The organism is Candidatus Halocynthiibacter alkanivorans, from assembly GCF_003333265.1.
GTDB lineage: Bacteria > Pseudomonadota > Alphaproteobacteria > Rhodobacterales > Rhodobacteraceae > Halocyntiibacter_A > Halocyntiibacter_A alkanivorans.
In genome coordinates this window covers 1-57,671 of record NZ_QOLB01000089.1, presented here as the reverse complement: position 1 = coordinate 57,671, position 57,671 = coordinate 1, and the positions used below count along the sequence as shown (strand labels likewise).

Genomic DNA, 57,671 nt, shown 5'->3' with positions numbered 1-57,671 from the left:
CCGCCATAGAAGCGAAAAACGCGTCTCCCAGCAGTGGGATCATACCCAGGATCGTGGTCACCGCCGCCAGCATCACCGGCCGCAGGCGCGAGGTACAGGCTTCGACCACCGCCTGGTCAAACGGCACGCCCGAGGCGCGCACCAGGTCGATTTCCTCGACCAGCACGATGCCGTTTTTGAGCAGCATACCCGACAAGCTGAGCAGGCCGAGCAGTGCGGTAAAGGTGAAGGGCAAGCCGGTGCCAAGCAGACCGATCACCACGCCGTTCACCGACATTGGCACCAGCAGCCAGATCACCAGCGGCTGACGCAGCGCGCCAAACAGCAGCACCGAAATCATCACCATCACCAGGAAAGACAGCGGCAGTTGCCGGCCGAGGCTTTGCTGCGCTTCCGAGGAGTTTTCCAGGTCGCCGCCCCATTCCAGTACATAACCCACCGGCAGCACCATCGCTTCAACCGCGGCGGTGATTTCCTTCTGCGCTGCATCATTGGTGACCCCGGCGACGATGTCTGATTCCACGGTCAGGGTCTGCACCCGGTTGCGGCGCCAGATCAGTGTGTCCTGGACCTCAAACCCCATGCCGTCGACCACTTGCTGCAGCGCGACTTTTTCGCCGGCGCTGTTGCCTAGAATCATATCCATTATTGCCAGATTGTCGTCCGGATTGGGCCGCACAATGATCGGAATCAGCCGGTCCTGTTCGCGATAGGTGCCGGCGCGGATGCCATCGGTGGCAAAGGTCAGTGCGGTGGCCACCAGGTCCCGGGGCACACCGGCAGACTGAGCACGGTCAGACGCATAGACCGGGCGCAGCACCAGCTCCGGCTCGCGCCAGTTGGTGCGCAGATGCAGCAGATTGTCTGAGGCCGCCAGCATACGCCGGGTGGCTTCTTCGCCCAGCGCGCGCAGCACTTTGGGATCGGGCCCGGAGAAGCGCGCCGCGATCGGTGCGCCGCCACCAGGGCCGAACACCAGCCGCTGGGTGCGGAATTCACCTGCGGGCAGCATTGCGGCGCCAAAAGCATCCAGATCCGCACGCAACGCCGGGATGGCTTCCAGGTTTTCGGTCCGCACGATCAGGTGGCCATAGCTGGCGTCCCGGTCACCCGGATCATAGGTCAGCATGAACCGCGTGGCGCCGGCCCCGATAAAGGTGGTGACGGCGGTGACATCTTCCCGCTCCAGCAACCATTTTTCGACGATCGCCATTTCGGCGCTGGTCTCACTGATACTGGTGCCCTGGGGCAGTTTGTAATTCACGAAGAACAGCGGCGTATTGGAATCGGGGAAGAACTGTTGTTTCACCGACCCAAACCCGGCGTAACCCGCAACCGTCACCGCGATCAGCAGCATCACCACCAGCCAACGAAGACGGATCGCCACCCGCAGCAGCCCGGCATAGGCGCGGAAGATACGACCGCCATAGGGGTCATGATCGCCGGTACCGGTGCCGCGTTTGAAGAAATAATGTCCGAGCAGAGGTGTGGCGGTCAGCGCCAGTATCCAGCTGAGCAGCAGCGAGATCGAAATCACCGCAAAGAGAGAAAACAGGAATTCTCCGGTGGCGTCCGGCGACAGGCCAATGCCGGCAAAGGCCATAATGCCGATCACTGTGGCGCCGAGCAGTGGCGTCTGGGTCTTGCCGCCCACGTCCTGGGCCGCTTCGCGCGAAGAGCGCCCCGAGGCCATCTGGATCTGCATGCCTTCGGCCACCACGATGGCGTTGTCCACCAGCATGCCCATGGCGATGATCAGCGCGCCGAGCGAAATACGTTCCATTTCGATGGAAAACAGCGCCATGAAAAACAGCGTGCCGATCACACTCAGCACCAGGGTGACGCCCACCACAACACCGGCGCGCCAGCCCATGAACAGGGCCAGAACCGCGACCACGATGGCCACTGACATCGCGAGATTGACCAGAAACGCTGAACTGGCCTCATCCACGATCACATGCTGCTGATAGATGGGCTGCAGGTTGACCCCGACGGGGATTTCGTTTTCCAGCTCGGCCAGGCGTGCATCCACCCGCTGACCCACTTCGACGATATTCTCAGAGGACAGGCCGGACACGCCGAGGGTGAAGGCTTCGACCCCGTTGTGGCGGATAATCTGAGCCGGGTTTTCTTTGCGGCCGCGATAGACCGTTGCGAGATCAAACAGGTTCACCAGCTGGCCGTTGACCCCGACGGTGAGACCGGCGATTTCATCCACAGAATCCGAGCCTTCAGGGTTGGTGATCCGGGTGCGCCGACCATCCTGATTGACGTTGCCCGCAGGGGTCACCGAGTTGGCGCTGGCAATGGCGTTGGTCAGCAAAGTGGCGGGAATATTCTGATTGTAAGCCTGCGCCATATTGGCGTCGACATAGATCACCTCTTCGGGCAGGCCGGAGACCTCCACATCGGCGACACCGTCCACCGCCAGAAGTTCGCGGCGCAGGAAACGGGCGACCTGATGGCGTTCGGCGTCAGAGAACCCTTCGGCGCTGACCGCGTAGAACAGGCCAAACACATCCCCGAAACTGTCGTTCACCATCGGTGTGCGCACCCCGTCGGGCAGGTTGCCGGCGGCATCGCCGACCCGGTTGCGCAGCTTGGTCCAGATCGCCGGCAACTCCTCGCCGTCAAAGGTCGATTTTATTTCAATGGTGATGGTGGACAGGCCAGGTTCATTGCGCGAGGCAATACTGTCCAGTTCCGACAGTTTCTGAATCGCCGATTCCAGCGGCTCGGACACTTCCCGCGCCACCTGGGCGGCGGTTGCGCCGGGGTACTGGGTGACGATCACCGCGCTTTTGATGGTAAAGGCCGGGTCTTCGAGACGGCCGACCGTGAAGAACCCCCAGACACCGCCCAGCAGCAGGCTGAGCATCAGGATCCAGGTGAACAGGCTTTTGTCAATTGAGCCGCGTGCTACAGACATTGCTCAAGCCCCCCTAGTTGCCAAAGCCGGAAAAGCGACGCACCGCTTCACCGTCACTGACCATTTGCGCCCCGGCCACCACGATCTCAGCGCCGGGAGCCAGACCGTTCACCAGGATGAAACGGCCGTCAGATTCTGCGCGCAGGGTCACCGGTGTTTTGGTCACCTTGCCCTGATCGGCGCCCTTGGGGGTGTAGACCATCACATAGGTCGCACGGGCAGAGTCGGTGACAATGGCGGTCACCGGGATATAGATCACCGAGGCGCCGCTCAGACGACGGGCCAGCACGGTCACGGATGCCCCGGGCAGCAGGCTCTGCCCGGTGGGCGGTTCCATCACCAGGGTGATGTTATAGGTCTGGCCGACCGTCGAGGTTTCAGCTTTGAATTCGCGAACCTCCAGCGGGTACATCTCATCAGAGCCGGGCAGGATCGCATTCATCGAGACATGGCTGTCATCCTGGGCCTGGCGGAACAGGATTTCCGGCACTTCGATCTCGACGCGTAACTCAGACAGATCATGCAGCCGGACCACCGGGGTTCCCGCGGCAACCGTGGCAAAGTTTTCACTCAGCCTTGAGGCCACCAGCCCATCGAACGGCGCCACCAGAGTGGCGCGTTCCAGCGCGTATTCCGCATTGCGCAGAGCGATTTCTGCGGCTTTGGCGGCTGTTTCAGCATCATCAATTGAGGATTGCGCCACCCGGGTGGCACCGAGCGTTTTTTGCCGCTCAAAGGTGCGCTGCGCCTGTTCCAGCTGTAGCATTGCCTGGTCGCGTTGCAGTTCAAACTGCTCCAGATCCAGTGCGGCAATGGTGTCGCCTTTGGCGACGGCGCTGCCTTCGACAATTGGCAGGTCGAGGATCTGACCCCCCACCTGGAACGCCAGGTCTACGGTTTCACGCGCCACCACCTGGCCAAAGAAACGCCGCACCAGCACATCGGTCTCGTTGGCAATGGTCGCCAGTTTCACCGGGCGCAGGCTCTGGAGTGCTGAGGGGGTCTGGGTGTCCTGCTGGGCTGCGAGAGGCCCGGCAAGCAAAGTCAGCGCCGTGGTGGCCGCGAGGACACCAGGAAAAATACGGAAAAGTGTCATGTGGTCTGATCCTCGGATTTCAAAGGCTGGGATTCAAGATGTTTGCGCATGCGGTCCATCGGACCTGCAAGCCGGGCGATGTCAGAGGCACCAAGCCCGGTGGCGCGGTGAAACTCCTCACAGGCGGCCTGCATGGAGCTGGCGCGCAGGTCCTGCCCCTTGTCGGTCAGCACCAGGCGCGAGGCGCGGCGGTCCGCGGGATCGGCTTCCCGGCGCACCAGCCCCAATTCAGTCAGTTCGGAAGCCAGCGCAGTCACGGTGGACGGCAGACAGCGCAGTTTCTGCGCCAGCTGTCCCATGCGCTGGGGTTGGCTTAGTCCTGCCATCAGGTGGCGCTGGCTCATGGAAAGCTGGCCGTCCTGGTCACAGACATAGCGCAGCATATGCTGATGGAGCGCGAAGGCGCCGGCGATGATGCGGAGCTCATCGGGGAAGCCGTCGGGAAATTCGTCGGGAAATTGGGTACTGTCGTTCATCGGGGCCTGCCAGTCAGCTTTGCAGTTTGTTCAGGCGCTCAGGTAGCTTCAACACCTGAACATTTCAACAACTGAACTAATAACGGATATTACGACGTTGCGTAACCCTGTTGCGGCGCTGACGGCGCGCCCTGCCCTGCGCCAGGCAAAGACAGGACGTGTTCACACGGTACAAAAAAGGCCCGGAACGCGTTGCTCCGGGCCCTTTTGCTGTTGTTATCATCGCCTTAACGTTGGCTGTCTTGCCAGTCCGGGTTGATCCAGGGCGCGTCATTGGCGGCGGCCAGAGGCGCTTTGCCGAGAATATGGTCCGAGGCTTTTTCCCCAACCATGATCGAAGGCCCGTTCAGGTTGCCGTTGGGAATGCGCGGGAAGATTGAACTGTCGGCGAGCCGCAGCCCTTCGACCCCGATCACCCGGCATTCCGGATCGACCACCGCCATCGGATCGTCAGTGCGCCCCATGCGCGCCGTACCACAGGGGTGGAACGCGCTTTCGGCATGTTCGCGGATGAAGCTGTCGAGTTCTTCATCCGTTTGCAGCGCTTTGCCTGGCTGGATCTCGTGTTTCACGTAGGGCGCAAAGGCTTCCTGTTCAAAGATCTCGCGGGTCAGGCGCAGGCATTTGCGGAAATCAATCCAGTCCTGTTCCGTCGACATATAGTTGAACTTGATGCGCGGCGCGTCTTCGGGATTGGCGGATTTCAGTGTCACCTCGCCACGGGAAGGTGAGCGCATCGGACCGACATGCGCCTGGAAGCCGTGCCCTTCGGCAGAGACTTTGCCGTCATAGCGCACCGCGATCGGCAGGAAGTGATACTGGATATCCGGGTACTCAATGCCTTTGCGCGAGCGGATAAAGGCGGCGCTTTCAAACTGGTTGGACGTCCCGAGACCGGTTTTGGTGAACAGCCACTGCGCGCCGATCATCGCTTTGCCGAACAGGTTCCAGTATTTATACAGCGTGATCGGCTGTTTGGAGGCGAACTGCATATAGACTTCAAGATGGTCCTGCAGGTTCTGGCCCACACCGGGGCGGTCGGCGACCACCTCAATTCCGTGTTCTGCCAGGTGTGCTGCCGGGCCGATGCCTGAGAGCATCAGCAGTTTCGGTGAGTTCAGCGAGGAAGCAGCGAGGATCACTTCGCGTTTGGCGGAGATCACCTCGATCTTGCCCTTGCGTTTGATTTCCACGCCTGTGGCGCGACCGTCTTTAATCACCACTTTGCGCGCCAGACCCCGGATCAGGGTGCAATTGTCCCGCTTTAGTGCCGGTTTCAGATAGGCGGTGGCCGCAGACCAGCGTCGGCCCTGATAGACCGTCTGCTCCATTGGGCCGAAGCCTTCCTGTTGTTCGCCGTTGTAATCGTCGGTGACCGGATAACCCGCCTGTTGACCGGCTTCGACAAAAGCGGCGTGCAGCGGGTTGTTGCGCGGGCCACGGGTGATATGCAGCGGGCCGGATTTGCCGCGCCAGTCAGGGTCGCCGCCCTGGCCGCTTTCATGCCAGCTTTCCTGGCGTTTGAAATAGGGCAGCACATCGGCATAGGACCAGCCATCGGCCCCCTGCTCGGCCCAGTGGTCATAGTCGCGCGCATGGCCACGCACATAGACCATGCCGTTGATCGAGGAGGAGCCGCCGACCACTTTGCCGCGCGGCACCACCAGTTCGCGGTCGCCGAGATGTTCTTCGGGTTCTGATTTCAGCCCCCAGTCATAAAGCGACATATTCATCGGATAGCTGAGCGCGGCGGGCATCTGGATGAAGGGACCAGCATCGGTGCCGCCATATTCGATGACGATGACAGAATGGCCCGCCTCAGAAAGACGGTAGGCCATGGCGCAGCCGGCAGAGCCGGCGCCGACGATTACAAAATCTGCTTCCATATTGTCCTCAGAACGCGGCTTCGACGGGGGTCATGCCCACGTAGACGGTTTTCAGTTCTGACCAGTGGTTGATCGCCACCTGGCCGTTTTCGCGTCCGACGCCGGACATTTTGGAACCACCAAAGGGCGTTTCAACCGGGGTCAGGTTGTACTGGTTGATCCAGGTCGAGCCGGCTTCGAGCTTGCCGACAACGCGGTGGCCCCGGGTCAGGTCGCGGGTGAAGACCCCGGCGGCGAGGCCAAATTCGGTGTCATTGGCGCGGGCGATCACTTCGTCCTCATCGGTGAAATCGAGCACCGACATCAGCGGGCCAAAGACTTCTTCGCGGGCGATGGTCATGTCATCCGTCACATCGGCAAACACCGCAGGCGTGATGTAGTTGCCTGGGCGGTCGACCCGGTCGCCGCCACAGATCAGGCGGGCGCCTTCGGCTTTGCCGGCGGCGATGTATTTCTCGGTGATCTCAAGCTGACGTGCGTTGATCATCGGGCCAAAATTGGTGGCCTCATCCATCGGATCGCCGATCACCGCGCCCTGCATGCGTTCCGCGAGCCGTGTCAGAAACGCCTCTTTGATATCGGCATGCACGAACACCCGGGTGCCGTTGGAGCAGACCTGGCCGGAGGAGTAGAAGTTGGCGTTGATGGCGCCGGAAATGGCGTCTTCCAGGTTGGCGTCTTCAAAGATGATCAGCGGGGATTTGCCGCCCAACTCCATGGTGACATGTTTCATTGTATCGGCCGCCGCCGCGTAGACTTTGCGTCCGGTGGGCACCGATCCGGTGAGCGAGACTTTGGCGACGCGCGCATCAGTCACCAGGCTGGCACCGACATCACCGAGCCCCTGGATGACGTTGAACACACCCGCTGGCAGGCCAGCCTCAATAAAGATCTCGGCGATTTTCAGGGCGCAGAGCGGGGTGGTTTCGGACGGTTTGAACACCATGGAGTTGCCGCAGGCCAGCGCCGGGGAGGCTTTCCAGCAGGCGATCTGGGTTGGGTAGTTCCAGGCACCGATGCCCACACAGACGCCCAGCGCTTCGCGGCGGGTGTAGACAAAATCTTCGCCAACCTGGATGTGTTCGCCGCCCAGAGTGGCCGCGAGACCGCCGAAATATTCCAGCGACTCGGCGCCGGACGTGGCGTCGGCGACCAGGGTTTCCTGCAGCGGTTTGCCGGTGTCCAGCGTTTCCAGAACCGAAAGCTCGTGGTTGCGCTCGCGAATGAGATCGGCGGCGCGGCGCAGCACCCGGCCACGTTCCACACCGGACTTTGCGGCCCAGATCTTTTGCCCGGCTTTGGCGGCGTTCAGCGCCTGGTCCACAATGGCAGCGGTGGCGGAATGCACCCGGGCAATGAGTTCACCATCTGCCGCATAGATCACATCGATCGGCGTGCCGGCGGTGTCCTCAATATAAGCACCATTGATAAAGTGGCTGGCTGTGGGTTGAGCTTTCATCTTTCACCTCGGGAGAAAAGGCAGCCCCCTGCGGGGGTTACTATTGCGGAATATGGCGGGAGCGGAGCTGCGCCTGTGCGGCACAGTAGTTTATATTCTGATCCGGTCAGATCGGGGTAACGGCTGACACGCATCACTGTTTCAGGGGCACGCGGTCGCGGCCACACAGGCCGTTGCCGTCGCCGTCGCCGTCAGCAGTGGCGTCACGGCTCAGCACCAGGTCAAGGTAGTCCAGCACCGACGCGGTGGCCTCGAGGGGGTTGGGCGGTGCGTCATGCAGCGCGTGGCGGATATAGTGGCCGTCGATCATCGCCGCGATACCGGTCGCGGCCGCATCCGAGCGCTCTCCGATCAGCTGGCGCAGATCAAACAACAGAGTGGAATGCAGGCGGTTCTGATAGACCCGCAACAGGCGCCGCGCCGGGGTTCTGGTCTGGGCCAGCACATAGAAGGACAGCCAGGCGGAAATCACCTCGGGGCGGAAGTTGGGCGGTTCAAAGTTGCTGCGGATCACCGCCTCCACCCGCTGGCGCGGCGTATCGGCTGCAGCAAGGGCGGCACGCACCTGAGCGCCGTAAACAGACAGTACATGTCGCATCGCCGCCAGAAAGATCTGATCCTTGCCGCCAAAGTAGTGATGGGCCAGCGCTGAGGACATGCCGGCCCGTTTGGCGATCTGGGCCACAGTCACATCAAGGGAGCCCGCACGCCCGATTTCTTCGATCGTGGCGCGGACCAGAGCCTCCTTGCGGATTGGTTCCATCCCAACTTTTGGCAATGCGTTTCCTTTTTTTCTTGCAAATAGAGGCTAAACCCCTTTTGATTGACTCGTCAATCAATAAAACAGGGAGCTAATTAATGAAAAAGACTCTGATTTCCGCCGCGCTGGCTGCTGCCATCGCGAGCCCCGCCTTTGCCGCCGCCGATTGTTCCGAAGTGACTTTTGCCGATGTGGGCTGGACTGACATCACAGCCACCACCGCGGCCACGTCGATCGTGCTGGAAGCGCTTGGCTATGAGACCAACATCAAAGTTCTTTCGGTGCCGGTGACTTATATCTCGCTGGAACAGGGTGACGTGGACGTATTCCTCGGCAACTGGATGCCCACTATGGAAGGCGATATCGCCAAATACCGCGAAGCCGGCACCGTTGACACAGTGCGCGCCAACCTGAACGGCACCGCCTATACGCTGGCGACCAATGCGGCCGGTGCGGCGCTTGGCATCAAAACATTCGCGGATATTGCCGCCAATGCAGATGCGCTCGGTGGCAAGGTTTACGGCATTGAAGCCGGCAACGACGGCAACCGTATCGTGATGGATCTGATCTCGGCCGATACGTTTGGTCTCGGCGCTGTCGAGATGGTCGAAAGTTCTGAGCAGGGCATGCTGGCTCAGGTCGATCGTGCATCGCGCAAAGACAAACCCGTTGTTTTCCTTGGCTGGGCGCCCCATCCGATGAACTCCAACTTTGCCGTCACCTATCTGACCGGTGGCGAAGAGTGGTTTGGCGCCGAGGGGGATGTCTATACCAACACCCGCGCCGGTTATGTCGATGAATGCGCCAATGTCGGTGCGCTGCTGAAGAACCTTGAGTTCACCCTGGCGATGGAAAACGAAATCATGGGTGCGATCCTGAACGACGGCGACGATGCTGACTTTGCGGCCCGCCAATGGCTCAAGGGCAACATGAATGCCGTTATGCCCTGGTTGAACGGCGTCACCACCACTGACGGTGGCGATGCAAAGGCTGCGGTTATGGCCGAGCTTGCCAAATAATAAAACACTTGCTGGCCCCGGTTCAATGCCGGGGTCAATTCTATTTTGTGACGACTGAGGGGGGCGTGCCGTCGGGCACGTGAGGCAGATATGGACTGGTTAACAGGCAGCAAAATCCCGGTTGGCAAAGCCGCCAAATCCATTTTTGAATGGTTGCGGGACAATGCCGAGTGGTTTTTCGAAAGTTTTGAAGACGGGTTGAGCTGGTTGATTGAAACTGTGCTGACCATTCTGCAATATCCCAGCCCCCTGATCATTGTGGCGCTGTTTGTGGCACTGACCTGGAAGATTCAGAAGAACTGGAAACCCTGCCTGCTGGTCTTGCTCGGCTTCCTGTTCATCATCAATCAGGGCTATTGGGAAGAGACGATGGAGAGCCTGACGCTGGTGGCCTTTGCCGGCTTCACCTGTATGGCGATCGGGGTGCCGATTGGCATTGCGGCAGCACACCGCCCGCGACTTTACAGCGCGATGAGCCCGGTGCTTGACCTGATGCAGACGCTGCCGACCTTTGTTTATCTGATCCCGATGATCGTCTTTTTTGGCATTGGCATGGTGCCGGGCCTCGTCGCCACGGTGATCTTTGTGGTGCCGGCGCCGATCCGGCTGACCTATCTTGGTGTCAGCGCGACGCCCAAACCACTGCTGGAAGCGGCCGAAGCCTTTGGCTCCACCCCGTCCCAGACCCTGTGGAAAGTGGAATTGCCTTATGCGATGCCGCAAATTATGGCCGGGCTGAACCAGACCATCATGCTGTCGCTGTCGATGGTGGTGATCGCGGCTCTGGTCGGGGCTGACGGGCTGGGTGTGCCGGTGGTACGCGCCCTGAGCCAGGTCAACGCGGCGCTGGGTTTTGAAAGCGGGCTGGTCATCGTGGTGGTCGCCATCATGCTGGACCGGATCCTGAGAGTGGAGCGCTGAAAATGGTCAACGCAGTAGAATTTGACAATGTCTCCATCGTATTCGGCGACAAACCAAAGATCGCCCTGCCCCTGATGGACGCGAATAAGACCCGCACTGAGATACAGCAGGAAACCAGCCAGGTGCTGGGGGTGCACAATTGCTCGCTGAATGTGGGCGAAGGCGAGATCCTGGTGCTGATGGGCCTGTCCGGCTCGGGCAAATCCACCCTGCTGCGCGCGGTCAACGGGCTGAACCCGGTGGTACGTGGTGCCGTGAGGGTGAAGAACGGCAGTGAGGGGCTGGTCAATGTCACCGATGCGGCACCCGCCGTGTTGCGCAATATGCGCCAGCACCGCATCGCCATGGTGTTCCAGCAATTTGGTCTGCTGCCCTGGCGCACGGTGCGCGAAAACGCGGGCCTGGGGCTGGAGCTTGCTGGCATGGCGAAGGCCGAGCGCAACGCCAAGATTGACGCGCAGCTGGCGCTGGTCGGCCTCTCTGAATGGTCCGAGCGCAAAGTGGGCGAACTGTCGGGCGGTATGCAGCAGCGGGTGGGCCTGGCGCGCGCCTTTGCCACTGAGGCGCCGATCCTGTTGATGGACGAGCCGTTTTCGGCGCTGGATCCGCTGATCCGCACCAAGCTGCAGGACGAGCTTCTGGACCTGCAGCGCAAGCTGAAACGCACCATCATCTTTGTCAGCCACGATCTGGATGAGGCGTTTAAACTGGGCGACCGCATTGCGATTATGGAGGGCGGGCGCATCGTGCAGTGTGGCACGCCAGAGGAGATATTCTCCAATCCGGCAGATGAATATGTCGCCGATTTTGTCGCCCATATGAACCCTCTCGGGGTGTTGCGCGCCTGTGATGTGATGACGCCGGGCAGCGTAGAACACGGTATTACCGTGGCGCCGGATACACCGATTAAGGACATCATGACCACATTGCAGGACAGCGGCCACCCGGTGTCGGTGCTCGAAAGCGGTGCGATTGTCGGCGAGGTCACCGCCCAGTCCGTGGTCAACCGGCTGGCGGCGCCCAACGGGCGCTAGAGCCGCGTATTGGTGCGGGAATTGGGGTCGGTGGCTGCAAAGCTGCCGGCCCTTTTTGTTTTGGCGACCGCTTGCACAGGCTGTATCAACGCCCGGTATCAGCGACCGGCTTCAGGACGGATGTCCTCTTCACGAATTCATGACCCGGGGGTTCGTCTGCTCTGAGGTGCTCAGACTTGACCCGCGCGGCCCCCGTCCCCATCTGCAGGGTCAGAGCGCACAGACAGCAATAAAACGATAAGGAACAGAGGCATGGTGATTGAACTGGAAGAGCCCGGTGGCGGGCGTGGCCGCAGCCCGCGCAAGGCGGCCGCGATGCTGTGCCCGGTCTGTGATGTGGCGCTGGTGATGTCTGAGCGTCAGCAGGTGGAGATCGACTATTGTCCGCAATGTCGCGGTGTCTGGCTGGACCGCGGAGAGCTCGACAAAATTATTGACCGCAGCGCGCGCGAACTGCAGGCACCACCCGTGCCCCAAGACAGCGGCCCCTGGACGCCGGGAAAACCCTATAAGAAAAGCCACGAAAAATACAAAAAGAGACGCAAGTCGTGGCTGGAAGAGATTTTCGACTAGACCGGTCGCTTCGATGAACGGGCGGCAATATTGCCGCCCGTTTCTGTTTCAGAGCCCCGGGTTTCTTGACCGCATAAGCAGCACAAGCAGCTCCGCCAATCCGGAGAGTTCAGACAGGCGCCGCAAGCCCGGTCAGACACGGCAGGTCAAGCAGGCCAGTCAAACCCGAACAGGGTCAGTCCCGGCAGGTCACACAGCTCAGACAGACCTGGCACACGCGGTCAGCCAAAGCAGGCCCATTCGGTATTGGCACGCCCATATGGATCCCACCAGCCATTACAGGCCCGTACTGCGCCAACCAGAGCGGCAGACCTGGAAGCCCCGACCAGACCGGTCAGATCAGACAGGTTTTTTCCGACAGCTCGTCAATCAGCACCCGTTTGTTTTCGGAATAGTCCACCGGCACTTCCACCAGGTGCACGCCGCCGGCTTCAAAACAACGCTCCAGCAACGGAATAAAATCACCGGTCTCCGCGACCCGGTGGCCCGCCGCGCCATAGCTTTCAGCGTATTTCACGAAATCCGGATTGCCGAAGGTCAGCCCCCAGTCGGGCAGCTCTCCGACCTGTTGTTTCCAGCGGATCATGCCAAAGGAATCATCGCGCAGGATCAGCACTACAAGATCCAGCCCGAGGCGCACAGCGGTTTCCATTTCCTGCGAATTCATCATGAAACCGCCATCACCACAGACCGCCATCACCCGCTTGCCTGGATTAAGTACGCTGGCCATCATCGCCGCCGGCAACCCGGCCCCCATCGTCGCCAGCGCATTGTCCAGTAGCACCGTATTGGGCGCGGCGGCGCGGTAGTTGCGCGCGAACCAGATTTTATACATGCCATTGTCGAGCGAGATAATACCGTCGGCGGGCATCACTTTGCGCACGTCAGAAACGATGCGCTGGGGCACCAACGGGAAACGCGGGTCATCTGCGTTCTCTTTGATATGGTCCTGGACATGCTGGCGCACGGTCTGGAAATATGCGCTGTCATGGCCAGCCACCGGTTCCATGCCGATGCAGAGCCGCTTCATGGTGCTGCCAATATCGCCGATCAGCTCCAGTTGGGGAAAATAGACCTGGTCCACCTCAGCGGCGCTGAAATTCACATGAATAACTTTGGTGCCGCCGTGCTCCATGAAAAATGGCGGTTTTTCCACCACGTCATGGCCGACATTGATGATCAGATCGGCGTGGTCGATGGCACAGTGCACATAATCACCGGAGGAAAGCGCGGTGGTGCCGATGAAGTTGGGGTGATCGCCGCTGATGACGCCTTTGCCCATCTGGGTGCTGAACACGGCGATGCCGGTTTTATCGGCAAAGTCGCGCAGCGCCGGGATCGCGTTTTGACGGTTGGCCCCGGCCCCGACCAGAAGCAGCGGGTGGCGTGCGTGCCGGATCATTTCAAGCGCCTGTTGCAACTGCGTCTCGTTGCAATCGGGCATTTGCGCGGCTTTCACCTCAAACAGCTGACCGTCCTCTGTGGTGTCGGCGGCGATGTCTTCGGGCAGTTCCAGATGCACCGCGCCCGGGCGTTCTTGCAGCGCCATGCGAAAAGCTTCGCGCACCAGGGCGGGGATCGATCCGGCGCTGACAATCTGGCGGGTGAACCGGGTCAGCGGTCGCATCATATCCACCACATCGATGATCTGAAAGCGGCCCTGTTTGGAAGAGCGGATCGGTTTTTGCCCGGTGATCATCATCAGCGGCATGGCGCCGAGTTCTGCATAGGCGGCGGCGGTGACCAGATTGGTGGCGCCGGGGCCAAGGGTTGCCAGACAGACGCCGGGCTTGCCGGTCAGGCGACCATAGGTGGCGGCCATAAAACCAGCGCCCTGTTCGTGCCGGGTCAGAATGAAGCGGATAGAGGAGCGGCGCAGCGAGTCGAGGAAATCAAGGTTTTCCTCGCCGGGCACGCCAAAGACATATTCGACACCTTCATTTTCCAGCGCCTGTACAAAAAGATCCGATGCTTTGATGGTCATTGGGGGTCTGCCTTTGCTGCGGATCCGGGTGTTTATTTGCCGGGTTTCCGGGGTGTCTTTTGTGCTTAGAGCTGGTCAGCGGGCCAGCCTGCAAGCCCGTCTGCATTGATGAGCGTTGGTGTTTCCCTGTAACTTGTCAAGGCGATGCCGGGCAAGGTCGGGCCGATGCCAATGGGCTGAGATACGCCGTGGCTTTCGCCGGAAAACGCTGCCCCCATGGCAAGCCCGAACAGCGGCACCAGAAAACTGAGGGCGTTGGCACTGTTGAGTTCAGTGCGTTGCAGCACCAGGCTCCACAGCCAGCAGGCCAGCGCAGGGCCCGGCACTGGCAGCGCCAGCAGCATCAGGGTAAATTGCCCGGACGAGATCAATGTGGCGGGCTGTTCCGGCGCAGCAGCGTCGCTGAGCAGCGGCAGCGCGCCGCTCAGAAATGGCATCGCCATCGGCGCGTCGACTTCGCCACCCGGATGGCGGATCAGCACATTGCTGAGCGTGAGGCCGGGGGCAGAGAACAGGGTAAACCGCGGCCACAGATTGCGGCCGCAGCGCTCTTCACCGAGGGGAGCGCTGCCGCCCCCGTCTCCGCCCGCCGTTGGGTGGTGCAACACGTGCGGCATCGCCCCCATGCACGCAGCCATTGCCTGCTATTCTGCCCCTACGTGCGTCATCCCTCTAAGCCGCAAGCCCGTCACAAACGGGACAATGCCCTGCAGAACGTGCACCTTCCATGTGGTGTAATATTGCTCATGACAACAATCATTGTTACCGAATGGGGCGCGCATACCAGGAAACGGACACCGAATTATGGCTGCTCTCCCGCAATATGCGATCCTGTTGGCGCTCACCTTGGGCACCGTCGGTTTCGTTTTTACCCTTTATGGGCTGGCCCGTGTCATCGGCCGCAGCCGCGCAGAGCCCGGTAAAGATGTGCCCGCCACCGCAGGCACCCTGGCGCGCGATCCGGTCTGGGTGCGTTATCACGCCAAATATTACGGCTACGCGCTGCTGTTCCTCGCCTTTGATATGGAGATGGCCTTTATGTACCCCTGGTCGGTGGTCTACCGCGAAGAAGGCCTGGTGGCGCTGCTCGATATGGGTGTGTTTCTGGCAATCCTGTTCCTGGGGCTGGCCTATGGCTGGAGCCAGGGCGCGTTGAGGCGGCAATGATGAAGGTGGCCGTGATGCAGGGCGCACGCACGGGCGCGATGAATGGTTTGCGGCGGCTGGTCGCGGCCGCTATGGCACAGGATCTTACCGCGCTGGTGGTACCGGGGCCGGATGTGGCACGTGCATCGGGGCTGGATCTCGCCGGTGCCGGGCTGCGCCTGGCTGCAACGCCACGCCACGCCAGCGTGCTGCTGATCCTCGGGCCACTGCCCAAAGGGCTGCGCGATGCGGCTACGGTTGCCTATGCCCAGATGCCACGGCCCCGCGCGATCCTGGCGCTGGACGCCGGTGACCTGGCGTCGCTGCCCGTGGCGGATGTGACGGGCGATCTGTCTCAGGCAGGGCTGATCCGCGCGCTCACGCAGCTGCGCGAGCTTGTCAAAGCGGGCGCGTTTGGCGCAGATATCGTTGATTTTGACGCGCCGGCGCTGCAAGTCCGCATTGAATTCACCTGTCCGATGCATCCGGAAGTGATCCGGGATGAACCTGGCGCCTGCCCAAAATGCGGCATGACACTGGTGCCGCGTGAAACCGCGGTCGGCGGCCATGATGGCCATGCCTCAGCCGGACATGGGGCAACGGCCTCACACGGGTCTGAAGATGCGGCCGAAGGGCAAAGCAGCCTCGGTCACGGCATCTCTGCTCAGAACAATCGCGGAAATCATGCCGATGATCACGGAGGCCATGGCGGCCATGGCGGCCACGGGGACCAGGGCCGCCATGCTGCGCTCCCACTGGCCAGCCATAGTGATGCCCACAAGCACCGCACGGCCAAACCGCCCTACAGCTGTCCGATGCACCCCGAAGTGGTCAGCGACACGCCTGGAAATTGCCCGAAATGTGGCATGACCCTGGTCAAACCTGGCGCAGATGCCGCGGAGCATCGGCACGGCGGGCATGGGCACGGGGGCCACAGCCCCCATGACGGGCACGGAAAAGCCGACCACGCGGAGCACGACGCGCATAAACACGAGGCTCATAAACACGAGGCTCCATCCCATGACGGCCACGGGCATAGTGGCCACGGCCATAGCTCGCACGGCCAGGACGACAAAGCGGTGGTGCAGTATACCTGCCCGATGCACCCCGAAGTGGTCAGCGATACGCCTGGAAATTGCCCGAAATGCGGCATGACCCTGGTTGAGGCCGGTTCCTCAAGCGGTGACGACCACGGCGCGCACGCGGCGGCGACTTACACCTGCCCAATGCATCCGGAAGTGGTCAGCGATGCGCCCGGGTCCTGCCCCAAATGCGGCATGTTCCTGGTGGAGGTGGAGCCCGCAGCTGCTGACGACCCCGGCGGCCACGATGAGCACTCAGCGCATGGCGCCCACAGTGAGCACGGCGGCCACGGCGGCCATGGTACTGCGGCGGAACAGATCGACGGGATTGAACCGGGTTTTATGTCGATGGTGGATCTGACCAAAGACATGCCGGTAAGCCCGGACGGGCTGAAAATGGAATGGATCGATGTGCCGTTCGGGCCGTTTTTCCCCGGGCTGCCCGGCGGGCTGGGCCTGAGCCTCACCCTTGACGGGGATACGGTCGCGGCGGCGCAGGCACAGGGTCTTGCCGGTACTGCGCTTGAGCTGCCTGAGCACGGCATGGCGCCCGCGGAGTTTTCGGACAGTCTGGCGGCGCAGACACCGCTGAGCCCGGTGGCAATGGGTCAGCTGGTGTCTTTGGCGCTGCAAAACGCTGCGGGTGTCGGTATCGCGGACGATCTGGCGACGGCGCATGTCGCGGCGGTGGAGCGGGAACGCATTTGCAGCCATCTGGGCTGGATCGCGACATTCGCCGGCCAGAGCGGGCTGATTGCCCTGGAGCGGCGTGCCGGCAAGTTGCAGCTGGCGCTGCGCAAGGCTTCGACAAATGAAATTGCCCGCCAGAGCGGCGCGGTAACAAAGTTGCTGCGCAAGGTGCAGCGCACGCCGATGTTGCGCAGCAAGCTGGTGTCAATTGGCCGGTTTGACGATGCCAGCCCGTTCAGCGGTCCGGTGGCCCGCGCCGCCGGTATTGCGACAGACGCGCGCCAGGATGATCCTCTGTATCAGCGGCTTGGTTTTTCACTGATCAGCGGCAGTGAGGGCGACGCGATGGCGCGGCTGACGCTGCGCTGTGACGAGATTATTCAGAGCTTTGGGCTGATTGCGCGGGCCGGCACGCTCAGCCTGCCGCAGAGTTCGGGTTTTGACGCGGTTTCCGCCCACGGCTCTGCTGTGGTTGAGACGCCACGCGGGGCCGCGACGCTGAGCCTGCGCCTTGATGGCGGCAAGATCACAGAAGCCAGCCTGGTCACCCCCTCGGCAGCGCTGCTGGCGCGTGTTGGTGATCTGACACATCAGATGGAACTGGCCGACGCCCTGGTGGCGGTTGCCTCCCTGGACCTTGACCCCTGGGGAGCCCCGGCATGAACATCTTTCTTATCCTGATGGCGCTGTCCGCCGGCGCCTATTTCATTGCTGTGCTGGAGGGCTGGACTGTGCACCGGCGCTTTAGCCTGAGCCGGCCGCTGTATTCGGCGCTGGCGTTTTTTGGGCGGGAATCCGTGCTGACGCGCAAGAATGACCTGGTGTTTTTTGAAGCCGGGCCGGTGTTGCTTTTGGTGGCTGGCGTACTGGCGGCGGCGGTGATCCCGTTGGCGCCGGGGCTGATCATCACCGATCTGGCCACTGGCGCGCTGTTCCTGAACGCAGCGCTGGCCTATGTGCTGGTGGCGCTGATCATGGCGGGCTGGGGGCCGGATGGCGCTTATGCGATGATCGGCGGCTGGCGCTTTCTGGGTCAGTTTATCGCCTATGCGATGCTGATCGTGATGCCAATCACCGCCGTGGCGATGCGCGCAGAGTCGCTGTCGACCACTGTCATCGTGGAATCGCAGGAGCAGCTGTGGAACGTGTTCTATCAGCCCATTGGTTTTGTATTGTTCTTTGTCGCAGCCCTGGGTCTGGCCTGGTTGCCACCGCTGGATCTGCCCACCGCCGCCGGGGATCTCGCCGGTGGCGTTGAGGCCGAATATACCGGCGCGCGCCTGGCGGTGCTGCGACTGGCGCGCATGGTCATCATCCTGGTGATGGCGGGGGCGACGGTGACCTTTTATTTTGGCGGCTGGCTGAGCCCTGGTTTTGCTGCCAGTCTACCGGACTGGGCCTGGAGCGGCATCAAGATCCTCATCGTCACAGCGGTGATGCTTACTGCCGGGCGCCATGTGCCCCGGGTGCGCGAAGCACGTTATCTGGCGGTCAGCTGGAAGCTGGGTATTTCGCTGGCGCTGTCTAATATTTTCCTGGTGGGCGTGATCGCGCTGGTGGTGCCGATATGACTGTTATAACTGCAGAAATGTTCTTTCTCGCCTTTTTTGGCATCGCCGCCGTTTGGTTCGGCGTGATTGTATTTCGCACCCATTCGATGGTGCGTTCCGCGCTGGCATTGTTGTTTTCCCAGACCGCAGTCGGGGTGATGTTCCTGGTGATGCAGGCCGAGTTTCTGGGTGTGTTGCAGATCATGATGATGGCGACGGAAATGAGCGTGATGGCGATCTTCATGGTGATGTTCATGATGGATCCCGGCGGGCTTGGCGCGATGGAGATGACCCACCAAAAACGCCTGTCGCTCTGGGCCGGGGGCACGGGTCTGGTGGCGGCGCTGGCGGTGATCCTGTTCGGCACATGGGGGCCGGTGGCGATGTCGGTGCCCGATGCATCAGAGCAGGTGGTGCTGCTGGGCCGCGAATTGCTGGGGCGTTCAATGTTTATCTTTCAGTCGGCGGGTCTGACCATTCTGACTGCGATGGTTGCCGCGACTATGGTGGCGATTGTGCCTGAAAAAAGGCCGGACGCAGGTGAGGGGCAGGACGCATGAGTTATGAGCTGTTGATTGCGCTGAGTGTCGGCGCCGGGATGTTTGGCGTTGGTCTTTATGGCGCGCTGAGCCAGACCAACCTGGTGATGATCATCATGGGGGTGGAGCTGGTGCTGGCCGCTGCTTTGGTCAACCTGGTGGCGTTCTGGCGCTATCTGCATCCGGAAGAGCCTGCCGCGCAGATGTTTGTGCTGATCATCATGGCGGTGATGGCGGTGGAAATGGCCGTCGGATTTGGCATCGCCATTGCCCGCTTCCGGTCGCGCGGCTCGGTTGAGATGGAAGAAGCCCGCGAGTTGAAGGGATGATGATGCTGAGCCTGATCCTGCTGGCGCCTTTGTTGTCGGCGCTGCTGATTTTCGCCCTGAAGCGCGCGCCGGAGCTGATTGCCCTGCTGGGGGCCGGCGTCAGCCTTATTGCGGCGCTGCTGCAACTGGCGGGCGCGTCTGCTGAAGGTGTTGCACCGCAGCTGGTGCTGCCCTTCCTGCCCGATATGCCACTGTTGCTGATCGCAACACCGCTGACGGCGGCGATGTCCGCCCTGGTCGCCACGGTGGCCGGGTTTGTGCTGCTTTATGCCACTGGCTACATGGGCAAAGACCCGCAGAAGGTGCGGTTTTTTGGCACTATGTTGTTGTTTGTCACCGCGATGCAGTTGCTGGTGCTGTCGGGCGACTGGATCTCCCTGCTTGGCGCCTGGGAGATGATCGGTTTTGCCAGTTATCTGCTGATCGGTTTCTGGCATGAGCGGCCCGGTGTGGCCAGTGCCGCCACCCGCGCCTTTATGTACACCCGCAGCGCTGATCTGGGGCTCTATATCGGGGCGTTTCTGCTGATCGGGCTGGCGGGCACCTCGGAAATTTCCGTCACACTCACCACCACCGGCACCGCGTCGCTGATTGCCGGGCTGCTGCTGCTGGTGGCGGCGATGGGCAAGTCAGCTCAGGTTCCGTTGCAGGACTGGTTGCAGCGCGCCATGGCCGGACCGACGCCGGTGTCTGCACTGCTGCATTCGGCAACCCTGGTGGCGGCGGGCGCGATCCTGTTGATCCGTATTGCGCCGATGCTGCCCGCAGGCGCCATGCTGGTGATCGGCATTGTTGGTGGGGTGACTGCGGTGATCACCGGGCTGATCGCGCTGGCCGAGCGTGACCTGAAACGCATGCTGGCGGCCTCGACCTCCAGCCAGTACGGGCTGATGCTGGCGGCGGTTGGTGCTGGCGTGCCGGTGGCGGCGCTGCTGCATCTGATTGCCCATGCGGCGATCAAAAGCTCGCTGTTCCTTGGTGCCGGAGTGTTTCAGCACGACCGCGAAAGCACCGATATGGAGGCGCTGGCCGGTGCTGGCCGGGCGCGTCCGCGCATTTTTGCCGGTTTTGCCATCTCGGCGCTGGCGCTGGCCGGCATTCCGCCGCTGGCCGGGTTCTTTTCTAAAGACGCCATCATTGCCGCCACTCTGGACGGGCCCACTATGCTGTGGCTGGCGCCGCTGGTATTGGGCGGCACGGTGCTGACCGGGGCCTATATGGGCCGGGCGTTAAAAATGCTGTGGAATGGCGATGCGGGCCCTGCCCCGTCCCGCATCCCGCAAATGGCAGTTGGCTTTGGCGTGCTGGCATTGCTGGCGGCAGTTCTGGGTGCAGGTTTTGGCCCGCTGGAAGAGCTGCTGGATATCGAATTGGCTGAACCCGGTCTGCTGGCACCTCTGCTGGGGTTGAGCGCGGGCGTCAGCGGGTTACTGCTCGGCTGGTTCATCGCGCCTGTGAAACTGCTGGGTCCGCTGGCCGTGCCCGCAGCGCGTGGTTTTGAATTTTCTGGTGGCATGGACGGGCTGATACTGCGCCCGGCGCTGGCGATTGCCGCGCTGTGCGAACGCTTAGAGCAATGGCTGTATAATGCCGTGCTGTCCTTTGGCCGTATCAACCTGTCACTGGGCCAGCTGGCCCGGCTCACTGATATGGACGGCATCGACAAGATGATTTTTGGCCTGGTGCGTCGCACCATTGAGACCGGCGCCCGCGCCCGCCGCCTGCAAAGCGGTTTTATCCATCGTGAACTGGCCCTGACTGCGATTGGCATTGCGCTGATTGCAGTGGTGTTGCTGGCCGCACCGTTTTACTCCTGAGGAGAACTGACCTGTGCTACCGCTCCTGACTATTGCGACCTTCCTGCCGATCACCGGCGGTCTTATCCTTATGGCGTTGAAAGAGCGCCCGGCGCGTCTGGCGCACGGGCTGTCGATTGGCGTCACCGGACTTACCTTTCTGATCAGCCTCGCGATCTGGGCCCGGGGCATCCTGCCCGGCACCTTTGCCCAGGTCGAGGAACTGTCCTGGATCCCCGCCATTGGTGCGGCCTACCGGCTGGGGCTTGACGGGTTAAGCCTGCCTTTGGTGCTGCTGACCACCCTGCTGTTTTTCCTCTCGGCGATCTATTCGGCGCGCATCAAAGAGCGCGCCACCACCTATGTGGTGCTGATGTTGATGCTGGAGACCGCATCACTCGGCACATTCATGGCGCTGGACGGGTTGCTGTTTTACGTCTTCTTTGAAGTTTCGCTGGTGGGGATGTATTTCATGATCGCCGGCTGGGGTTATGAAGACCGCCAGCGCGCCGCCCTGATGTTTTTCCTCTATACGCTGCTGGGCTCATTGCCGCTGTTGCTGGCCATCATCGGCTTTTATCTGAGCAGTGGCACTTTTGACATGCGGGCCTGGATCGATATGCCGCCGCTGACCGGCCTTGCCGCCATGCTGGCGCTGATTGCGATGATGTTCAGCTTTGCGGTCAAGATCCCGGCCTTTCCGGTGCACACCTGGCTGCCCGCCGCCCACGTACAGGCGCCGACAGCAGGCAGTGTGATCCTGGCCGGGGTGATGCTGAAATTCGGCACCTATGGCCTGGTGAGGTTCGCGCTGCAGATGACGCCTGAGGCCTTTACCAAAGCCGGTGTGGTGATCCTGGTGCTGGGCGTGGCCAGCGCCATTTACGGTGCTTTTGCCGCGCTGGCGCAGACGGATCTGAAAAAGATGATCGCTTACACCTCGGTCAACCACATGGGTTATGTGGTGATGGGCGTCGCCGTGGCGGCACTGTCCACAGACCCGCGCATCCGCACTGTGGCGCTGGACGGCGCAACGCTACAGATGGTCAGCCACGGCCTGGTCACCGGCGCGCTGTTCTTCCTGGTGGGCATGTTGCAGGACCGCGCCCACAGCCGCGACATGGGCGATTTTGGCGGTTTGCTGGGCCAGGTGCCCTGGCTGGGCTGGGCCTTTATCATTTCGGCGTTTGCCTCGCTTGGCCTGCCGGGGCTGGCGCATTTCCCGGCCGAATTTCAGGTCTTCCTGGCCACTCTGAACAGCCAGCCCTGGGCGATCATCGCCATTCTGGCCATTGTGGTGACTGCGGGGCTGTATCTGCGCGCCATCGCCCGGGTGTTCCTGGGTGAGCCCAATGAAAAATGGGCCGGCATGCCCGATCTGGACCGGCGCGAAAAACTGGCGGTGGTGCCGCTGTTGCTGTTGACCGTGCTGGTGGGGGTCGCGCCGTCCTGGCTGATTGACATGATCCACACCACTATGGCGAGCCTGAAGTTCTGATGGGCCGCGATCTCGCCTTTCTGGTCCCGGAGATGACGCTGTCGATGGCAGTGGTGTTTATGATGCTGGCGGAGATGGCCCGCCTGCCCCGGCTGGTGCTGGTGCTGGGGCTTGGCGGCCTTGCCGCCGCAACGCTGCTGACGCTGCCGGTGCTCACGGCTGAGACCACCGTCTTTGGTGGCACCTACCGCATTGATATGCTGAGCGGCTGGGCCAAGCTGATCCTGCTGCCGGGCACGGCGGTGGCTTTGCTGATGGCGCGGGCGGAACTGGTGGGCAAGGAACGCGAAGGCAGCGTTTATGCGCTGATCTGCCTTGTTACCCTGGGCGCGCTGATGCTGTCGGGCAGCGGTGATATGATGTTGCTGGTGCTCGGCGTGGTGCTGACCGGGCTGGGTTCTTTTGCGCTGGTGGCCTTTCCGGGCGACGACGACGCCACTGAGGCCGGCATGAAATACCTGGTCTATGGCGCTGTCACCGGATCGGTGATGATCTATGGCATCACCTTCTGGTTTGGTGGCAGCGGTTCCACCCTGTTTTCGGAGCTGGGCGCGTTGAATGGCAACACCCTGGTGACCATCGCCGGGCTGATCGCGGTGATTGTCGGGCTGGGATACAAAGCCGCCCTGGTGCCGTTCCACTTCTGGGCGCCGGACGCCTATGACGGCGCGCCTGTGTCTGTTGCCGCCTACCTGTCAGTGATCACCAAAATCGCAGCAATTTTCGCCTTTGCGCAGGTGCTGCGGGATCTGCCGGTGAACAGCGGCTGGCCTCTGGTCATCGCGCTGATCTCGGCGGTGACCATGACTTACGGGTATCTGGCGGCGCTGGTGCAAACGAACCTGGTGCGGCTGCTGGCCTATTCTTCCGTGGCGCAGTCGGGTTATTTCATGCTGGGCATCGCCGCGCTGGGACGCAGTGATCAGGACCTGCCTGGCATTATCGTTTTTGGCGCCGCGTATGTGGCGATGAACCTTGGCGCCTTTGCCATTGTGATGGTGGCGGGGCGAGACCTGAAAGATCTGCGCGGATTTGGCCGGCGCCGGCCCGTGGCCGGGGTGGCGATGGTGCTGTTCCTGCTGTCGCTGACCGGCATCCCGCCGCTGTTTGGATTTATCGGCAAGGTCTATCTGTTTGCCGCTGCGATTGAAGCGGGGTTCCTCTGGCTGGTGGTCATTGGCGTGCTGGGCAGTGTGCTGGCGTTGGGGGTCTATCTGCGCATGATCATACCGATGTACCAGGCTGCAGAGGAGGTTGCAGCGGAAGACGCGCTGGTCCGCGAAAATCTGCACCCTGCGCTGCGTCTGGCCTGGGGCGTGAGCGCAGTTGTCACCCTGGGGATGGGCCTGTTTGCGGGGCTGTTGCCCGGCTGATCCCGCGGCGAAGCTGCAACAGTGAGCGGCGCGGGCCTGCGACGCCACTGTCTGTGGCCGCATCGCGCCACCGCCCGCGCTGCAAATGCAAGTGTAGTAAAAAATTAAGCCAATTCTGTTGTTATTCCTTCTGATTCAGGTGGAAGGAGGCGTCAGGAATGGCATTAATTACGTTTAACGGTAATCTGGTTGCCGCCGCCGACAGCGCCAATGACGACGGTTCGGGCGGCATTCACCTCAGCCTTGATCAGTCCAGGGATCTGGATGGCGACGGCAACCCCTATTATTCCGCCGGTGATACAATTGTCATCGAAATCGACGATGCCGACATTGCTGACGATGGCGAGCTTGAAGCCGGCGGCTCAGACGGCGAAGTCACGGTGCTTTCGATAAAGGTCAACGGCGTCGAACAGCTCGACGGTACGGACAAGATCAAGTTCGCAGGCGGTGTCGACACGTTCGAGGGCGACGCGGTTTTCTTTGTGGAAGGCATCAAGCTGTTCTTCCTGGCCCCCACCAGCAGCCAGACGTTTGAGGATGCTGAGCCTGATGGCGGCGATCTGGTTCTGGACGTAGAGGAGCGCATCACCGACATTGATTTTGACGGGGACGGGCAAATCGATGCCGGAACCGCAGAAGTTGGCCAGGGTGTCTTTAATGTCAACGCGGCGAATGTTGCCTGTTTCGCAAATGGCAGCCAGATCCCGACGCCGGCGGGTGAGGTCGCTGTTGAAGAACTGAAAAAGGGCGATCTGGTGGTCACCCGCGATCGCGGAGCCTGCAGGATCAGACTGGTGGTGCAGCGGAAACTGACATTTACTGATGCCACAAGCAAACACAGGCCGGTTGAATTCAAGCCAGGCTGTCTTGGCAATGGACTGCCACGCCGCACGCTATGCGTCTCGCCACAACACCGGATGCTGATATCTGCCAGTTCCGGGATCGGGGCATTCGGTGGTGAAGATGTGCTGGTGCCTGCCAAAGGTCTGTTGGGACTGCGCGGCGTCCGGCAAAAACACGGTTGTCGCCAGGTCGAATATTTTCATCTTGTTTTCGACCGGCATGAAGTTGTGTTTTCTGAAGGCGCCGCCACGGAAAGCCTGTTCCCGGGGCCCGTCGCAATGGCCGGTCTTTCTGCCAGCGTGCAACAGGAATTGTATGACATATTCCCCGGCCTCCAGTCCAGGATCGTGGAGAACACGTACAAAACGGAGTTTGCCTGTCTGGGCGCGGGCAAGGCGCACAGGTTGTTGGAAGACTGGCAGAGCCGCGAAGACTCCGGCGTACTTGCCGCTGTCACCCTCAGGAGCCGCCCGGACACCGCAACTGATGGCAGGGTCCTCTGAGCAAAGGACATTGCGCTGTTCTGCCTGATCTGAGGGCTGGCGGGATTTTGCTGAAGCGCCAGCCCGCATTGGCATGCCGGCGTCATCCCATCCGCGCCGGTGGGCGGGCGGCTCTGATCCGGGTTAGATGAAGGACCTCATAGCGGTCGCACCGGGAGCTTGTCGGAAGCGCCGCGTGTGCGCACCGGGAGGCTGGCGATCGCAGCAAAGCATTTTGGCGCTTATACACCCGGGCTGACACTGCCTTTGAACCGGTGTGGCGACACGCCAAAGCGCTGGCGGAACAGCCTGGCAAAATGATTGGCGGAGGTGAAACCCGCTGCGAACGCCACGTCGGTCACTTTCATCGAGGTATCTGCCAGCAGCGAACGTCCGTGGTCGAGGCGGATATTGTTGATAAACCTGTTTGGCGGAATGCCCACATGGGTGGCGAACAAGCGTTCCACCTGACGCCGGGAAACCCCGTGCAGCTGGGCCACCTCCTCCATATCAATCGCCTCTGCCAGATGCGTCTCAATATAATCAATGATCTTGATCAGCACCTGATTGCGGGTGCCATAGAGCGTTGACGCCGGTGCTTTCTGACGCTGATCAGAGCTGCGCAGCGAGGCATAGAGACACATGTCCGCCACGCCGCGCGCCAGTTCATCGCCAAAGCTGTCCCGGATCAACGCCAGCATCATATCAGTGGAGGCCGCGCCGCCGCCGCAGGTCAGGATGCGCCGGTCCATCACATAGATACTGTCGGAAGGCTCCAGCCCTTCGTGCTCTTCGCAGAACGGTTTGATGCTTTCCCAATGCAGCGTGAAGGCATGGCCCTTGAGAATACCCGCCTTTGCCAACGCATAGGCCCCGGTGCAGATACCGCCGACGCGGTGGCCTTTGCGCCACTTCTCGCGCAGGAACCCGGCCAAGTCACCGGATACAGTTTTCTCCGCATAATTTCCCACGCAGGCAAGAACCACGGCGTTTGCCGGCACCTCCGACAGCCCGCCGTCAGAAGAGATGCTGAGCCCGTTGGCACTGACCACCGGCAAACCGTCGTCAGAACGGACCTCCCAGCGATACAGTTGTTTTCCGGTCAGCTGATTGGCGATGCGCAGCGGCTCCACCGTGTTGGCAAAGGCCAGCATCGAAAAGCTGGGCACCAGCACGATAACAAAGACCTGGGGTGGCTGATCAGATTCAATGTCGACATGGGCGATGCCACGCGGCACAAAACGCGGCACCAGGTCATCTGATCCGTGAATTTCATCATCCAACCCGCTCAAGTCATTCACCCCTGTCTTAAATGCGACGTGCCGGCGCTCAAAGCCGAACGTATATCCTGTCGTTTACCGCCACCAGGAAGAGATATTCAACGGAAAAATTCAGTCTTGATCAAGGTCCCGTGTCAGAACTGGAGCGCGAGGCCGATCCGACGCATGCCGTTCTTCGCCCCCACCGGACCCTCTTTCTGCTCCCGCTGTGCCGCCGCCCACGTCCTGTCTGCCTCTTGTCGCAAACGGGCAGAAAAACAGGTGAAATTTGCAGGGTTAGGCCATTTCTGCGCATGGTAGCGTTGCGACAACGTGGCGATATCTTGCCGCAAAGCGCCGGTGACCAGGATCTGAAAAAGGGCCTGAAGCAGGCGGGAAATACGATACAAACCGGCAGGAGGCCGCCATGTCTACCCCCCCCAAACACGCAAAAGTTGTCATTATTGGCGGCGGAGTTTCCGGCTGTTCCGTGGCCTATCATCTGGCGAAACTGGGCTGGACCGACGTCGTGCTGCTGGAGCGAAAGCGCCTGACCAGCGGCACCACCTGGCACGCGGCCGGTCTGATCGGACAGTTGCGCAACAACCAGAACATGACCCGGATGGCAAAATATTCCGCCGATCTTTACCACAGCCTGGAAGCCGAAACCGGCATTGCCACCGGGCTGCGTCAGAACGGCTCTATCACCGTTGCACTGACCGAGGCACGGCGCGAAGAGCTCCTGCGCCAGGCGTCATTGGCACGGGCTTTTGGCGTGGATGTGCATGAGTTGTCCGTTACGGAAATCAAAGAGCGTTACCCGCATCTGAACACAGGAGATGTTGTCGCCGGGGTCTTTTTGCCCAAAGACGGGCAGTGCGATCCGGCCAACATCACCATGGCGCTGGCGAAAGGCGCGCGGATGAAGGGCGCCGCGATTTTTGAGAATATCAAAGTCACCGATGTACTGAAATCCGACGCCCGGGTTACGGGTGTCAGCTGGGCGACGGACGACGGCGATGCGGGCACGATTGAGGCGGATGTGGTGGTGAACTGCGCCGGCATGTGGGCGCGCGAACTGGGCAAAATGTCGGGCGTGAACGTGCCTTTGCACGCCTGTGAGCACTTCTACATCGTCACTGAAGCCATACCGGACCTGGGCCGGCTGCCGGTTCTGCGGGTGCCGGACGAATGTGCCTATTACAAAGAAGATGCGGGCAAAATGATGCTGGGGGCTTTTGAACCCAAGGCCAAACCCTGGGGTATGAAGGGCATATCCGAAAACTTCGAATTTGATCAGCTGCCGGAAGATTTTGACCATTTTGAGCCAATCCTGGAAGCCGCGGTCGAACGTATGCCCTTGCTGGCGGAGGCCGGCATTCACACGTTTTTCAACGGGCCGGAAAGCTTTACCCCGGATGACCGCTATTACATGGGCGAAGCGCCGGAGCTGCGCGGCTACTGGGTGGCGGCCGGCTATAACTCGACCGGTATCGTGTCCTCCGGCGGCGCCGGGTTTGCGCTGGCACAATGGATCAACGACGGCGAAGCGCCATTTGATCTCTGGGATGTGGACATTCGCCGCGCCGCGCCGTTCCAGGGCAACCGCCGCTATCTGAAAGAGCGTGTCAGCGAGACGCTGGGCCTGCTCTATGCCGACCACTACCCCTACCGCCAGTATGAAACTTCGCGCGGAATCCGTCGCTCGCCGCTGCACAGTCAGCTGGAAGAACACGGGGCGGTGTTTGGCGAGGCCGCCGGCTGGGAGCGGGCCAACTGGTTCGCCAGACCAGGACAAAAACGAGAATATGAATACAGTTGGAAACGGCAGAACTGGTTTGAAAACGCCCGTGAAGAACATATGGCAGTGCGCGAAGGTGTTGGCATGTTTGACATGACCTCCTTTGGCAAAATCCGGGTTGAAGGGCGCGATGCGCTGGCCTTCCTGCAGCGGCTCTGCGCCAACCAGATGGATGTCGCGCCCGGCCGGCTGGTCTATACCCAGATGCTCAACAAGCGCGGCGGTATCGAATGTGATCTGACCGTCACCCGCCTGTCGCAGGACGCCTTTTACCTCGTCGTGCCCGGGGCGACCTTGCAGCGGGATCTGGCCTGGCTGCACCGCCATCTGGGCGATGAATTTGTGGTCATTACCGATGTCACTGCGGGCGAAGTTGTGCTGCCGGTGATGGGGCCCAAAGCACGCGAATTGATGCAGGCCGTGAGCCCGGATGATTTTTCCAACGACGCGTTCCCCTTTGGCACCACGCGCCAGATTGAAGTCGGTATGGGGCTCGCGCGCGCCCACCGGGTGACCTATGTCGGCGAGCTGGGCTGGGAGTTATACGTGTCCTCTGATCAGGCGCCGCATGTGTTTGAAACGCTGATGGAAGCGGGCAAAGAACTGGGGCTGAAACTTTGCGGGCTGCACACGCTGGACAGTTGCCGCATTGAAAAGGGATTCCGCCACTTTGGTCACGACATTACCGACGAGGATCACGTGCTGGAAGCCGGGCTTGGTTTTGCGGTCAAAACCGACAAAGGCGATTTCATTGGCCGCGATGCGGTGCTGGCGAAACGGGAAAGTGGTCTGGAGCGACGCATGTTGCAGTTCCGGCTTGATGACCCGGAGCCGTTGCTGTTTCACAACGAGCCGATCCTGCGGAACGGGAAAATTGTCGGCCATGTGACCTCGGGCAACTATGGCCATTTCCTCGGCGGCGCCATTGGCATGGGCTATATCCCCTGCAAGGGCGAGAAACTGGCCGATGTGCTGGCCTCGGATTATGAGATCGAGATTGCCGGCAAACGGTTCAGTGCCAGCGTGTCGTCGCGCCCGATGTATGATCCCAAAAGCGAACGCATCAAAATGTAGCGGTTTCAGCCGCCGCCGGTATGGCAGCGGCGAATCCGGACAAAAAAAAGGGCGCAATCTGCGCCCTTTTTGCGTCTCAGGCCGCACGTTTCCGGGCCTCCGGGGGCAACCGGGCAGCGCTTTATTATTGGCGTGCGGCAGGCAGGTTTCCAGGGGCACTACGCAATCTGGGCGTGTGACCTGCGCCGCGGGTCCTTTTCCATCCAGGCGACATATCGGGACTTGCGGCGCGACGACAAAACAATGGCGAAAAGAGCAAGCGCCGCGACAATCGACAAGCCGGCGCTGATGGGGTCCCTGAGGAAGACAATGGCCCCCTGGCATAAAATGCGCCGCGCACGAGGCATTTGGCCGGGCGCCAGCGCACCGGGGATAAAGTCCGGGCTTTTCGGCGTGACCTTGTGTTCAAGCTTTTTCAGAACATAGAAAAACTTGCCCGCTTCGCCGATGCGGGGCGCCCGGTTAAAGCGGCAGTGTCGATGCTGAACACACCGATGCCAGCAAAGATAATAACGATTGAGAACAGATGCGTGGATGATTTGGTATCGTTTCTGCCAAAGCCCGCGCCCCGGCAGACCGGGCACCAGAAACTCCGGTTTTCAATCCAGATCAAGCCGGTAATGGCCGCGAACAATTCCGGATATTTACAGATCTCTGCCAGCCCCGCGCGATGGCTCTGAGGAGCCGCACGGTGATCACCAGAGCCATCACCGGAGTGCAACGAATGTCAGAGGTCAGCAGCGGCAGAAAGGCCGCCCGGGCGCTGGAAGTGTTGGCGGCTTCTCGCGCAGCGCGCCTTGGCGATGGCCCTGTTTTACAAGAGCTGAAAGCATATCCCGGCACCGCTGTGTATCGACGTATAAAGATATGTATAGACATTATACAACCCAACGATTAGTCAGGTTTTGCAGGTGAACGGCGAACTGATTCCACTTTTACGGGAAAACTCGAACTTCACCTAAACTATAACAGGCCTGAAGGCCGCTGTCTGGGAGGACCGTCCATTGAAACCGCATAACCACAATATTTCTGCACTCAAACGCGCTTATTCCATCACCGTGAAATCCGCCGCCGCTTTGATAACCGCCGCAATGCTGACCCCGGTCGCCTTCACCGGCGCGGTGTCCGCAAATGAAGCGCTCGCTGAGCCGGCGCAGAAACCAGACCGCCTGATTGTGCGCACCTGGGGTGGCGCGTGGCGCTCCTCATATGAGGCGGGCGCAGCGGCCAGTTTCACCGCCAAGACCGGCATTCCGGTGGAATTTGACGGCACCGGCACCAGTGAAATCCAGGCCAAGATCCTGCAGGCTGTGCGCGCCAAAACCCGGCCGCCGGTGGATGTGGTTCTGTCAGTCGGATCCCTCGCCTATGCGGCCCAGGTTCAGAAAATCTCGATCCCGCTGGACGAACATATTCTGACCAATGTGGACCAGCTCAGCTCGATCGCGATGCCCGAAGGCACCAACAACTACCTGAACGTATCCACCTATTCGCAGCCGATTGTTTACAATCCCGATCTGGTCGATATGCCTGACAGCATCTCCTGGGAAGAGATTTTTGACGACAAATATGCCGGCAAACTTTTTGTCACCAATACGTTTGCATCGCTGCTGCATCCGGTTGCCAAAATGCTGGACCTGGACCCTGCCACCGATGATCTGACGCCGGTTTTTGAAAAAATCGCGTCGCTGAAGACCAGCATTTCCGCGATGGGCGACGAAGAAGAATTCGTGGCCGGTATTGAAGCCGGGGAAGTTACAATCGGTGTGACCCTGGTGGGGACTGCGTTGGAAGTCGGGGGCCTGAAATGGATTGTACCTGAAGAGGGTGCGGTGATTGGCACCGAGTCCTTCTATGTGCCCGCCGGCCTGCCTGACGATGTGGCCTACTGGGCCCAGGTCTTTATCAATGAAACGATCAGTGCCGCCAATCAAAGCGCATTTGCAGCCGCTGTTGGCGAAGTTCCGGTCAATGTAAACGCCATTATGCCTGAGTTTATGATTGGTGATCCGGCGTTTCCGTTCTCCGAAGAAGACCTTGGCAAATATGGCATTGTGACTTCGGTGGAACTGGATGCCCGCAACCGCGACAAATGGCAGGCGGCCTACACCGCGGCAATCCAGCGCTAGGACTTGTTGAAATGAATATGGACCAAAATATCGTGAGCAAATCTCACTCTGGTGACGCGGTCGTCAAACTGGCGGGCGTGGTCAAAACTTACGGACAGATGAATGCAATCGACAACGTTGATCTGGAAATCCGGCCGCGTGAATTGTTTACGTTGCTTGGTCCGTCCGGGTCCGGCAAAAGCACAATTCTGCGTGCGATTGCCGGTCTCGTTTCTATCGACGGCGGGCAGATACTGATTGAGGGCGACGACGTTGGCGACGTGCCAACATACAAGCGCAACATCGGCATGGTGTTTCAGTCTCTGGCGCTGTTTCCCCATATGTCTGTCTTTGACAATATTGCCTTTCCGTTGCGCATGCGACGGGCGGGCCGCAAAGAGATCACCCGCCGGGTGGCCGAAGCGCTGGATATGGTGCAGCTGCCCAATATTGGCACGCGCAAAGCCCATGAGCTGTCCGGTGGTCAGCAGCAGCGGGTGGCGATTGCGCGGGCGCTGGTCTACAACCCCAGCCTTTTGCTGCTGGACGAGCCGTTTGGCGCGCTGGACAAACGCCTGCGCGAGGAAATGCAGCTGGAAATTGTCCGCCTGCACCGCGAGATTGACGTCACCATTATCAACGTGACCCATGACCAGGTTGAAGCGATGATCCTGAGCGACAGGATCGGGGTGATGAGCGATGGCAAGCTGGTGCAAGTGGCCCAGGGCGAAGATCTGTACCGGCGGCCGGTCAACCGGTTTGTCGCGGATTTCCTTGGCCGTTCCAACTGTATTGACGGCACTATACGCAAGGATGCTGCAGGGACGCAGGTGATCACGCCGGGCGGTGCCGTGTTTACCGTCGATGCGGGTTTTGCCCATATGGAGGGCAAAGCCACCTCCGCGATTGTGCGCGCGGAAGACATCACGCTTTGCGCCGCACGCCCCGATGATGCCGCGCTGACCGGGATTGCCGGCAAGGTGGATCTGCGTCTGTTTGAAGGTGAGGCTGTCTATTATGAGGTGAAGGTCGCCGGGCTGGACTCAGCGGTCCGCGTCGCCAGCAAGAGCGGTGAATTTGCCCCTGGCGCGGAGGTCTGGCTGTCCTGGGCTGTTGACCGTGTCTGGGTGGTCGGAGGCGAAACACATGCGTAACACTGACGTTGCTTTTGGCTGGCGGCTGATTGACGCGGTGATTGCCACCGGTCAGAAGCTGAGGCTGGAAAAACTGTCCAAGGCCAGCCCCTATATCATGGTGGCACCGGCGTTTCTGCTGGTCTCACTGCTGGCGGTGGGGATTTTCTATCTCGGCTGGCTTTCCATCCATTCCTTTGACACGTTCCTGTTTGAGCAGGGGCCGATTTCTACCGAACAGTACCGACGTCTGGTAGAGCCGCCGTCGGGCGAATTTTACCTGAACACGTTGACACGGACCCTTGTCATGTCGTTCCTGGTCACCGGGTTTTCCATGGTTCTGGGCGTTCCTGCAGCGTATTTCATCGTGCGCACTCCCAGCCGGCTGCTGCGTGTGCTGGTGTTGGTGATGATGCTGGTGCCCTTCCTGATGGGCGAGATTGTGCGCACATTTGCCTGGTTTATGATCCTGGCAAACCGCGGCGCGCTTGGCTGGTTCCTCGGGCTGTTTGGCGTTGAGGACGGTGGTATTCTGGGCACGCCATTTGGGGTGTTTGTCGGCATGTTACAGGTGTCTGTGCCGCTTGTTGCGCTGCTGGTGCTGCCGGCGATCCGGCGCATTGATCCCAATCTGGAACGGGCGGCCGCGACACTTGGGGCTTCGCCTGCGCGGATCTGGCGCCATGTTGTGTTGCCGCTGGCTTTGCCGGGCCTGGTCGCCTCTACCGTGGTGGTGCTGCTGCTCAACATCGCTGAATATGACATGCCGGCGATACTGGGCCTGGGAAGATTTCCATTTGTGGCCAATATCATCGGCAATATCTACACGCTGCAACAGAACCTGTACTTGGGCTCCGCCTTCAGCCTGGTGCTGCTGGTGATCTCCTCGCTGCTGATCATGGCGCCCTTTGCTCTGGTGCGGCTCTACTGGCGCTATTTCAAAGAGAGGACATCCTGATGGGTCCGGTTATTCGTCTGATCCTGGCCATTGTCATCGCACTGGTTGCGGTGCCGCTGACCATCGTCATCATTGCCTCTTTCAGTGGCGATGAGCGGCTGATCTTTCCTCCGGGCAGCTATTCTCTGAACCCGTATCGCGCGCTGCTGGGCAATGAGGCGGTGATTGAAGCGCTGGGGCGCAGCCTGATCATTGGCGTGCAGGTGGTGATCATGTCGCTGATTGTCGGGGTGCCGGCCGCCATCGCTCTGGTGCGCCACCAGTTCCGCTTCCGGATCAGCATTGGCATGTATCTGATCCTGGGCGTGGCGACACCGCTGATCGCGTCCGCCTTTGCCTTTCTGGTGCTTTTCACCAATGCAGGCGTACTGGGCGCGCTGTGGCCGATTTCGGTCGGTATCACCGTGGTCAACCTGCCGTTCCTGCTGTTCTCGATCGCTTCCTCTCTGGCGAGCCTGGATCCGCGGCTGGAAGAGGCGGCGGCAACGTTGGGGGCGGAACAGGTGCAGACTTTCCTGTTTGTCACTCTGCCGGGCATCATGCCGGGGATTCTGTCGGGCACCATCATGGTCTTTGTGCTGGGGATTTCAGAGTTTGTGATCTCGCTTTTGCTGTCTACGGTCAGCATTCAGACCCTGCCGATCGCGATGTATGCCAGCCTGCGGGGGCCGCCCCCGCCTGAAGTGGCGGCGGCCGCCGGTCTCTATGTGATCGCAGCGCTGGTGGTGGTGCTGATTCTGACCAGCCTGAAAAGCACCGAGCAGTTCTTTTACCGCTCTGACTGAACAAAAAACGCCAGCCCTGATCCGGGGCTGGCGTTTTTCTTTTGAGCGGGGGCTGCCGCATCCCTGCCCCGCCCCTACCGGGGCTGTCTGCAAATAAATTCAGCACGCTTTAAGCCTGATACGGACATGCGCGGTCAGGACCGCGCCTGAGCCTGGGGAGGTGCCGCGCGCCTTCCCGGGGGAAGGCGCGCGGCCTGGCGATGCCGGTCAAACAGATCGCGTTTCAGGTTACGCCCGACCTGCGGATGCTCAGGTATCCGGATTATTGACCGCCAGGTATTCTGCGGCGTCGATTTTAACGATCCCCTTCAGGCCAAGCGCAGTGCGGTCCGCTTCGCCCAATTGTGCAATCGCCCGTTTCACCGCCGCAAAGATCGCTGACGCATCATTGCCCCTGGCGGTGATCAGCGGCAGACCGGGCGTCGGCGCGGTCCATTCAAGAACGCGCAGGCTGGTGGCAAAGGGTTCATATTCCAACATCAGGCGCCATGTGACCGCATCAAGCGCGGCGATATCTGCGCGGCCGCCGGCGACGGCCATGGCGGAGTTCAGATGCTGTTCAGTATGGAGCCGGTTTTCAAACCACAGCCCTCTGGGGCGGAGATGCCAATAGGGCGCCGCATAGCCCGATTGCGAAAAGCTCTGATTGTAAGCAAACACGGCGTCGCGAAAATCCCCGGCCGATTGGCGGCTGTCCTGTGCCCGCACCACCAGGGCGCTGCGGTAATATCCCGGCGGGCAGTCTGAGATCCCGAAATCAGGCGTGCCGACAAGTTCGACCTTGTCGTGCAGCCAGGTGCGGTACGGCATGCCACAGGTCTGGCTCAGCACCAGCTCCGGATGTTGCCAGACAAAAAACTCTTCCGCCTCCTGCGACAATTGTTCAGGACTGTCGATGCCCGCCTGCCTCAGATTCTGGCGGATCAGCGCCCAATACCGGTTGTGTGCGCCCACCAGTTGCGGGCGTTGATACATCATCAGACTGGCGATCATCATTCAGGACTTTCCATTCTTCCGGGGCAACCCCTGGGGCCCGCTCCGGACGGGACCGGTGCAGAGACTTCATCCGCCACAGCCGGGGTCTTTTCGCAGTATTGTCGCGATTAAGACGGATCGCAACGCGGGTTAGGAAAAAACAAATTCGGCAATGAATGTGTGTCACCCGACACAACAGAGCTGCGGAGTTGGCCAATATAACATCCGGCCGGAAAGAGCTTATGCACCGGACATTGGCTGCGCCTGCGCTTGGGGAAGCGCAACGCGCCGTCCCGGGGGAAGGTCAGGCACAGCCCGGCGAGGCCGGCGAAAAAGACGGATATAGTTTCGATCCGTTTCCCGCTCAGGTGGGAGGGACGGCGCGTCTGTGCAACTTTGTTCCGACGCTGGTGAAAAGCGGAGTTATCCGCATGACCCGCGAAAAAATCCTGCAGACCCGCCCCATATGGCGGGTCCCAATCAAACAAAAACGGGGACGCTTTTGCGCCCCCGTTCACTCCGTCTGCCGGTGACTTACCGGCGCAGGTTTGCTGTTGATTTCGCTTAGTCCAGCGGCGCGTGCAGCCGGGTTTCGCTGGTGATGATGCCGCCGCGGTTGCCGATCTCAATCGAGCCGTAACGTTCTTTGAAACAGGGCGGCAGTTCCCGGTCGCCCTCAACCGACAGCCACAGGCGCAGCAGGTGACGCCGCTTTTCAGGCTCCGGCCAGTCTAGAAAGCCGGTGCGGTCATGCAGTTGCGAGTGGTTGTAGACGAATTGCATATCTCCGGGCTGCAGCTGCATGCCAAAGTTCAATTCCGGGTCATCCGCCAGCGCGTCAAACATATCCAGCGCCTCAATATGGGCCGGGGTGAGACGCATGGCACCGTCAAAGCGTTGGGCGCTGTCGATATACTGGCGCTGATAAAACACCGTCAGCTTGCCGTCGTGCCAGCTGAAGGGCGGGATTTCCATATAGGGTTTTTCGCCTTCAGGCACTTCGCCGCGCCGGTCGGTGGCAATCGGGTCAAACAGCTTTTCCAGCAGGTCGGGGCGTTCCGTCCGCATGCGGTTGTAGATCGACAGTGCCGAGACCAGCATTGATTTGCCGCCCTCTTTGGAATCGCGCAGGCACAGCAGACCGACCACGTCGGCGCTGTCAGTGTGGAAGGATTGGCGCTGTGACGTCTGGTAAATGCGGCTGTTTGGATCATTGGCATCTGAGCCGATGTCGCGCACATGGCCCAGAATATGGCCCTTGGCGTTCTGCGAGCGGGCGCTGCCCAGATGGGCGCCGATACCGCAGAAAATAGTGGCGGCGAATTCCTGGCTGTAGCCCACGGTGGGCAACCCACGAATAACCTCTAAGCCATTGCCATCGATTAACTTTTCTTTCAGCTGAGCCAGATGTTCGCCAAAATGGTTCAGCGGAAAATCAGCGGCAGAAATCTCGCCGATATCGCGCCCCAGTGACAGGTAATGGCGCGCGGCGGTTTCCAGTTCAGCCACATCCGCCGGGGACAGGTGCACCAACCACGCCCCTTCGTTTTGCACCATATCCGGGCCAAGCCAGACCGCCGGGCCGGTGAGTTCAGAAGGTCGATCCGCTGCTGTCGCCATGACTTTTCTCCGTGTGTCGCAATTGCTTTTATGATCTACAGGACATGTATCTCAAAAACTAATGACTGAAAATCATAATGCAGCCAGCTTTCAATCCCACACTTACCGCGCTGCGGGCGCTGCGGCGCGTCGGCGAGACCGGCAGTATCTCCGGCACCGCCGCCGACCTTGGCCTGACGCAATCCGCCATCAGCCGCTCGATTTCAAATCTTGAGCAAAGCGTTGGCCTGACCCTGGTTCAGCGCGGGGTGCGACCGCTGCGCCTTACTGAGGAAGGCCGGCTTGTCGCCGCCCATGCAGAGACGATTGACCGGACGCTGGACACGTTGCGGGACCGCCTGCTGGAGTTAAAGCAGCACAAGGCCGGCAGTCTGACCATCGGCTCATTTGGCGCCAGCGCCTCTGCCCGCATCCTGCCGGCGCGGCTGACGGCCTTTGCCGCGCTGTACCCGCAAATTTCAGTCTGTGTGCGGGAGGCGCCGGACGAGGACACACTGACGGATCTCACCCGGGGCAATATCGATATCGCGGTGCTGTCAGACCCGGGCGAGGCGTTTGACGTGATCCCGGCGGCACCGGACCGGTTGGTGGCGCTGGTGCCGGCGTCAGATCCCCTGGCCGGCGCGGGCGAGTTGAGCGCGGCAGAGCTGGCCGGCCGACCCTTTGTCATGCCGCTTGGCGGCAGTGAGCAGATGATATTGCAGTGGTTTTCCTCCCAGGCTGCCACACCAAAGATCAGCCACAGAATTCTGCAGACCCATTCGATTCTGGCCATTGTCGAAGCGGGGTTGGGCCTCTCGGTTGTCACCGGCCTCTCTTTGCCAACTGAGCTGGGCGTCGTCGCAGCTGTGCCCCTGAAAGCCGCGCCGGTCCGCGATATTGTCTTTGCCCGCAAACACAGTATTCCGGCGTCAAAAGCGGCCGCAACCTTCTGGGACTTCCTCAGCTGAACCGGCTTTTACACCCGCCCGGCACCTGGCCCGGGGCGCTACCGTGGCTTAAGCCAGATTTCAGGCGCTTAAACCGGCGATTCAGCATAGAGTTTGTTGTATTCTCCCGAAATATCGATATTTTAAACCCATGGACACTCACACACGACACTCTTCCGCCCCAGCCCCCGCCCAAGATGTTTCTGCAACTCAGAGGGCCTATCTGGAAATCCGGCGCATGATCGTGGTTGGCGATTTGCAACCTGGCAAGAAGCTCAAAATCGACGGGCTGCGCACGCTGCTGGAAATTGGCGCTTCGCCGATCCGGGAAGCGCTGAGCCTGCTGACATCAGATCAGCTGGTGGAACGCATTGATCAGCGTGGGTTTCGCACCGCCGCAGTGAGCCGGGAAAATTTCAATGACATTCTCAGCCTGCGCTGCACGCTGGAAGAAATGGCGCTGCGCCAGAGCATCGCCAATGCCAGTGAAGCCTGGGAAGATGAGCTGGTGCTGAGCCACCACCGGATGCTGCGTGAAACACGGGACCATATCGAAGGGTTTGAAGCGCGGCACAAAGCCTTCCACATGGCCCTGCTTTCGGCCTCCAGTTCACCGCTTCTGCTGAAGCTGTGCAGTCAGCTTTATGACCTGAACATCCGTTATCGCTATCTGGCCGGAAAATCGCTGAACTACACCAAACGGGATGTCTCCAGCGAACATGATAATATTTTAAGAGCGGCGCTTGAACGCAATGCCGACCAGGCCGCTGAATTGCTGCTCAGCCATTATCGCAAGACCGGCGCATTTCTGACCGGTCTTATTGCCACTTCCGAAGACACCCAGGGCTAAGACACAGGGTTAAGAACTGGGGATTAAAGCCGTGGCTGAGGCGCGGCCCGGAATGTCACAGCTGCGCCTCAGGTGATTGAGCTTATTCGCGGGCGAGGATGAAGTCGAAATCCACCCGGGAATAGTCGCCCTCTACCTTGCCGGACAGTTCAAACCCTTCGGGGAAACTGCCGGCGGGCTGTGGCACAAAATGCATCACCAGATCATCACGCACGCCAAAGACGGTGTCCTGATCGAGATAGGGGTCATCAGCCGCAAACACTTCGGTGACCAGGTTGCGGTGGCCTTCGGAAGACACAATAAAATGCAGGTGTGACGGACGCCAGGGGTGGCGGCCGGCGGCGTTCAGGATTTCCCCGACCGGACCGTCAGAAGGCACGGTATAGCTGACCGGGCGCACGGTGGTGAAGGCGTAGCGGCCATTTTCGTCCGCAGTCATCAGCCCGTGGAAGGAATAGATATCCTGATCCGGGTCCTGGCTGGAATACAGCCCGTTGGGCGCGGTCTGCCAGATGTCGATCGTCGCGCCGGGGATCGCATTGCCCTCTTTGTCGCGCACATGGCCTTCGACCAGGATGACCTCGTCGTCGAAATCCTTGCGCATGTCTCCGCCGATTGCCAGGGGCGGCGCGTCAGAGACGTGGAATGGCCCCAGCACGCTTGAACTGGTGACGTCGGGTTTGGAGTTCACCATATCGACCAGCGAAGACAGGCCCATCACATCCGAGAGCAGTACAAATTCGTTGCGCTCCGGCGTGGTGATCCTGCCGGCCCATTGCATGAGTTCCAGCGCTTTGCGCCATTCGTCATGAGTCAGGCTGACTTCGCGGGTGAAATCATGCAGATGGCGGGCCAGGCTGGTCAGAACCTCGCGCACCCGGGGATCGGTGTCTTCGCCGAGATAGCCGGTAAAGACGTCGGTGATATTTTCGGCTGTTACGTTACGCATGGGACAACTTTCAGTTCAGAATATACAGGCTCAGGGCGGGGAAGCGGATCAGCAGGATCAGCACGACCAGCATGATGCCGGCAAAGGGCAGCGCACCGAGGAAAACGTCTTTCAACGAAATCCGGTCATCATCCAGCGTCGCTTTGATGACAAAGCAGGAGATGCCCAGCGGCGGGGTCAGCAACCCGATTTCCGCGCCGACGACGGTGATGATGCCAAACCAGACCAATGACAGGCCCATGGGTTCAATCAGCGGCAGGAACAAAGGCACCACGATCAGGATAATAGAGGCGGTGTCCAGCAGCGTGCCCAGAAACAGCATCATAACCACATAGATCACCATGATCTGCACAAAGCTCGCGTTGCTGCCGGCCAGCATATCGCCCAGCTCATTGGGCACGCCGGCGAGGCCAAGCATGCGGCTGTAAATCGATGCAGCGGTGATCAGAAACAGGATGGTTGCAGTGATGTGGCCGGTTTCAATCAGCGCGTCCCAAAGCCCGCGCAGCGACATGGAGCGGCGTACAACCGCGATCATCAACCCGGTCAGGGCGCCGGCAGCTCCGGCTTCGACCGGGGTCAGCCAGCCGGTGTAGATCCCGCCCAGCACGATGGTGATCAGACCCAGTGTAGGCAGCATTTTGGAGGCGATTTCACGCCAGGGCATGAATTCATACTCGTCCGCCTTGCGGCCGCCGACAAAATTGGGAAACAGTCGCCCCATCACCCAGATCGAGCCAATATAGGCCACCGCCAGCAGCAGCCCCGGCACCACGCCGGCGAGGAACATATCCCCCACCGATTGTTCGGCGACAAAGGAATAGATGATCAGCATGGCGGAAGGCGGGATAATCATGCCCAGCACGGACGAACCCGCCACCACCCCGACGGCAAAGCGCGGGTTGTAGTCGTTCAGCATCATCTGCGGCACTGAGACTTTGGCGAAGACCGAGGCCGAGGCGATGGAAGAGCCGGTGACCGCAGCAAAAGCCGCATTGGCCCCGACGGTGGCCATGCCGATGCCGCCTTTGACGCGGCGGAATCCGGAGCTCATCACCTCATAGATATCAGAGCCCAGGCCGGCCTTTGAGACCACCAGCCCCATAAAGGTGAACAGCGGCACGGTGGCAAAGGTGTATTCCATCGCGCTGTCACCAGCGGCGATTTTCAGCAGGTTCATCGCCAGGTCGAAATTGTCCCGCATCAGCCAGATAGCGACAAAGGACACCGCCGTCAGAGCGATGGGGATATAGACCCCGAGGTAGATCAGGACAATGATGGCGCCGACCGAGGCCACACCGATTTCAATAGGCGTCATTTGGCGGCCTTTTCATTGCGTGCCGCGTGGTTGCCGTTATCAGCGCCACGTGTTGCCACGACTTTCAGAATGAAGATGAGAGTGCACAGCGCAGCGCTGGCAAAGATGGTCAGTTTGAGCGGCCACCAGGGCGCGACAAACACACCGGGAATGCCGAAATAATCCTGGGTCTGCCACATGTCAGTGAACTCGGGCCAGATGGCGATCGCAATCAGCGACATGATTATGGCGGAGAGCAAATCGATGGCGCGGCGCAGCACCTGGGACACACGCGGAAAACGCGTGTCGAGCAGCAGAAGAAATCCGTCGGACCGGGTCAGCCGGTTCACCCGCACCACGTCCGGCAGTTGCAGGAACACGATCAGTACCATGGAGAACTGAACCACTTCGACGGCACCGCGGAACGGCATATTAAAGATGCCCCGTGCGAAGACATCATAGTTGACCACCGCGACCAGGATCAGAACAACAAGTGTTCCGGTCACATTGGCCACGGTGGCCATCGCATTTGAAACTCTGGTCACGCCCTGGATGGCATTTTGAAGTTTAGTAAGCAAGAAAGTCCCTCCCAGGGCGTGGTTTCAGTTATTTAAGACCGGCGGACCAGTCACGAAGCCCGGTGTATCCGGCAGCTTCCAGTTTCGCGAGATAGGCGTTCAGCATCTCTGAACCCGGCTCGCCTTTTGCTTCCAGATCGGCAGCCCATTCCGCAGCGATATCGGGGATCGCATTGGCCCAGGCGGCGCGGTCCGCATCAGAAAGCGCAACGATTGTGCCGCCGGCGGCGACATAGGCGTCACGGCTGGCTTGTGCGCGGTCCATGGCGATGCCTGCGAGACGGTCGCGGTACTCGACAGCAACCTCCTGAAGCGCTGTTTTCACCTCATCCGGCAGGCTGTCCCAGTAGTCCTGGTTCACAGTGACGGTTTTGGAATTCACCGCGCCGAGATCGGCACGCAGCATATAAGGCGCAACTTCGGCGATCTTGAAGGTTTTGGCCGCCTCAGACCACAGCATGGCGTCATCCACCAGGCCGGTCTGCAGCATGTTGTAGAAATCGGTCAGACCACCGCGCACACCGGCAGCACCTTTGATACCTTCGAGATAGCGCAGGTTCATGCCGGCGCCGGCAACTTTGTCGCCCTCAATATCCGCCAGTGAGGAAACCGGATCTTTGCTGAAGACCTGATAGGTATCAAGCACCACACCGGTGGCCAGATAGACCTGGTTCTGTTTGGCGAACTCGTTCTGAACCGCCGGGAATTCTTTGGCGATTTCATCCACGGCTTTGGCCACCGCACGGGCATCGGCCGCGACAAAAGGAGTCACCGCAGAAATGGCCTGGCTTGGAAGTTTGGAAGAGTGGAAGATGGTGGTGACGATACCGATATCGCCCAGCCCCAGTTTCACGCCTTCCAGCACGCCTTTGGGTTTGACGATGGTGCCGCCATAGCTTTCTTGCCAGTCCATCTGGTAATTGCCGGTTTCGGCAAGGCGCTTGTCCACTTCAGGAATGAAAAAATTGCTGAATTCCTGAACCCAGAGGGCGCGCGCCGGATAACCGTCGATCACCACAGCTTTGATGGTTTCCTGCGCGTAGGCCGGGATCACGGTCAGCCCGGAAAGAGCGACACCCAGTGCCGCAGCTTTTGTCCAATGTTTCATATAGTCCTCCCTGATTTAGTGGGCGAAATTGCCCCGAAATTGGCCCCCATTTTCAGATTCCTTGCTGGAGTCTGTTCCCGGGTGGCCACCTGTTTTGATCGTTACGCTCTCACTTACTTCTGTCCGCCGGCCTCTGGCTATGAGACGCCGGCGGTGTGTTTAGTCCTTGCCGTCGCGTTCACAAAAAACTGCAGACCCGCTCAAACGGGAACCGCGGCAATTTCTGAAACAGCGCGGATTCATCCGCATAACCAAGATTGCAGAGGAAGTTGGATTTCCAGCCGTTCTCCGTAAAGAACTCTTCATCCACAATCGCGTTGGAAAAGCCTGACATGGCGCCGACATCGAGTCCCAGCGCCCGGGCGGCAATCATAAAATAGCCGCCCTGCAAGGTGGAATTGCGAAACGCGGTATCTTCAGCATGTTCCGGTTTGCCCTCAAAATGTGGCCGGCGGTCTTCATGGGGAAACAGGAACGGCAGCTCGGTCCAGAACATCGGGTCATAAGCGATGATCGCGGTGACCGGTGCGTCCATCATCTTGTCGATATTCTTGGCTTTCAGCGATTTCGCCAGCCGTTCTTTGCCTTCCACACTGGAGACAAAGATATAGCGCGCCGGGCAGGTGTTCATGCTGGTGGGACCCGACGCGGTGATGTCGTAAAGCCGGCGCAGGAGCTCTTCAGAAACATGGCGGTCGCTCCAGGCATAATGCGAGCGGGCTTCCCCCAGAATCAGATCAATGGAATCGTCGTCCAACGTGGTTTTGCGGGCACGCAGGTCGCGCACCACCTGCTGGGCGTGATTGCGTGCCTTATCCAGTTCTGCCCCCTGCAATGCCATTACGCTGCTCCTGATTTTGCTGCCATGTTGGCCTCGTCCACGATCGGGCTGGCACAGATGCCAATGCCTTCAATCTCGACTTCAACTGTTTCGCCGGGGCGCAGCCAGCGTGGCGGCTTTTTGGCATGGCCCACACCGGGAGGTGTGCCCATCGCGATCATGTCGCCCGGCTCCAGGGTAGTATACTCTGAAATGGTTTCAATCGCTGCAGTAACCGGCCACATCATGTCGGCAGTATTGGAGCTTTGCAGGATTTCAGTGCCGACGCGGCTTTCGATTTTAAGACCGGAGGCGCCCGCAGGCAGCTCATCAGGGGTCACGACAACAGGGCCAACCGCGCCGGTATTGTCGAAGTTTTTGCCCGGCGTCCACTGATGGGTCTTGCGCTGGTAATCGCGCACAGAGCCGTCATTAAACACGGTGTAGCCAAAGACATGGTCCAGCGCGTCGGCCTGAGAAATGTGGCGGCCGCCCTTGCCGATGATCACCATCAGTTCGACCTCATAGTCGAGGCGTTCGGAACAGGTCGGGCGCACCATCGGCTGACCAGCGGCCATCATCGAATTCTGCGAACGCATGAACAGCGCCGGATAGTCGGGGATCTCGTAGCCGCCCTCTTTGACGTGGTCGATATAGTTCAGACCGAGGCAGACGATTTTGCCTGGCCGGGCGATGGGCAGCGCCGGGGTGATCTCGGCCAGCGCCACAGTGGTACCGGTCATGCCAGTCTGGGTGACCTCTTCCATCAAAGTCGGTGAATTGATCAGCGCCATAAGATCAGAGCCAACGCCTGCGTGGTCAGAACTCAGGTTTCGTGCCCGGTCGCCTTCTACAAGAAAAACGGCCTCAGATGTGCCAGTACGGCCTACAATAAGTCTCATTCGGGGTCCTCGGATATGTTTTTACTATTTTTGACGATTATTTCTGCTATTGTCAAATAATATCGATTTTTTTATTACAACGTCAAACGGAGGCCACTATGCCATCATGGGAAGACTATAAGGTTCAGGCAAAAACTCGCGGCGCGCTGGCGCTGGAACTTTTTGTTGTCGAAACCACGCCGGTGGGCTCGCTGGGCACTGTGCAAGAGAATCTGCCGGCACATCTGCAGTATCAGCGCGACCTCGAATCGGCCGGCAAACTGGCATTCGCCGGACCGCTGTCGGATCTGAGCGGCAATGAAATGCAGGGCTGCGGCATGATTATCTACCGCGCCGATACGATAGAAGAAGCGCGTCAGCTTGCCTCGGATGACCCGATGCACCTCTCCGGCGCCCGCAGCCACACGTTGCGGCGCTGGTTGATCAATGAAGGCTCGCTGTCGCTGAACGTCGGGCTTTCAACCCAATCTGTGACCCTTTCCTGACCCCGGTATCCTTATGCAACACAGCAGTTTCCTCGGCGACATTCTGACAACTTTGTTTGAGCGTCGCCGTTCAACCACCAAATCCGATGACCGGCGCGCCATTTCTGAGATGTGCGACGCGCTCCTGTCCGCCGAGGGAGAAATCTCCGGCCTGAAACTGGCGGCCGCGATCCTGGCCCGCTACCGCCAGCTGGAGCAAGACGAAAAGCTGGAATTTTTCTGCTATCTCAACGATGCGCTGGAATTTGAACCGCAGACGATCGTCGATCTGGCGCTGGTGTATCAGAAGGACGGCTCGCCTGCCGCGTTCAGCGCGTTGAGCAAAGCGTCTGAACCCCGGCGCCAGGAATTGCTGCGCCGGCTCAACCAGCCGCCAGGTGCAACAGCCGAGCTGGTGGCGATGCGCAAGGACCTGATTGACCTGCTGCCCGGCAATGAAGATCTGAAACGCACCGATCTGGATTTTGTGCATTTGCTGCGCAGCTGGTTCAACCGCGGCTTTCTGGTGCTGCGCCAGATCAGCTGGGATACATCCGCCACCATCCTGGAGAAAATCGTCGCCTATGAGGCAGTGCATGCGATTGACGACTGGGAAGATCTGCGCCGCCGGCTTTATCCGCCCGACCGGCGCTGTTTCGCCTTTTTCCACCCCACCATGCCGGATGAACCGCTGATCTTTGTGGAGGTCGCGCTGACCGGCACAATTCCCGGCTCGATCGGCGATCTGTTGACCGACGAGCGGACACATCTGGCCGCTGAAGACACCACAACGGCGGTGTTCTACTCCATATCCAACTGCCAGCGCGGGCTGCACGGGGTGTCATTTGGCAATCTTCTGATCAAACAGGTGGTCTCGGAGCTGAAACAACAGCTGCCGCAGCTGGACAATTTTGTCACCCTGTCGCCGATTCCGGGTTTCAGCCGATGGCTGGGCACACTTGGTGACAATGCGCGTGCCACAGCAATTCTGGCAGGCGAGGCCAGCCCGGCTGAGCTTGAGGAAATGGCGGCGTTCTATTTGCTGCAGGCAAAACGCGCCGACGGGCTTCCGGTGGACCCGGTGGCGCGGTTCCACCTCGGCAATGGCGCGGTCGTTCACAATCTTCACGCCGGTGGCGACACCACGCCAAAAGGGCTCAAACAGTCCGGTGGTGTGATGGTCAACTACCTGTATGACCAGTCTCTGACCGAGCGGAACCACGAAAACTTTGTGACCGACAAACAGGTCGCTGCCAGCAAAGCGGTCAAAAACATGGCCCTGTCTGACAAAAACTCTGCAACTGGAGATCTGACGAAATGAGCAACCCGCTATATGACGCCCTCTTTGAACCCCATAAAAATAATGAGGCGTGTTTCCTGATCACGGATGAAGGCGAGCAGCTCAGCTTTCGCCAGTTTGTCGGCATGGCCGCGCAGATCGCCCATGTTCTGCGCAATGCCGGGGTAAAGCCCGGCGACCGCATTGCGGTGCAGGCTCCCAAACGGGTGGAGACCCTGGCACTTTATGCGGCCTCGGTGCAGACCGGGGCGGTCTATCTGCCGCTCAACACCGGCTATACACTCAGTGAGCTGAGCTATTTCATCTCGGACGCCGCACCGGCACTGGTGATTTGCCAGGACAAGGCCGAAGAGGGACTGTCTCCTGTTGCAAGCGCCGCCGGGGCCGCCCTGCTGACGCTGAACGCCGACGGCACAGGCTCACTGACGGCGCAAAGCAAGGACCAGCCCACCGAATTTGCAACCGCATACCGGGCGCCGGATGATCTGGCGGCATTGCTCTACACCTCCGGCACCACCGGGCGGTCCAAAGGCGCGATGCTGAGCCACGAAAACCTGCTGTCCAACGCCACTGCGCTGGCCGGTCTCTGGCAGATCAGCAGCAGTGACACATTGATCCACGCCCTGCCCATCTTTCACACCCACGGGTTGTTTGTTGCGGTCAACACCTCGCTGATCGCTGGCGCCTGCATGCGCTTTATGAGCAGATTTGACATCGATCAGGTCATCGAGGCCCTGCCCGGGGCGACCACCATGATGGGGGTACCGACCTTTTACACCCGGCTGCTTGCAGATGCCCGGTTCAGCCGCGACATCACCGGATCCATGCGCCTGTTTGTCTCAGGCAGTGCACCGCTGCTGGCGGAAACCCATGAAGCCTTTGAAGAGCGCACCGGCCACCGCATTCTGGAACGCTACGGCATGACCGAAACCAATATGAACACCTCCAACCCGTATGAAGGGGAACGCAAACCCGGCTCTGTCGGATTTCCACTGGCAGGGACTGAGGTGAAGATTGTCGACAGTAACACCGGTGAAGAGATGGAACCTGGCGGGGTGGGCATGATCGAAGTCCGGGGCCCCAACGTGTTCAGCGGCTATTGGAACATGCCGGAAAAAACCGCGGAAGAGCTGCGGGTTTCGGGCTTTTTCATCACCGGTGACCTGGGTCAGATTGACGCCGAGGGTTATCTGTCCATTGTCGGGCGCGAAAAAGATCTGATCATTACCGGCGGTTACAATGTCTATCCGATCGAAGTGGAAGACGAGATCAACCAGGTGAGTGGCGTGGTGGAATCGGCAGTGTTTGGCGTGCCACATGGCGATTTTGGCGAGGCGGTCATCGCGGCGGTGGTCACCGCGCCGGGCGCGACGCTGGACACCGCAGAGCTGTCTCAGATCGTCTCGGAACGACTGGCCCGGTACAAACACCCGAAACGCTATGTATTTGTGGCTGAACTGCCGCGCAATACCATGGGCAAAGTGCAGAAAAATCTGCTGCGCGAGACCTGGGCCAATCTGCTGTCAGAACCGGTGTGAACCGGCGGGTCCGGGCGCAGGGCTGCGGGCTGAGGGCTGCGGGCTGAGGGCTGAGGGCAAAGCTGCGGCAGCCCCGGTCTGCGGCTCTCGTTGATCTCCACCGCGCGCGATCCCGGATGCCACAGCTGAGTGACGGCGCGGGTGTCCGGCCTGAAGCCAGGTCAGCGTAAGTGCGGGCCGGGGTGCCCGGCCTTAGGGCGGGTGTGTCCGGTCTGGCTGCAGGCGTGCGTGTCCGGCCTGAGTGCGGGCGGGCGCACGTCCAAACCCGGGTGCCCGGCCTGGGTCGTTGCGCCGCAGGACAACTCAACTCCGTGCGACAGCACAGGGCACGGGTCAGTGCAGAGCACCGGTTCAGCGCGGGGCGTAAGCCACGCTGGCCCCCTGCGCCACGACGGCCGCCCCGCCACCGCCGTCCCGTTTTTTTTTGCGGGGCGGCCACGTTCTGCAGGCGCACTCAGATGTGCGCACGCTCACGCCGGCTCAGGAATAAGCCAGCGTCAGCTGTTCTGTTTGATGTAGCGGGTGAAAGCAGCCAGGGTTTCGTCGCTGACATGGTGCTCGATACCTTCGGCGTCATGCTCGGCCACCTCCGGGCTAATGCCCAGCGTGGTCAGAAAAGCCACCACGGTGCGGTGGCGTTTTTCACAGTCCACTGCCAGCACCTGCCCCTCTGCAGTGAGAAACACCGAGCGATAGGGTTCATGGGTGACCAGCCCGTCGCGTTTGAGCCGCGCGAGGTTTTTGGTCACCGTTGGCTGCGACACGCCAAGCCGGCGGGCGATATCAACCGGACGCGCTTCGCCGCTTTGCGCGATCAGTTCTGCAATCAGTTCCACATAATCTTCCGCCATTTCGCTCTGATGCGCCTGACGCACGGACTGAAACCCGTCTGTCTGCGGAAGCCGGGTATTGCGGTTATTCTCGGGTCTCACACTGTCCACCACTATCTCCGGCCAGGTATTTTCGGGAAATCCCACTTTTAAACTATAGGCGGCGCTTGACAAGAGCTTAGCCGATGCGTCACAAGTTAGCCGAAGCTAAGTTTGCCCTGCCCCTATGGAATCATACCCCATGCGCCGTCTGTCACTTGCCCTTCTGCTCTGCGCCGCCCCGGTGGCCGCAACCGCCACCCCCGCCAAGGAAGCCCCCTGGTTGCCCGAAGCCGCCGCGCTGCGGCTGACCCAGTTCATGGGCAATCTGATCCCAATGCCCTGGGACGATCTGGCCGCCGCCTGGCAGGCGCCGGTCGCCGCGGCTGCCACGCCCGAAGCAGCGCTGAGCCGCCTTGCTGAAAGCGACGCCAGGGCGATCCGCGAGGCGCTTGCCGCCCGGGACCGCCAGGCACTGTTTGCCGCCACCACCCGCGCCATCGCCCGCGACATTCTGCTTGAGCTCGACAACGCCTCCGCTGCGCTGCTGGCCGAAGGTGCCAAACCTGATCTGCTGGAAGCCCAGGCGCTGTACCGCGCCTTTGAAGACGGCATCAAAGCCGCCGACCCCGCCGCCGCACGCACGCTGGGCCTTGCCTGGCTTGAGCTGATGAACAGCACCGGGTCTGCCGGCGTTCTAGGCGCCGGTCAGGTTGCGGTGGATGAAGCCCAGTTCAACGCTGCCCGCGAGGTCATCGTCGCCTATATCCGCGAAAACTACGACCCCGAAGCCTTTGCGCCACGTGACAGGCTGAGCCCGGTGCCCGAGTCGGTCTACCTGACCGGTGCGGACGTCACCGTGCCCACCACCGTGCCGCCGGGCAGCAATTTCCTTGAACAGCAGCCGATGCCGCGCCTGGTGTTGCAGTTTGAAGAAGCCGGTGGTGATGAGGCCGACCTGCCGCTGGTGGCTTTTGGGGATATGCTGTTTGACAGCCCGGAAATATTTAGTGGTCCGGCGCGTGACCTCGGCATAACCTGCAGCGCCTGCCACAACCGCAGCGATGTGAACCGCGACTTTTTCATTCCCGGCATCACCACCCATGCTGGTGGCCTTGATGTGGACAGTTCGTTCTTCAACCCGATGTTTGACGACCGCAAAATGGACCCGGTTGATATCCCAAGCCTGCGCGGCATCCGCTTTACCGGCCCCTATGGCCGTGACGGGCGCGAAGCCAGCCTGCGCGACTTTACCCGCAACGTCATCGTCAAAGAGTTTGCCGGCGCAGAGCCGACACCCTTTATCCTGGATGCGCTGATTGCCTATATGCGCGAATTTGACTTCCTGCCGAATTCAAAACTGAACCGCGACGGCAGCCTGAGCGACCTGGCGTCCGACGCAGCAGTGCGCGGTGAAGTGCTGTTCAACCAGTCATTTGCCGGGCTCGACGGTCAGTCCTGCGCCACCTGCCACACGCCGAGCAACAAGTTCCGCGATGGTAAAGTCTATGACATCGGCAGCGCCAACCCGCCATTCCCGGGCGGCACAGCGACGCTGTTTGAAACCCCGACCCTGCTGAACGTCAACTATACTGCCCCCTATTTCAATGACGGGGCGCTGCCGACACTGGCCAGCGTGGTGGATTGGTTTGACGACACCAAATCGCTCGGCCTGAATGCAGAGCAGCGCTCTGACCTGACCGCTTATGTGATGGCGGTTGGCTACGGCGATGACCCCTGGCAGGAGTTTGACGACAGGAACACGCCGTTCCGTCTGAACTATGAAGAGCTGACCACATTTGCCACCACCATGGACACGTTCCTGCCGATGAAAGACCAGTTCAACATTGCGCTGCTGGTGGACACGGTGGCACCGGATCTGGCGGCGGATGCCAGCCTGATGTCCAACCAGTCGGCCAAACCGGATGTGTACCAGCTTGCGGGTCTGCTGCGCGCCGCCGGTGATGCCGCTGCCCTTGGCGACTGGGCCGCTGCAAACGACAATTGGCAGGCGTTCAAGACCCTGCAATCTGAAATCGACGCGAGGATGTACTGATGCTGTCACGCCGCTTGTTTCTCTCTCTGGCCACGGCCGCCAGCCTGGCCCTCACCCCGCTCGCAGCTGCAGCAGGTAAAAATACCCTGACGCTGGCGTTCATCCCGCAGGAAAACCCGGAAAAGCTGCTCGGTGACATTGAGCAGATCACCGGCTGGCTCAGTGAACAGCTGCAGGTGCCGGTCAAAGGGTTTGTCACCTTTGACCACGCCGCCGCGGTTGAGGCGCTGCGCAACGGCGATGCTGACATTTCCTTCATGGGAGCGCTGCCTTACGTGCTGGCCGAAGCGGAAATCGGCGCCGAGGCGCTGGTATCTGAGGTCTACCGTGGCAAAGCAAGTTATGCCGGCCGCATCTTTGTGCGCAAAGACAGCGGCATCAAAACGCTCGCTGATCTGCGCGACCGCGACATCGCATTTGCCGATCCGATTTCGGAGTCAGGTTATCTCTACCCGCTGAACTTGTTTGTAGAAGAAGGGCTGGTGACTTCGGCCAGTGACGCGGATGAGTTCTTTGGCCGCAGCTTTTTTGCCGGTGGTTATCAGCAATCGATGCAGGCAATGGCATCTGGTCTTGTAGATGCCGCCGGCTCCAGCCAATATGCCGATCTGTTGCTAAGCCCTCAGCAGCAATCAGAAATCACCTGGATTGCGGAATCGGAACAGATCCCCAGCCATGTGGTGCTGGCGCGCAAAGGGCTGAGCGACAATATGAAAACACGTTTTACTGAGGTTCTGATGTCGCTGAACAGTCCGGAAAACAAGTCGCTGCTGGCCTATCTCTATGGTCCCGACGGCTATGTGATTGCCGACAATGCCGCCTATGACGGTGTGCGCGCGACTGCCAGGGAATACGGCCTGCTGAATTGACCACAGCCCGAACGCCTGCACTGCACCTGAACAAGGTCAGCTATCGCCATCCCGGCGACACCGCATCTGCACTGGATGCGGTGTCGCTGTCTGTGGCCCCTGGCGAAGTTGTGGCGGTGCTTGGCCCGTCTGGTGCGGGTAAATCCACCCTGCTGGCGCTGCTTGACGGGCAGTTGCCGGGCTGGGCGGGTGCGGCGTCTGTGCTGGGCCATGCGCTGCAGCCGGAGCGCGCCCTGCCCCGTCATCTGCGCCCGGACACCGGTTTCATATTTCAGGATCTCGGGCTGGTGGACCGCGCGAGCGCGCGCCAGAACGTGTTGAACGGACGGTTGGGCCGCACCCCGGCAGCGGCCTCGCTGTTCGGGCGTTTTACCCTGGACGACCACCAGGCCACCGACCAGGCGCTGCAGGATTGCGGCATCGCGGATCTGGCTGGACGGCGCGCTGATCAGTTGTCAGGTGGCCAGCGTCAGCGGGTCGCCATTGCCCGTTGCCTGGCGCAACAGCCAAAGCTGATTCTGGCCGATGAGCCGGTCAGCAGTCTTGACCCCACCCGTGCCGACAGCCTGATGCGGCTGATCACCAGTCTTGCGCGCGACCGTGGCGCCAGCGTGGTGTTCAGCTCGCACCAACCCGACATTGCCCGCCGTTTTGCCGACCGCATTGTCGGGCTGCGTGCCGGGTGCATTGCGTTTGATACCAGCGCGGCCGGTCTGAATGAGGCGCAGATCGCCGGGCTCTATGCCGAAGCTGCCGTTGCACCCGCAGCCCAGCCGCTGCCCGACACAGGAGTCGCCTGATGCGCAGTCTCTGGCCCGCCATTCTGATCGCTGCCGCTGTGCTCTGGGCCGGAGCCAGCGCCGATATCGATCTGTCGAAACTGGCCGCGTCCGGGCCACGCATGGCGGATTTCCTGTCACGTATGTTTCCGCCGGACCTGAGCATCATGCGGGAAATGGGGCGTGGTCTCGCTGAGACGCTGCGCATCGCCATTCTCGGCACGCTCGGCTCGGTGATCCTGTCGGTGCCGCTGGGCATTATGGCCGCCGAAACGATATCGCCGGCCTGGGTTTTCCGTCCCACGCGCGCCGCGCTGGCGCTGATCCGCGCCATCCCGCTTATTCTGGTGGCGATGCTGATGGTGGGCGCAGTTGGCCTTGGACCGCTGCCCGGCATTCTGGCGATCACCTTCCACGCCACCGGCATGCTGGCCAAGTTTTACGCCGAGGCGATCGACGGGGTTGCCCCTGGCCCGGTGCTTGCGCTGGACAGTATTGGCGCCACCCGGCTGCAACGGCTGCGCTTTGGCATCTGGCCGCAAATGGCGCCGGTGATCCTGCGCGACACCGTGTTCCGATTTGAGCTGAACCTGCGGGAAAGCCTTATTCTGGGCATCGTGGGTGCCGGCGGTATCGGGTTGTCGGTACAGACCTATGTGCGCTCGTTCCAGTATGACAAAGCCGCCACCGTCACCATCGCCATTGCGGCGCTGGTGGTGCTTATTGAACTGCTGAACAACCTGCTGCGCAAGCGGTTTTCCTGATCCGCGCGCTGGACGCTACTGCTTTGGAGTGAAGGGGTTTTCCGGCTGTTCGCCAGTACCAAACCGGTCGGTCAGCGGCGTCAGAAACTCTTCATAGCGACGCCACTTCTCAGAACTGCCCTGATACATCGGCTGCCGGACCTGAGCGGTTGAAACGGTTTTCACCGCCCGGCGTGAGCGGTGGAACTGCAGGCACTGCTCTTCCCAGGTCAGGCCGACCCAGTCCACAAGTTCCCGGCTTTGTTGCTCCTGATTGCGGGTCAGTTCTTCGTAGCTTTGATGGCGGATCCGGCCCGGGAACACCTGTTCCCAATGTGCCATCCACTCCAGATACAGGTCGTAATAGGCCACCAGGTCATTCAGATCCTGGGCATAGGTATGTTTTTCCACTGAGAATGAACTCTTGAAAATGGACCAGCACACGGCCCGCGGGTCCCGCTGCATATGAATAATTTTCGCCTCAGGAAAAGCTGAAAGTATATGGCCAACCCAGCGAAAATTATGCGGCATCTTATCGGTCACCAACGGCTCCCGCGTATCAAATTTATTGAGCCCCGCCAGGTAGCTGCCCCTCAGAACCTGCGCCCGACCGGCGTCAAACAGGCGATTGTCCAGACCGGTTTTCTCGACCGCTTTCCCCATAAACGCCAATTCACCGCCGCCAAAAATCTGCGAATGGCAACTCAGGATTTGTTCCACCAGGCTGGTACCCGACCGTGGCATTCCCAGAATAAACACCGGTGTTTTTTCATCAGGGATTGACACATAGGGCAATGCGGGCGCCGCGGACCCGGGGGCTGACGCGGCCAGAGAAAAGCTTTGTGGGAAACCGCCACGGACGATGTCAAAAATCGTCCGTTCAAACGCATAATCAAAATGCTGAGTTTCTTTGTGGACCCGGTTCCTTTGAGCAAAAAAGTCAAAGGCTTCTGCGTAATGTCCCTGTTTCTCAGTTATGCGCCCTAAAGCAGAACACAATTTTGCCCGGTCCTTATTGCTCAACGAGGGCTGCAGCAACAAAGAACGCATTTTGCCCACCTGTGGGTCTTCGGGCTGAAAATCTTTCAGGTTGCTCAGCCCGCCATAAGCGCTTGCCAGGTTGGGTTTAAGTTCGCAGGCTTGTTCAAAGGCTGCAATCGCCTGTTCCGTGCGGCCAAGGCTGGTCAGGACGAATCCGAGCAGCACCCACACGTCCGCATCACCGGGTAAAAGTTCCAGCGAGCGGTTCAGGCTTTCAGCAGCTTTTTCCGCCTGCGCGAGATCACGATACACCGTGCCAATATTCTTGTGCAACTCGCCGTCATCCGGGGTGATCGCCAATGCTTTACGGAAAGCTTCTGCCGCGTCTTCAAGCCGCGACAGCCCGACGAGGGATGCCCCGGTCAGATTATACAGAATCGCGACGGGAAAATGTTCAACAAGCCGGCTTGCCTGTTCAACGACGACGTCAAACCGGCCCTTCTGGTACAGGCCTGTCAGCCCTTTGACCAGGTCCTGCAGCACAGTGTCCTGACTGTCAGCCGCTGCGCCGGCATCCGTTTGTTGTGTCCGTTTTAAATCCGCAAGTCCCTGTTGCGCCCGTTTGTTTGCCGGAAAATCATCCAGTATCGAACGGTAGAGCTGACCGGCCTGCTCCGGTGCGCCCGAACGGGCCAGGCGTTTCGCATTTGACAGGGTCTGGGCAACGGACAAGGCTTCGCCTCCGGGATAAGTTTCGCTGGCCTCCTGACTAGCACCACCCCCCTGGAAACTGGTTAACAAAACTGTTTGCCCGGTTCTTATAAAACGCGGCGCAAAAAATCCCGTGTGCGGTTTTTTTCCGGGGCGCCGAAGATCTGTTCTGCGGGGCCTTCTTCCAGGATCACACCCTTGTCGAGGAAACAGACCTTGTCGGCCACTTCACGGGCGAATTTCATCTCATGGGTGGCGAGGATCATCGTCATGCCCTGCTGGCGCAGCTGGCGCAAGACATCCAGCACCTCGCCCACCAGCTCCGGGTCCAGCGCCGAAGTGATTTCGTCCAGCAACATGATCTCCGGCTCCATCGCCAACGCCCGCACGATGGCGACACGCTGCTGTTGCCCGCCCGAGAGCTGATCGGGATAGCTCTGCATCCGGTCGGCAAGGCCAAAGCGTTCAAATAGGGTTTCGACCCGCGGCCGCAACTCTGCGCGGCTGAGGCCGTGCACCCGGCGCGGCGCCAGCATCACGTTTTCAACCGCCGTCATATGCGGGAACAGGTTGAAGCTCTGAAACACGATACCAATGCGCTGACGTACCGGTTGCGGGTCCAGTCCGGGTTTGGAGATGTCAGCGCCATCGAGCAGGATCATGCCCTCATCGATGTCCTCGAGCAGGTTAATACAGCGCAACAGCGTTGATTTTCCGGATCCGGACGCGCCGATCAGACAGATGGTCTCGCCTTCATTCACTGTCAGATCAATGCCATGGCACACTTTTTGCGCCCCAAAGCTTTTGTGCACATTCTTCAGGCGCAGCTTTTCGTTCACTACATTCAGCTCCGCTGTTTTTGTTGTCTGGCCAACATCCGGTCGGCAAACCGCGTTGCCGGGATGGTCACCACCAGGAAGATCACCGCCGCCGCCACATAGGGGGTGAAATTGGCATAAAGAGATTTATACACGCCGGCCTGGCGCAGGATTTCCACCGGGCCGATGAACGACAGCAGCGCCACGTCTTTTTGCAGCGCGATCAGCATGTTCATATTGGCCGGCGCCACCCGGCGCACCGCCTGAGGCAGCACCACATCGCGCATCACATGCCAGTCGGACAGGCCCAGCGAGGCCGCAGCAGAACGCTGCGACGCGTGTACAGAGTCGATGCCGGAGCGGAAAATTTCGGCCACATAAGCCGAATAGGTCAGGATCAACGCCAGAGAGCCCCAGATATAAGGGCTGTTCCAGGGCCGTGGCAGTCCCAGCCCGGGCACCCCAAAACCGATCAGATAGACGATGAGGATCACCGGCACGCCGCGAAACACATCGGTATAAAGCGCGCCAAACAGCCGCAACGGATAGAGCGCCGGCGCACGCGCATCCCGGCACAGAGCGATGGCCAGCCCCCAGAGCGCGATCAGCGGCGCGCACCACAGGAAGATGGCCACATCCAGCACAAAGGCGCGCAACAGAACCGGGAAGGATTTGGCGAAAATCTCCGCGTTGAAAAAGCTCTTTTGCACCGCCGCCCAGCCCGGGCTCAGCGGGATCAGCAACAGCAGCAATGAAATCGCGGCCGCCGTGCTGGCCGCCGCGATGAAGATACTGCGCCGGCGCGCACGCCGGTTGTAGTCTTGTCTTGGAGTCAGCATTGCACTCTTACTTGATAATCGGAACACCAGTGGTTTCCTGCAGCCAGGCTGCTTCCAGCGCGGCGAGGGTGCCATCAGAAGTCATCGCGGTGATTGCGGTGTCAACACAGGATTTGAGCGCATTGCCTTTCTCCATCAGCAGACCAAAGCGATCCGGGTTCTGGCTGCGCTCCGGCGGGAACTGCCCCAGGATCACCCCATCGTCCAGCACCACTGCCCCGAGGTAGAGCGCGGTCGGCAGATCAAACAGGGCGGCATCAACCTGGTTGGCTTTCATCGCCGCCACCACATCGGTGTTGTCATTATAGAGCAGCGGAGCGGATGTCGGTGCAATCAGGTCCTGCAGCATTGGCAATGCGGTGGTGCTCGCGTCCGCGCCCCAGATCACACCTTTCAGCGAGGCCATATCGGCCGTGATGCCGGCATCAACCGCAGATTGGCGGGTCAGAACCGCCATCGCCGCGGTATAATAGGGCACTGAAAAATCAACCACCTGCTCGCGCTCAGCAGTGATCGAGAACTGTTGCAGGTTGAAGTCGAAGTTCTTCAGGCCTGGCTGGATCGATTCATCAAAGGAGGACGCGACCCAGGCCACGTTTGCCGCATCAAAACCCATCCGTGCCGCGATCTCATAGGCCACCGCCGCTTCAAAGCCCTTGCCGGATGCGGGGTCATTGTCCATCACCCAGGGGAAATAGGCCGGATTAGAAGTCGCAATGGTCAGCACCCCCTCGTTCAGGGTTTTGCCATCGGAACACCCGACCTGGGCGGTGGCAGCGCCGGCATTCAAAACAAGACCAAAACTCAGTGCCATAACACCGGCTGAAGACGTCAAATTCATGGCAATTCCTCTAAGTCGTTTTTCAATATGCCACAGCATGACAATAGCGCGACTGTTGTCCAGACAATTTTGCATTTGTCGTTGCATTCTACGCAGTTGCAACTGTGGGTGGCACTGGCGCGTGGCAGGACCACGACGACCCGGGGAAACCCCGCGCAGAAATCATCGGCCCCAGCCGGAATTCATCTGCCCGGGGAACCCTTCTGCCCCCGCCCACCCTACAGTTGTAGGAAGCGCCGGATACAAGCATAT

Annotated in this window: 51 protein-coding genes (1 of these 51 running past the window's edge); 27 read left to right on the top strand and 24 right to left on the bottom strand. The window is 60.3% G+C overall.

Translation table 11 applies throughout. From position 1 onward, the window contains the following. From DWA01_RS10520 to betI, 6 genes are all read right to left on the bottom strand, one after another. On the bottom strand, positions 1-2,929 hold the 5' portion of the coding sequence (locus DWA01_RS10520) for an efflux RND transporter permease subunit (RefSeq protein ID WP_114285793.1). It extends 104 nt beyond the left edge of the window; 2,929 of the gene's 3,033 nt are visible here — the first part of the coding sequence; the start codon lies at positions 2,927-2,929; its stop codon lies beyond the left edge, outside the window. A 13-nt stretch (positions 2,930-2,942) separates the two neighbouring features. Further along, positions 2,943-4,025 carry an efflux RND transporter periplasmic adaptor subunit gene (locus DWA01_RS10515; RefSeq protein WP_114285792.1) on the bottom strand — a complete coding sequence of 361 codons (1,083 nt, stop codon included), beginning with the start codon at positions 4,023-4,025 and terminating at the stop codon, positions 2,943-2,945. Then, positions 4,022-4,501 (bottom strand): MarR family winged helix-turn-helix transcriptional regulator, encoded by a 480-nt coding sequence (locus DWA01_RS10510; protein WP_114285791.1) that lies wholly within the window; start codon positions 4,499-4,501, stop codon positions 4,022-4,024. Before DWA01_RS10510 ends, DWA01_RS10515 begins: the two co-directional genes overlap by 4 nt. Before the next feature lie 227 nt (positions 4,502-4,728). Continuing rightward, positions 4,729-6,387: a choline dehydrogenase gene (gene betA, locus DWA01_RS10505; RefSeq protein ID WP_114285790.1), complete on the bottom strand. Its 1,659-nt coding sequence runs from the start codon at positions 6,385-6,387 to the stop codon at positions 4,729-4,731. Between the two features lie 7 nt (positions 6,388-6,394). Continuing rightward, a complete protein-coding gene (gene betB, locus DWA01_RS10500; RefSeq protein WP_114285789.1) occupies positions 6,395-7,846 on the bottom strand; it encodes a betaine-aldehyde dehydrogenase in 1,452 nt (483 codons plus the stop codon). A 133-nt stretch (positions 7,847-7,979) separates the two neighbouring features. Then, a complete protein-coding gene (gene betI / locus DWA01_RS10495; protein ID WP_114285788.1) occupies positions 7,980-8,624 on the bottom strand; it encodes a choline-binding transcriptional repressor BetI in 645 nt (214 codons plus the stop codon). Positions 8,625-8,704: 80 nt separating this feature from the next. On the opposite strand from betI, the gene choX reads away from it, so the two are divergent. From choX to DWA01_RS10475, 4 genes are all read left to right on the top strand, one after another. Further along, on the top strand, positions 8,705-9,625 hold the full coding sequence (choX, locus tag DWA01_RS10490; RefSeq protein ID WP_114285787.1) for a choline ABC transporter substrate-binding protein: 921 nt from the start codon (positions 8,705-8,707) through the stop codon (positions 9,623-9,625). Positions 9,626-9,715: 90 nt separating this feature from the next. Then, a complete protein-coding gene (choW, locus tag DWA01_RS10485) occupies positions 9,716-10,546 on the top strand; it encodes a choline ABC transporter permease subunit (RefSeq protein ID WP_114285786.1) in 831 nt (276 codons plus the stop codon). Between the two features lie 2 nt (positions 10,547-10,548). Beyond that, positions 10,549-11,580, top strand: coding sequence for a choline ABC transporter ATP-binding protein (choV, locus tag DWA01_RS10480; RefSeq protein WP_114285785.1), 1,032 nt, complete (start codon positions 10,549-10,551; stop codon positions 11,578-11,580). Between the two features lie 315 nt (positions 11,581-11,895). Next, a complete protein-coding gene (locus DWA01_RS10475; protein WP_200832549.1) occupies positions 11,896-12,153 on the top strand; it encodes a TFIIB-type zinc ribbon-containing protein in 258 nt (85 codons plus the stop codon). A 334-nt stretch (positions 12,154-12,487) separates the two neighbouring features. On the opposite strand, the gene DWA01_RS10470 is transcribed toward DWA01_RS10475, so the two are convergent. Both DWA01_RS10470 and DWA01_RS10465 read right to left on the bottom strand, forming a co-directional pair. Then, positions 12,488-14,137: an acetolactate synthase large subunit gene (locus tag DWA01_RS10470; RefSeq protein WP_114285783.1), complete on the bottom strand. Its 1,650-nt coding sequence runs from the start codon at positions 14,135-14,137 to the stop codon at positions 12,488-12,490. 65 nt (positions 14,138-14,202) lie between these two features. Continuing rightward, entirely contained in the window at positions 14,203-14,775 is a 573-nt protein-coding gene (locus DWA01_RS10465; protein ID WP_114285782.1) for a DMT family transporter, read from the bottom strand. Positions 14,776-14,941: 166 nt separating this feature from the next. Between DWA01_RS10465 and DWA01_RS10460 the strand changes: the two genes are divergently transcribed. The 9 genes from DWA01_RS10460 to DWA01_RS10415 all read left to right on the top strand — a co-directional run bounded on the left by DWA01_RS10460 (position 14,942) and on the right by DWA01_RS10415 (position 25,486). Beyond that, the gene (locus DWA01_RS10460; protein ID WP_114285781.1) at positions 14,942-15,304 is read left to right on the top strand and encodes an NADH-quinone oxidoreductase subunit A; all 363 of its coding nucleotides are present in this window, start codon (positions 14,942-14,944) and stop codon (positions 15,302-15,304) included. Between the two features lie 458 nt (positions 15,305-15,762). Further along, positions 15,763-17,718 (top strand): heavy metal-binding domain-containing protein, encoded by a 1,956-nt coding sequence (locus tag DWA01_RS23270; RefSeq protein WP_235008517.1) that lies wholly within the window; start codon positions 15,763-15,765, stop codon positions 17,716-17,718. Then, on the top strand, positions 17,715-18,626 hold the full coding sequence (locus tag DWA01_RS10445; RefSeq protein WP_114285780.1) for a complex I subunit 1 family protein: 912 nt from the start codon (positions 17,715-17,717) through the stop codon (positions 18,624-18,626). Before DWA01_RS23270 ends, DWA01_RS10445 begins: the two co-directional genes overlap by 4 nt. Further along, positions 18,623-19,165 carry an NADH-quinone oxidoreductase subunit J family protein gene (locus DWA01_RS10440; RefSeq protein WP_235008515.1) on the top strand — a complete coding sequence of 181 codons (543 nt, stop codon included), beginning with the start codon at positions 18,623-18,625 and terminating at the stop codon, positions 19,163-19,165. Before DWA01_RS10445 ends, DWA01_RS10440 begins: the two co-directional genes overlap by 4 nt. Beyond that, positions 19,162-19,473, top strand: coding sequence for an NADH-quinone oxidoreductase subunit NuoK (gene nuoK, locus DWA01_RS10435; protein WP_114285779.1), 312 nt, complete (start codon positions 19,162-19,164; stop codon positions 19,471-19,473). The genes DWA01_RS10440 and nuoK overlap by 4 nt, the downstream gene beginning before the upstream one ends. A gap of 2 nt (positions 19,474-19,475) precedes the next feature. Then, on the top strand, positions 19,476-21,290 hold the full coding sequence (locus DWA01_RS10430) for an NADH-quinone oxidoreductase subunit 5 family protein (protein ID WP_235008514.1): 1,815 nt from the start codon (positions 19,476-19,478) through the stop codon (positions 21,288-21,290). A gap of 13 nt (positions 21,291-21,303) precedes the next feature. Then, a complete protein-coding gene (locus tag DWA01_RS10425; protein ID WP_114285777.1) occupies positions 21,304-22,767 on the top strand; it encodes a complex I subunit 4 family protein in 1,464 nt (487 codons plus the stop codon). Then, the gene (locus tag DWA01_RS10420; protein ID WP_114285776.1) at positions 22,767-24,140 is read left to right on the top strand and encodes an NADH-quinone oxidoreductase subunit N; all 1,374 of its coding nucleotides are present in this window, start codon (positions 22,767-22,769) and stop codon (positions 24,138-24,140) included. The genes DWA01_RS10425 and DWA01_RS10420 overlap by 1 nt, the downstream gene beginning before the upstream one ends. Before the next feature lie 158 nt (positions 24,141-24,298). Beyond that, positions 24,299-25,486: a Hint domain-containing protein gene (locus tag DWA01_RS10415; protein WP_114285775.1), complete on the top strand. Its 1,188-nt coding sequence runs from the start codon at positions 24,299-24,301 to the stop codon at positions 25,484-25,486. A gap of 221 nt (positions 25,487-25,707) precedes the next feature. On the opposite strand, the gene DWA01_RS10410 is transcribed toward DWA01_RS10415, so the two are convergent. Both DWA01_RS10410 and DWA01_RS10405 read right to left on the bottom strand, forming a co-directional pair. Continuing rightward, positions 25,708-26,757, bottom strand: a complete 1,050-nt coding sequence (locus tag DWA01_RS10410) for a GlxA family transcriptional regulator (protein WP_136057715.1) — start codon at positions 26,755-26,757, stop codon at positions 25,708-25,710. 122 nt (positions 26,758-26,879) lie between these two features. After that, positions 26,880-27,134: a hypothetical protein gene (locus DWA01_RS10405; protein ID WP_114285773.1), complete on the bottom strand. Its 255-nt coding sequence runs from the start codon at positions 27,132-27,134 to the stop codon at positions 26,880-26,882. 17 nt (positions 27,135-27,151) lie between these two features. Between DWA01_RS10405 and DWA01_RS10400 the strand changes: the two genes are divergently transcribed. After that, positions 27,152-29,599: a GcvT family protein gene (locus tag DWA01_RS10400; protein WP_114285772.1), complete on the top strand. Its 2,448-nt coding sequence runs from the start codon at positions 27,152-27,154 to the stop codon at positions 29,597-29,599. Positions 29,600-29,757: 158 nt separating this feature from the next. On the opposite strand, the gene DWA01_RS22940 is transcribed toward DWA01_RS10400, so the two are convergent. Then, positions 29,758-30,183 (bottom strand): hypothetical protein, encoded by a 426-nt coding sequence (locus DWA01_RS22940; protein ID WP_136057714.1) that lies wholly within the window; start codon positions 30,181-30,183, stop codon positions 29,758-29,760. A 420-nt stretch (positions 30,184-30,603) separates the two neighbouring features. Here DWA01_RS22940 and DWA01_RS10385 point away from each other — a divergent pair, with 420 nt between their 5' ends. From DWA01_RS10385 to DWA01_RS10370, 4 genes are read left to right on the top strand one after another with little or no spacing between them, the layout of a single operon-like run. Next, the gene (locus DWA01_RS10385) at positions 30,604-31,728 is read left to right on the top strand and encodes an ABC transporter substrate-binding protein (protein WP_114285769.1); all 1,125 of its coding nucleotides are present in this window, start codon (positions 30,604-30,606) and stop codon (positions 31,726-31,728) included. A gap of 11 nt (positions 31,729-31,739) precedes the next feature. Next, positions 31,740-32,861 carry an ABC transporter ATP-binding protein gene (locus tag DWA01_RS10380; protein ID WP_160116006.1) on the top strand — a complete coding sequence of 374 codons (1,122 nt, stop codon included), beginning with the start codon at positions 31,740-31,742 and terminating at the stop codon, positions 32,859-32,861. Then, positions 32,854-33,798, top strand: a complete 945-nt coding sequence (locus DWA01_RS10375; protein ID WP_114285767.1) for an ABC transporter permease — start codon at positions 32,854-32,856, stop codon at positions 33,796-33,798. Before DWA01_RS10380 ends, DWA01_RS10375 begins: the two co-directional genes overlap by 8 nt. Continuing rightward, positions 33,798-34,583, top strand: coding sequence for an ABC transporter permease (locus DWA01_RS10370; protein ID WP_114285766.1), 786 nt, complete (start codon positions 33,798-33,800; stop codon positions 34,581-34,583). The genes DWA01_RS10375 and DWA01_RS10370 overlap by 1 nt, the downstream gene beginning before the upstream one ends. A 249-nt stretch (positions 34,584-34,832) precedes the next feature. Here the strand turns inward: DWA01_RS10370 and DWA01_RS10365 are convergent, their stop codons facing one another. Both DWA01_RS10365 and DWA01_RS10355 read right to left on the bottom strand, forming a co-directional pair. Next, the gene (locus tag DWA01_RS10365; RefSeq protein ID WP_336470003.1) at positions 34,833-35,579 is read right to left on the bottom strand and encodes a phosphate/phosphite/phosphonate ABC transporter substrate-binding protein; all 747 of its coding nucleotides are present in this window, start codon (positions 35,577-35,579) and stop codon (positions 34,833-34,835) included. 543 nt (positions 35,580-36,122) lie between these two features. Further along, on the bottom strand, positions 36,123-37,178 hold the full coding sequence (locus tag DWA01_RS10355) for a TauD/TfdA family dioxygenase (RefSeq protein WP_114285764.1): 1,056 nt from the start codon (positions 37,176-37,178) through the stop codon (positions 36,123-36,125). 77 nt (positions 37,179-37,255) lie between these two features. Here DWA01_RS10355 and DWA01_RS10350 point away from each other — a divergent pair, with 77 nt between their 5' ends. Further along, positions 37,256-38,128, top strand: a complete 873-nt coding sequence (locus DWA01_RS10350; RefSeq protein ID WP_114285763.1) for a LysR family transcriptional regulator — start codon at positions 37,256-37,258, stop codon at positions 38,126-38,128. 130 nt (positions 38,129-38,258) lie between these two features. Continuing rightward, positions 38,259-38,957 (top strand): GntR family transcriptional regulator, encoded by a 699-nt coding sequence (locus DWA01_RS10345; RefSeq protein WP_114285762.1) that lies wholly within the window; start codon positions 38,259-38,261, stop codon positions 38,955-38,957. An 82-nt stretch (positions 38,958-39,039) separates the two neighbouring features. Here DWA01_RS10345 and DWA01_RS10340 read toward each other — a convergent pair whose 3' ends face one another. From DWA01_RS10340 to DWA01_RS10315, 6 genes are all read right to left on the bottom strand, one after another. Beyond that, positions 39,040-39,906 carry a dioxygenase family protein gene (locus tag DWA01_RS10340; RefSeq protein WP_114285761.1) on the bottom strand — a complete coding sequence of 289 codons (867 nt, stop codon included), beginning with the start codon at positions 39,904-39,906 and terminating at the stop codon, positions 39,040-39,042. 10 nt (positions 39,907-39,916) lie between these two features. Then, positions 39,917-41,224 carry a TRAP transporter large permease gene (locus DWA01_RS10335; protein ID WP_114285760.1) on the bottom strand — a complete coding sequence of 436 codons (1,308 nt, stop codon included), beginning with the start codon at positions 41,222-41,224 and terminating at the stop codon, positions 39,917-39,919. Further along, positions 41,221-41,781 (bottom strand): TRAP transporter small permease subunit, encoded by a 561-nt coding sequence (locus DWA01_RS10330; protein ID WP_235008512.1) that lies wholly within the window; start codon positions 41,779-41,781, stop codon positions 41,221-41,223. The genes DWA01_RS10335 and DWA01_RS10330 overlap by 4 nt, the downstream gene beginning before the upstream one ends. A gap of 28 nt (positions 41,782-41,809) precedes the next feature. After that, positions 41,810-42,889, bottom strand: coding sequence for a C4-dicarboxylate TRAP transporter substrate-binding protein (locus DWA01_RS10325; protein WP_114285758.1), 1,080 nt, complete (start codon positions 42,887-42,889; stop codon positions 41,810-41,812). 178 nt (positions 42,890-43,067) lie between these two features. Beyond that, on the bottom strand, positions 43,068-43,730 hold the full coding sequence (locus DWA01_RS10320) for a malonic semialdehyde reductase (RefSeq protein ID WP_114285757.1): 663 nt from the start codon (positions 43,728-43,730) through the stop codon (positions 43,068-43,070). Next, entirely contained in the window at positions 43,730-44,611 is an 882-nt protein-coding gene (locus DWA01_RS10315) for a fumarylacetoacetate hydrolase family protein (protein WP_114285756.1), read from the bottom strand. The genes DWA01_RS10320 and DWA01_RS10315 overlap by 1 nt, the downstream gene beginning before the upstream one ends. Positions 44,612-44,709: 98 nt before the next feature. On the opposite strand from DWA01_RS10315, the gene DWA01_RS10310 reads away from it, so the two are divergent. Genes DWA01_RS10310 through DWA01_RS10300 form a run of 3 tightly spaced genes read left to right on the top strand, consistent with a single transcriptional unit; the run spans position 44,710 to position 47,913 of the window. Further along, entirely contained in the window at positions 44,710-45,096 is a 387-nt protein-coding gene (locus tag DWA01_RS10310; RefSeq protein ID WP_114285755.1) for a YciI family protein, read from the top strand. A 13-nt stretch (positions 45,097-45,109) separates the two neighbouring features. Next, on the top strand, positions 45,110-46,396 hold the full coding sequence (locus tag DWA01_RS10305; protein WP_114285754.1) for a malonyl-CoA decarboxylase: 1,287 nt from the start codon (positions 45,110-45,112) through the stop codon (positions 46,394-46,396). Then, positions 46,393-47,913, top strand: a complete 1,521-nt coding sequence (locus DWA01_RS10300) for a malonate--CoA ligase (protein WP_114285753.1) — start codon at positions 46,393-46,395, stop codon at positions 47,911-47,913. Before DWA01_RS10305 ends, DWA01_RS10300 begins: the two co-directional genes overlap by 4 nt. Positions 47,914-48,410: 497 nt before the next feature. On the opposite strand, the gene mntR is transcribed toward DWA01_RS10300, so the two are convergent. Continuing rightward, positions 48,411-48,845, bottom strand: coding sequence for a manganese-binding transcriptional regulator MntR (mntR, locus tag DWA01_RS10295; RefSeq protein WP_235008511.1), 435 nt, complete (start codon positions 48,843-48,845; stop codon positions 48,411-48,413). A 139-nt stretch (positions 48,846-48,984) separates the two neighbouring features. Here mntR and DWA01_RS10290 point away from each other — a divergent pair, with 139 nt between their 5' ends. The 4 genes from DWA01_RS10290 to phnE are packed head-to-tail and all read left to right on the top strand — an operon-like array spanning position 48,985 to position 53,250. Beyond that, positions 48,985-50,838, top strand: a complete 1,854-nt coding sequence (locus DWA01_RS10290) for a cytochrome c peroxidase (RefSeq protein WP_114285805.1) — start codon at positions 48,985-48,987, stop codon at positions 50,836-50,838. After that, positions 50,838-51,707: a phosphate/phosphite/phosphonate ABC transporter substrate-binding protein gene (locus DWA01_RS10285; RefSeq protein ID WP_114285752.1), complete on the top strand. Its 870-nt coding sequence runs from the start codon at positions 50,838-50,840 to the stop codon at positions 51,705-51,707. The genes DWA01_RS10290 and DWA01_RS10285 overlap by 1 nt, the downstream gene beginning before the upstream one ends. Beyond that, the gene (locus DWA01_RS10280) at positions 51,704-52,507 is read left to right on the top strand and encodes a phosphonate ABC transporter ATP-binding protein (protein WP_235008510.1); all 804 of its coding nucleotides are present in this window, start codon (positions 51,704-51,706) and stop codon (positions 52,505-52,507) included. The genes DWA01_RS10285 and DWA01_RS10280 overlap by 4 nt, the downstream gene beginning before the upstream one ends. Next, complete coding sequence (gene phnE / locus DWA01_RS10275; RefSeq protein WP_114285751.1) at positions 52,507-53,250, top strand: phosphonate ABC transporter, permease protein PhnE; 744 nt, start codon at positions 52,507-52,509, stop codon at positions 53,248-53,250. Before DWA01_RS10280 ends, phnE begins: the two co-directional genes overlap by 1 nt. A gap of 15 nt (positions 53,251-53,265) precedes the next feature. Here phnE and DWA01_RS10270 read toward each other — a convergent pair whose 3' ends face one another. The 4 genes from DWA01_RS10270 to DWA01_RS10255 form a co-directional block, all read right to left on the bottom strand. After that, positions 53,266-54,942, bottom strand: coding sequence for a tetratricopeptide repeat-containing sulfotransferase family protein (locus tag DWA01_RS10270; RefSeq protein ID WP_160116005.1), 1,677 nt, complete (start codon positions 54,940-54,942; stop codon positions 53,266-53,268). A gap of 86 nt (positions 54,943-55,028) precedes the next feature. After that, on the bottom strand, positions 55,029-55,760 hold the full coding sequence (locus tag DWA01_RS10265) for an amino acid ABC transporter ATP-binding protein (protein ID WP_272867852.1): 732 nt from the start codon (positions 55,758-55,760) through the stop codon (positions 55,029-55,031). A 5-nt stretch (positions 55,761-55,765) separates the two neighbouring features. Next, complete coding sequence (locus DWA01_RS10260) at positions 55,766-56,578, bottom strand: amino acid ABC transporter permease (RefSeq protein WP_114285748.1); 813 nt, start codon at positions 56,576-56,578, stop codon at positions 55,766-55,768. Between the two features lie 7 nt (positions 56,579-56,585). Then, a complete protein-coding gene (locus DWA01_RS10255) occupies positions 56,586-57,419 on the bottom strand; it encodes an ABC transporter substrate-binding protein (RefSeq protein WP_114285747.1) in 834 nt (277 codons plus the stop codon). Positions 57,420-57,671 lie beyond the last annotated feature (252 nt).

What these genes read in the sequence shown, in the direction of transcription:
- choW (WP_114285786.1), top strand. Translation starts at nt 9,716, where the DNA reads ATGGACTGGTTAACAGGCAGCAAAATCCCGGTTGGCAAAGCCGCCAAA.
- nuoK (WP_114285779.1), top strand. Translation starts at nt 19,162, where the DNA reads ATGAGTTATGAGCTGTTGATTGCGCTGAGTGTCGGCGCCGGGATGTTT.
- DWA01_RS10465 (WP_114285782.1), bottom strand. Translation starts at nt 14,775, where the DNA reads ATGGCTGCGTGCATGGGGGCGATGCCGCACGTGTTGCACCACCCAACG.
- DWA01_RS10470 (WP_114285783.1), bottom strand. Translation starts at nt 14,137, where the DNA reads ATGACCATCAAAGCATCGGATCTTTTTGTACAGGCGCTGGAAAATGAA.
- betB (WP_114285789.1), bottom strand. Translation starts at nt 7,846, where the DNA reads ATGAAAGCTCAACCCACAGCCAGCCACTTTATCAATGGTGCTTATATT.
- DWA01_RS10400 (WP_114285772.1), top strand. Translation starts at nt 27,152, where the DNA reads ATGTCTACCCCCCCCAAACACGCAAAAGTTGTCATTATTGGCGGCGGA.
- DWA01_RS23270 (WP_235008517.1), top strand. Translation starts at nt 15,763, where the DNA reads ATGCATCCGGAAGTGATCCGGGATGAACCTGGCGCCTGCCCAAAATGC.
- DWA01_RS10260 (WP_114285748.1), bottom strand. Translation starts at nt 56,578, where the DNA reads ATGCTGACTCCAAGACAAGACTACAACCGGCGTGCGCGCCGGCGCAGT.
- DWA01_RS10310 (WP_114285755.1), top strand. Translation starts at nt 44,710, where the DNA reads ATGCCATCATGGGAAGACTATAAGGTTCAGGCAAAAACTCGCGGCGCG.
- DWA01_RS10285 (WP_114285752.1), top strand. Translation starts at nt 50,838, where the DNA reads ATGCTGTCACGCCGCTTGTTTCTCTCTCTGGCCACGGCCGCCAGCCTG.
- DWA01_RS10510 (WP_114285791.1), bottom strand. Translation starts at nt 4,501, where the DNA reads ATGAACGACAGTACCCAATTTCCCGACGAATTTCCCGACGGCTTCCCC.
- DWA01_RS10420 (WP_114285776.1), top strand. Translation starts at nt 22,767, where the DNA reads ATGGGCCGCGATCTCGCCTTTCTGGTCCCGGAGATGACGCTGTCGATG.
- DWA01_RS10370 (WP_114285766.1), top strand. Translation starts at nt 33,798, where the DNA reads ATGGGTCCGGTTATTCGTCTGATCCTGGCCATTGTCATCGCACTGGTT.
- DWA01_RS10515 (WP_114285792.1), bottom strand. Translation starts at nt 4,025, where the DNA reads ATGACACTTTTCCGTATTTTTCCTGGTGTCCTCGCGGCCACCACGGCG.
- DWA01_RS10345 (WP_114285762.1), top strand. Translation starts at nt 38,259, where the DNA reads ATGGACACTCACACACGACACTCTTCCGCCCCAGCCCCCGCCCAAGAT.
- DWA01_RS10415 (WP_114285775.1), top strand. Translation starts at nt 24,299, where the DNA reads ATGGCATTAATTACGTTTAACGGTAATCTGGTTGCCGCCGCCGACAGC.
- DWA01_RS10440 (WP_235008515.1), top strand. Translation starts at nt 18,623, where the DNA reads ATGACTGTTATAACTGCAGAAATGTTCTTTCTCGCCTTTTTTGGCATC.
- DWA01_RS10380 (WP_160116006.1), top strand. Translation starts at nt 31,740, where the DNA reads ATGAATATGGACCAAAATATCGTGAGCAAATCTCACTCTGGTGACGCG.
- DWA01_RS10355 (WP_114285764.1), bottom strand. Translation starts at nt 37,178, where the DNA reads ATGGCGACAGCAGCGGATCGACCTTCTGAACTCACCGGCCCGGCGGTC.
- DWA01_RS10305 (WP_114285754.1), top strand. Translation starts at nt 45,110, where the DNA reads ATGCAACACAGCAGTTTCCTCGGCGACATTCTGACAACTTTGTTTGAG.
- phnE (WP_114285751.1), top strand. Translation starts at nt 52,507, where the DNA reads ATGCGCAGTCTCTGGCCCGCCATTCTGATCGCTGCCGCTGTGCTCTGG.
- DWA01_RS10300 (WP_114285753.1), top strand. Translation starts at nt 46,393, where the DNA reads ATGAGCAACCCGCTATATGACGCCCTCTTTGAACCCCATAAAAATAAT.
- DWA01_RS10340 (WP_114285761.1), bottom strand. Translation starts at nt 39,906, where the DNA reads ATGCGTAACGTAACAGCCGAAAATATCACCGACGTCTTTACCGGCTAT.
- DWA01_RS10315 (WP_114285756.1), bottom strand. Translation starts at nt 44,611, where the DNA reads ATGAGACTTATTGTAGGCCGTACTGGCACATCTGAGGCCGTTTTTCTT.
- betA (WP_114285790.1), bottom strand. Translation starts at nt 6,387, where the DNA reads ATGGAAGCAGATTTTGTAATCGTCGGCGCCGGCTCTGCCGGCTGCGCC.
- DWA01_RS10290 (WP_114285805.1), top strand. Translation starts at nt 48,985, where the DNA reads ATGCGCCGTCTGTCACTTGCCCTTCTGCTCTGCGCCGCCCCGGTGGCC.
- choV (WP_114285785.1), top strand. Translation starts at nt 10,549, where the DNA reads ATGGTCAACGCAGTAGAATTTGACAATGTCTCCATCGTATTCGGCGAC.
- DWA01_RS10430 (WP_235008514.1), top strand. Translation starts at nt 19,476, where the DNA reads ATGCTGAGCCTGATCCTGCTGGCGCCTTTGTTGTCGGCGCTGCTGATT.
- DWA01_RS10325 (WP_114285758.1), bottom strand. Translation starts at nt 42,889, where the DNA reads ATGAAACATTGGACAAAAGCTGCGGCACTGGGTGTCGCTCTTTCCGGG.
- DWA01_RS10365 (WP_336470003.1), bottom strand. Translation starts at nt 35,579, where the DNA reads ATGATGATCGCCAGTCTGATGATGTATCAACGCCCGCAACTGGTGGGC.
- choX (WP_114285787.1), top strand. Translation starts at nt 8,705, where the DNA reads ATGAAAAAGACTCTGATTTCCGCCGCGCTGGCTGCTGCCATCGCGAGC.
- DWA01_RS10475 (WP_200832549.1), top strand. Translation starts at nt 11,896, where the DNA reads ATGCTGTGCCCGGTCTGTGATGTGGCGCTGGTGATGTCTGAGCGTCAG.
- DWA01_RS10460 (WP_114285781.1), top strand. Translation starts at nt 14,942, where the DNA reads ATGGCTGCTCTCCCGCAATATGCGATCCTGTTGGCGCTCACCTTGGGC.
- DWA01_RS10320 (WP_114285757.1), bottom strand. Translation starts at nt 43,730, where the DNA reads ATGGCATTGCAGGGGGCAGAACTGGATAAGGCACGCAATCACGCCCAG.
- DWA01_RS10255 (WP_114285747.1), bottom strand. Translation starts at nt 57,419, where the DNA reads ATGAATTTGACGTCTTCAGCCGGTGTTATGGCACTGAGTTTTGGTCTT.
- DWA01_RS10335 (WP_114285760.1), bottom strand. Translation starts at nt 41,224, where the DNA reads ATGACGCCTATTGAAATCGGTGTGGCCTCGGTCGGCGCCATCATTGTC.
- DWA01_RS10445 (WP_114285780.1), top strand. Translation starts at nt 17,715, where the DNA reads ATGAACATCTTTCTTATCCTGATGGCGCTGTCCGCCGGCGCCTATTTC.
- DWA01_RS10375 (WP_114285767.1), top strand. Translation starts at nt 32,854, where the DNA reads ATGCGTAACACTGACGTTGCTTTTGGCTGGCGGCTGATTGACGCGGTG.
- DWA01_RS10350 (WP_114285763.1), top strand. Translation starts at nt 37,256, where the DNA reads ATGCAGCCAGCTTTCAATCCCACACTTACCGCGCTGCGGGCGCTGCGG.